54 protein-coding genes (1 of these 54 cut by a window edge) are annotated in these 56,258 nt (G+C 70.1%); 32 read left to right on the forward strand and 22 right to left on the reverse strand.

Annotated features, from left to right (window positions below; genetic code table 11):
* From QSK32_RS19110 to QSK32_RS19135, 6 genes are all read left to right on the forward strand, one after another.
* Positions 1 to 1,092: the 3' portion of a Hint domain-containing protein gene (locus tag QSK32_RS19110; protein ID WP_285472664.1), read on the forward strand. 102 nt of this gene lie to the left of the window's left edge; the window shows 1,092 of its 1,194 coding nt (coding positions 103–1,194); its start codon lies beyond the left edge, outside the window; its stop codon occupies positions 1,090 to 1,092.
* Positions 1,093 to 1,560: an SUKH-3 domain-containing protein gene (locus QSK32_RS19115; RefSeq protein ID WP_045746604.1), complete on the forward strand. Its 468-nt coding sequence runs from the start codon at positions 1,093 to 1,095 to the stop codon at positions 1,558 to 1,560.
* A 390-nt stretch (positions 1,561 to 1,950) separates the two neighbouring features.
* Positions 1,951 to 3,654 (forward strand): nitrite/sulfite reductase, encoded by a 1,704-nt coding sequence (locus QSK32_RS19120; RefSeq protein ID WP_285472665.1) that lies wholly within the window; start codon positions 1,951 to 1,953, stop codon positions 3,652 to 3,654.
* The gene (locus QSK32_RS19125; protein ID WP_045746602.1) at positions 3,651 to 3,842 is read left to right on the forward strand and encodes a hypothetical protein; all 192 of its coding nucleotides are present in this window, start codon (positions 3,651 to 3,653) and stop codon (positions 3,840 to 3,842) included. The genes QSK32_RS19120 and QSK32_RS19125 overlap by 4 nt, the downstream gene beginning before the upstream one ends.
* Entirely contained in the window at positions 3,839 to 4,594 is a 756-nt protein-coding gene (locus QSK32_RS19130; RefSeq protein ID WP_045746601.1) for a phosphoadenylyl-sulfate reductase, read from the forward strand. The genes QSK32_RS19125 and QSK32_RS19130 overlap by 4 nt, the downstream gene beginning before the upstream one ends.
* Positions 4,576 to 5,343, forward strand: coding sequence for a sirohydrochlorin chelatase (locus tag QSK32_RS19135; RefSeq protein ID WP_285472666.1), 768 nt, complete (start codon positions 4,576 to 4,578; stop codon positions 5,341 to 5,343). The genes QSK32_RS19130 and QSK32_RS19135 overlap by 19 nt, the downstream gene beginning before the upstream one ends.
* A gap of 497 nt (positions 5,344 to 5,840) precedes the next feature.
* On the opposite strand, the gene QSK32_RS19140 is transcribed toward QSK32_RS19135, so the two are convergent.
* Both QSK32_RS19140 and QSK32_RS19145 read right to left on the reverse strand, forming a co-directional pair.
* On the reverse strand, positions 5,841 to 6,095 hold the full coding sequence (locus QSK32_RS19140) for a WhiB family transcriptional regulator (protein WP_014694499.1): 255 nt from the start codon (positions 6,093 to 6,095) through the stop codon (positions 5,841 to 5,843).
* 411 nt (positions 6,096 to 6,506) lie between these two features.
* Complete coding sequence (locus QSK32_RS19145) at positions 6,507 to 7,457, reverse strand: diacylglycerol/lipid kinase family protein (RefSeq protein ID WP_045746599.1); 951 nt, start codon at positions 7,455 to 7,457, stop codon at positions 6,507 to 6,509.
* Positions 7,458 to 7,509: 52 nt separating this feature from the next.
* On the opposite strand from QSK32_RS19145, the gene QSK32_RS19150 reads away from it, so the two are divergent.
* Positions 7,510 to 7,905 (forward strand): hypothetical protein, encoded by a 396-nt coding sequence (locus QSK32_RS19150; protein ID WP_285472667.1) that lies wholly within the window; start codon positions 7,510 to 7,512, stop codon positions 7,903 to 7,905.
* 38 nt (positions 7,906 to 7,943) lie between these two features.
* Positions 7,944 to 8,636, forward strand: a complete 693-nt coding sequence (locus QSK32_RS19155; protein WP_045746598.1) for a FadR/GntR family transcriptional regulator — start codon at positions 7,944 to 7,946, stop codon at positions 8,634 to 8,636.
* 10 nt (positions 8,637 to 8,646) lie between these two features.
* Here QSK32_RS19155 and QSK32_RS19160 read toward each other — a convergent pair whose 3' ends face one another.
* Positions 8,647 to 9,036, reverse strand: coding sequence for an ATP-binding protein (locus QSK32_RS19160; protein WP_045746635.1), 390 nt, complete (start codon positions 9,034 to 9,036; stop codon positions 8,647 to 8,649).
* 104 nt (positions 9,037 to 9,140) lie between these two features.
* The gene (gene sodN, locus QSK32_RS19165) at positions 9,141 to 9,545 is read right to left on the reverse strand and encodes a superoxide dismutase, Ni (protein ID WP_285472668.1); all 405 of its coding nucleotides are present in this window, start codon (positions 9,543 to 9,545) and stop codon (positions 9,141 to 9,143) included.
* An 84-nt stretch (positions 9,546 to 9,629) separates the two neighbouring features.
* Between sodN and QSK32_RS19170 the strand changes: the two genes are divergently transcribed.
* From QSK32_RS19170 to QSK32_RS19190, 5 genes are all read left to right on the forward strand, one after another.
* Positions 9,630 to 9,935, forward strand: a complete 306-nt coding sequence (locus QSK32_RS19170; RefSeq protein ID WP_045745792.1) for a S24/S26 family peptidase — start codon at positions 9,630 to 9,632, stop codon at positions 9,933 to 9,935.
* A gap of 119 nt (positions 9,936 to 10,054) precedes the next feature.
* A complete protein-coding gene (locus QSK32_RS19175) occupies positions 10,055 to 11,311 on the forward strand; it encodes an NAD(P)-dependent malic enzyme (RefSeq protein WP_045745793.1) in 1,257 nt (418 codons plus the stop codon).
* Positions 11,312 to 11,382: 71 nt separating this feature from the next.
* On the forward strand, positions 11,383 to 12,333 hold the full coding sequence (locus QSK32_RS19180; RefSeq protein ID WP_045745794.1) for a zinc-binding dehydrogenase: 951 nt from the start codon (positions 11,383 to 11,385) through the stop codon (positions 12,331 to 12,333).
* 204 nt (positions 12,334 to 12,537) lie between these two features.
* A complete protein-coding gene (gene pta / locus QSK32_RS19185; RefSeq protein WP_045745795.1) occupies positions 12,538 to 14,607 on the forward strand; it encodes a phosphate acetyltransferase in 2,070 nt (689 codons plus the stop codon).
* Entirely contained in the window at positions 14,604 to 15,710 is a 1,107-nt protein-coding gene (locus QSK32_RS19190) for an acetate/propionate family kinase (protein WP_045745796.1), read from the forward strand. The genes pta and QSK32_RS19190 overlap by 4 nt, the downstream gene beginning before the upstream one ends.
* Before the next feature lie 112 nt (positions 15,711 to 15,822).
* On the opposite strand, the gene QSK32_RS19195 is transcribed toward QSK32_RS19190, so the two are convergent.
* Positions 15,823 to 15,981, reverse strand: coding sequence for a hypothetical protein (locus QSK32_RS19195; RefSeq protein WP_169792510.1), 159 nt, complete (start codon positions 15,979 to 15,981; stop codon positions 15,823 to 15,825).
* Positions 15,982 to 16,108: 127 nt separating this feature from the next.
* Here QSK32_RS19195 and QSK32_RS19200 point away from each other — a divergent pair, with 127 nt between their 5' ends.
* Entirely contained in the window at positions 16,109 to 16,981 is an 873-nt protein-coding gene (locus QSK32_RS19200; protein WP_285472669.1) for an alpha/beta hydrolase family protein, read from the forward strand.
* A 179-nt stretch (positions 16,982 to 17,160) separates the two neighbouring features.
* Here QSK32_RS19200 and QSK32_RS19205 read toward each other — a convergent pair whose 3' ends face one another.
* From QSK32_RS19205 to QSK32_RS19225, 5 genes are all read right to left on the reverse strand, one after another.
* On the reverse strand, positions 17,161 to 17,337 hold the full coding sequence (locus QSK32_RS19205) for a DUF6104 family protein (protein ID WP_169792511.1): 177 nt from the start codon (positions 17,335 to 17,337) through the stop codon (positions 17,161 to 17,163).
* Positions 17,338 to 17,397: 60 nt separating this feature from the next.
* A complete protein-coding gene (locus QSK32_RS19210) occupies positions 17,398 to 21,114 on the reverse strand; it encodes a multifunctional oxoglutarate decarboxylase/oxoglutarate dehydrogenase thiamine pyrophosphate-binding subunit/dihydrolipoyllysine-residue succinyltransferase subunit (protein WP_045745797.1) in 3,717 nt (1,238 codons plus the stop codon).
* Between the two features lie 174 nt (positions 21,115 to 21,288).
* Positions 21,289 to 22,089, reverse strand: coding sequence for an ABC transporter permease (locus tag QSK32_RS19215; RefSeq protein WP_045745798.1), 801 nt, complete (start codon positions 22,087 to 22,089; stop codon positions 21,289 to 21,291).
* The gene (locus QSK32_RS19220; protein WP_285472670.1) at positions 22,086 to 23,003 is read right to left on the reverse strand and encodes an ABC transporter ATP-binding protein; all 918 of its coding nucleotides are present in this window, start codon (positions 23,001 to 23,003) and stop codon (positions 22,086 to 22,088) included. The genes QSK32_RS19215 and QSK32_RS19220 overlap by 4 nt, the downstream gene beginning before the upstream one ends.
* Positions 23,004 to 23,074: 71 nt before the next feature.
* On the reverse strand, positions 23,075 to 23,737 hold the full coding sequence (locus QSK32_RS19225; protein WP_045745800.1) for a hotdog family protein: 663 nt from the start codon (positions 23,735 to 23,737) through the stop codon (positions 23,075 to 23,077).
* Between the two features lie 106 nt (positions 23,738 to 23,843).
* On the opposite strand from QSK32_RS19225, the gene QSK32_RS19230 reads away from it, so the two are divergent.
* The 9 genes from QSK32_RS19230 to QSK32_RS19270 all read left to right on the forward strand — a co-directional run bounded on the left by QSK32_RS19230 (position 23,844) and on the right by QSK32_RS19270 (position 34,907).
* A complete protein-coding gene (locus QSK32_RS19230; protein WP_285472671.1) occupies positions 23,844 to 24,605 on the forward strand; it encodes a GNAT family N-acetyltransferase in 762 nt (253 codons plus the stop codon).
* A gap of 5 nt (positions 24,606 to 24,610) precedes the next feature.
* Positions 24,611 to 25,372, forward strand: a complete 762-nt coding sequence (locus QSK32_RS19235; RefSeq protein ID WP_245674181.1) for a lysophospholipid acyltransferase family protein — start codon at positions 24,611 to 24,613, stop codon at positions 25,370 to 25,372.
* A gap of 63 nt (positions 25,373 to 25,435) precedes the next feature.
* A complete protein-coding gene (locus tag QSK32_RS19240; protein ID WP_045745803.1) occupies positions 25,436 to 26,149 on the forward strand; it encodes a response regulator transcription factor in 714 nt (237 codons plus the stop codon).
* Between the two features lie 7 nt (positions 26,150 to 26,156).
* Positions 26,157 to 27,719, forward strand: a complete 1,563-nt coding sequence (locus QSK32_RS19245) for a sensor histidine kinase (RefSeq protein WP_083449409.1) — start codon at positions 26,157 to 26,159, stop codon at positions 27,717 to 27,719.
* Positions 27,720 to 27,758: 39 nt separating this feature from the next.
* Positions 27,759 to 29,336: a S1C family serine protease gene (locus tag QSK32_RS19250; protein WP_285472672.1), complete on the forward strand. Its 1,578-nt coding sequence runs from the start codon at positions 27,759 to 27,761 to the stop codon at positions 29,334 to 29,336.
* Positions 29,337 to 29,571: 235 nt separating this feature from the next.
* Positions 29,572 to 32,751, forward strand: coding sequence for a cyclic nucleotide-binding protein (locus QSK32_RS19255; protein WP_285472673.1), 3,180 nt, complete (start codon positions 29,572 to 29,574; stop codon positions 32,749 to 32,751).
* Positions 32,752 to 32,754: 3 nt separating this feature from the next.
* Positions 32,755 to 32,970 (forward strand): hypothetical protein, encoded by a 216-nt coding sequence (locus QSK32_RS19260; protein ID WP_045745806.1) that lies wholly within the window; start codon positions 32,755 to 32,757, stop codon positions 32,968 to 32,970.
* A gap of 30 nt (positions 32,971 to 33,000) precedes the next feature.
* The gene (locus QSK32_RS19265) at positions 33,001 to 33,855 is read left to right on the forward strand and encodes a patatin-like phospholipase family protein (RefSeq protein WP_045745807.1); all 855 of its coding nucleotides are present in this window, start codon (positions 33,001 to 33,003) and stop codon (positions 33,853 to 33,855) included.
* Positions 33,855 to 34,907: a 1-acyl-sn-glycerol-3-phosphate acyltransferase gene (locus QSK32_RS19270; protein WP_045745808.1), complete on the forward strand. Its 1,053-nt coding sequence runs from the start codon at positions 33,855 to 33,857 to the stop codon at positions 34,905 to 34,907. Before QSK32_RS19265 ends, QSK32_RS19270 begins: the two co-directional genes overlap by 1 nt.
* Here QSK32_RS19270 and QSK32_RS19275 read toward each other — a convergent pair.
* On the reverse strand, positions 34,886 to 35,701 hold the full coding sequence (locus QSK32_RS19275; RefSeq protein ID WP_045745809.1) for a hypothetical protein: 816 nt from the start codon (positions 35,699 to 35,701) through the stop codon (positions 34,886 to 34,888). The genes QSK32_RS19270 and QSK32_RS19275 overlap by 22 nt on opposite strands.
* A 188-nt stretch (positions 35,702 to 35,889) precedes the next feature.
* Between QSK32_RS19275 and QSK32_RS19280 the strand changes: the two genes are divergently transcribed.
* Positions 35,890 to 37,038 (forward strand): FHA domain-containing protein, encoded by a 1,149-nt coding sequence (locus tag QSK32_RS19280; RefSeq protein WP_045745810.1) that lies wholly within the window; start codon positions 35,890 to 35,892, stop codon positions 37,036 to 37,038.
* A gap of 210 nt (positions 37,039 to 37,248) precedes the next feature.
* Here QSK32_RS19280 and QSK32_RS19285 read toward each other — a convergent pair whose 3' ends face one another.
* From QSK32_RS19285 to QSK32_RS19310, 6 genes are all read right to left on the reverse strand, one after another.
* Entirely contained in the window at positions 37,249 to 37,950 is a 702-nt protein-coding gene (locus tag QSK32_RS19285; RefSeq protein WP_157411343.1) for a hypothetical protein, read from the reverse strand.
* The gene (locus QSK32_RS19290) at positions 37,947 to 38,489 is read right to left on the reverse strand and encodes a SigE family RNA polymerase sigma factor (protein ID WP_285472674.1); all 543 of its coding nucleotides are present in this window, start codon (positions 38,487 to 38,489) and stop codon (positions 37,947 to 37,949) included. The genes QSK32_RS19285 and QSK32_RS19290 overlap by 4 nt, the downstream gene beginning before the upstream one ends.
* Positions 38,490 to 38,535: 46 nt before the next feature.
* Positions 38,536 to 39,753: an ornithine--oxo-acid transaminase gene (gene rocD, locus QSK32_RS19295; RefSeq protein ID WP_285472675.1), complete on the reverse strand. Its 1,218-nt coding sequence runs from the start codon at positions 39,751 to 39,753 to the stop codon at positions 38,536 to 38,538.
* The gene (ddaH, locus tag QSK32_RS19300) at positions 39,750 to 40,547 is read right to left on the reverse strand and encodes a dimethylargininase (RefSeq protein WP_045745813.1); all 798 of its coding nucleotides are present in this window, start codon (positions 40,545 to 40,547) and stop codon (positions 39,750 to 39,752) included. The genes rocD and ddaH overlap by 4 nt, the downstream gene beginning before the upstream one ends.
* A gap of 258 nt (positions 40,548 to 40,805) precedes the next feature.
* Positions 40,806 to 41,411, reverse strand: a complete 606-nt coding sequence (locus tag QSK32_RS19305) for a DUF4190 domain-containing protein (protein WP_052720967.1) — start codon at positions 41,409 to 41,411, stop codon at positions 40,806 to 40,808.
* A gap of 121 nt (positions 41,412 to 41,532) precedes the next feature.
* Entirely contained in the window at positions 41,533 to 42,135 is a 603-nt protein-coding gene (locus QSK32_RS19310) for an ATP-dependent Clp protease proteolytic subunit (protein ID WP_045745814.1), read from the reverse strand.
* Between the two features lie 167 nt (positions 42,136 to 42,302).
* Between QSK32_RS19310 and QSK32_RS19315 the strand changes: the two genes are divergently transcribed.
* Positions 42,303 to 43,136, forward strand: coding sequence for an Fpg/Nei family DNA glycosylase (locus QSK32_RS19315; RefSeq protein WP_045745815.1), 834 nt, complete (start codon positions 42,303 to 42,305; stop codon positions 43,134 to 43,136).
* Positions 43,137 to 43,166: 30 nt separating this feature from the next.
* On the opposite strand, the gene QSK32_RS19320 is transcribed toward QSK32_RS19315, so the two are convergent.
* Positions 43,167 to 44,573 (reverse strand): polysaccharide deacetylase family protein, encoded by a 1,407-nt coding sequence (locus tag QSK32_RS19320; RefSeq protein ID WP_063775563.1) that lies wholly within the window; start codon positions 44,571 to 44,573, stop codon positions 43,167 to 43,169.
* A gap of 191 nt (positions 44,574 to 44,764) precedes the next feature.
* Complete coding sequence (locus tag QSK32_RS19325) at positions 44,765 to 45,922, reverse strand: carboxylate-amine ligase (protein ID WP_045745816.1); 1,158 nt, start codon at positions 45,920 to 45,922, stop codon at positions 44,765 to 44,767.
* Between the two features lie 144 nt (positions 45,923 to 46,066).
* Between QSK32_RS19325 and QSK32_RS19330 the strand changes: the two genes are divergently transcribed.
* Together QSK32_RS19330 and QSK32_RS19335 are read left to right on the forward strand one after the other, a co-directional pair.
* Positions 46,067 to 47,440 carry a carbohydrate-binding protein gene (locus tag QSK32_RS19330; protein WP_502872542.1) on the forward strand — a complete coding sequence of 458 codons (1,374 nt, stop codon included), beginning with the start codon at positions 46,067 to 46,069 and terminating at the stop codon, positions 47,438 to 47,440.
* Between the two features lie 318 nt (positions 47,441 to 47,758).
* The gene (locus tag QSK32_RS19335) at positions 47,759 to 48,961 is read left to right on the forward strand and encodes a chitinase (protein WP_045745818.1); all 1,203 of its coding nucleotides are present in this window, start codon (positions 47,759 to 47,761) and stop codon (positions 48,959 to 48,961) included.
* A 10-nt stretch (positions 48,962 to 48,971) separates the two neighbouring features.
* Here the strand turns inward: QSK32_RS19335 and QSK32_RS19340 are convergent, their stop codons facing one another.
* A complete protein-coding gene (locus tag QSK32_RS19340) occupies positions 48,972 to 49,628 on the reverse strand; it encodes a DedA family protein (RefSeq protein ID WP_157411344.1) in 657 nt (218 codons plus the stop codon).
* A 161-nt stretch (positions 49,629 to 49,789) separates the two neighbouring features.
* Between QSK32_RS19340 and QSK32_RS19345 the strand changes: the two genes are divergently transcribed.
* Genes QSK32_RS19345 through QSK32_RS19360 form a run of 4 tightly spaced genes read left to right on the forward strand, consistent with a single transcriptional unit; the run spans position 49,790 to position 54,149 of the window.
* Positions 49,790 to 51,436, forward strand: coding sequence for an alpha-amylase family protein (locus tag QSK32_RS19345; RefSeq protein WP_045745820.1), 1,647 nt, complete (start codon positions 49,790 to 49,792; stop codon positions 51,434 to 51,436).
* 35 nt (positions 51,437 to 51,471) lie between these two features.
* Complete coding sequence (fabG, locus tag QSK32_RS19350) at positions 51,472 to 52,230, forward strand: 3-oxoacyl-ACP reductase FabG (protein WP_045745821.1); 759 nt, start codon at positions 51,472 to 51,474, stop codon at positions 52,228 to 52,230.
* Positions 52,231 to 52,278: 48 nt separating this feature from the next.
* Positions 52,279 to 52,686 (forward strand): hypothetical protein, encoded by a 408-nt coding sequence (locus QSK32_RS19355; RefSeq protein WP_245674183.1) that lies wholly within the window; start codon positions 52,279 to 52,281, stop codon positions 52,684 to 52,686.
* Positions 52,683 to 54,149, forward strand: a complete 1,467-nt coding sequence (locus QSK32_RS19360) for a glutathionylspermidine synthase family protein (protein ID WP_245674184.1) — start codon at positions 52,683 to 52,685, stop codon at positions 54,147 to 54,149. The genes QSK32_RS19355 and QSK32_RS19360 overlap by 4 nt, the downstream gene beginning before the upstream one ends.
* Before the next feature lie 7 nt (positions 54,150 to 54,156).
* Here the strand turns inward: QSK32_RS19360 and QSK32_RS19365 are convergent, their stop codons facing one another.
* The gene (locus QSK32_RS19365; RefSeq protein WP_045745824.1) at positions 54,157 to 54,588 is read right to left on the reverse strand and encodes a hypothetical protein; all 432 of its coding nucleotides are present in this window, start codon (positions 54,586 to 54,588) and stop codon (positions 54,157 to 54,159) included.
* A complete protein-coding gene (locus tag QSK32_RS19370; protein ID WP_052720968.1) occupies positions 54,581 to 54,946 on the reverse strand; it encodes a hypothetical protein in 366 nt (121 codons plus the stop codon). Before QSK32_RS19370 ends, QSK32_RS19365 begins: the two co-directional genes overlap by 8 nt.
* Positions 54,947 to 55,024: 78 nt before the next feature.
* Here QSK32_RS19370 and QSK32_RS19375 point away from each other — a divergent pair, with 78 nt between their 5' ends.
* The gene (locus QSK32_RS19375) at positions 55,025 to 55,930 is read left to right on the forward strand and encodes a Gfo/Idh/MocA family protein (RefSeq protein WP_285472676.1); all 906 of its coding nucleotides are present in this window, start codon (positions 55,025 to 55,027) and stop codon (positions 55,928 to 55,930) included.
* The last annotated feature ends 328 nt before the right edge of the window (positions 55,931 to 56,258 follow it).

Here is a 56,258-nt window from a genome sequence, read left to right on the forward strand (position 1 = left end):
GCGGTGGCGGCAGTCGCCGGAGCGATCGACACGGCGAAGTCCTGTGTGGGTGGCGACACGATGGGCTGCGCGATGGGCGTTGCCGGGATGATCCCCGGAGTTCGCCAGGCGAAGACGGCCGCACGTGGTGCTGGTGCGGTGAAGGACGTTGCGAAGAAGGCGGACGGTCCTGGGCCGGCGGCGATCGGTGGCGACTGCAACAGCTTTGTTCCGGGAACACCGGTGTTGATGGCCGACGGCACATCAAAACCCATCGAGGAGGTGGAGCTCGACGACCAGGTGGCAGCAGCCGACCCGGTAACCGGTGAGTCCGGCTCGCGCCCGGTCACTGCCCTGATTCGCGGTTCCGGGGTCAAACACCCGGTCGAGATCGATGTCGATCTCGACGGTGACGACAGGTCCGACGGCGACTTGACCGCCACCGACGGCCACCCGTTCTGGGTGGAGAACGAGCGGGCCTGGTTGACCGCTGAGCATCTCAAGCCGGGGCAGCAACTTCTGACTCCGGACGGTGCTCGCGCCACCGTATTGGCGGTGGCCGCCTATGACGCGATCGCCACGGTTTACAACCTGACGGTCGACGACATTCACACCTACTACGTCGGCACGCCCGGTGGGTATCTTCTCGTCCACAACAGTGGTGGCTTCATCCGGATCGAGGGTGCTGAAGGGTTCTGTGAGGTCGACGCGGTCGCGAAGGCCCTTGCGGAGGAGCACGAGAATCTCTCGAACTCGAAACGCCCCGGCATGGCCGAGGCTTTGGAGGTGACTCTGCCGGGTGGGGGCACGAAGATCTACAAGTCGACCAGCATCAAGGGCAAGAAGCCGGTGCTGCACAAGTCGGTCCAGCGGATCCTGAACTTCATCCCGAAGCGGCATCGCAGCAACGGGCATGGATCCTGTGGCCTCCCGGTGTGCCTTACCGAGGCGCTCAACGACAAGGTCGATGTTGAGAGGTTCCAGGGTTGCGGCATACACGATCGATCGCCCCCACAAGCCAACACACCTACGCCCGTGGGGCGCTTGCATCAGCTGTGCCGTCCTGACACGGTGGTTCGGATTGTTATGGGCAGTCCGGGAGGTGAAGGGTAAATGACCCATCCGGGACAGAAGTACCCCTACCGTTTTCCAGCCGAGGTGCTTGAGATTCTCAGTGCTGCGGGATGGAAGCCGGGCCGCCACGTCGATGTGGAGCCGTGGAGGTCAGGGCTGGCCGACGATTTCTCGATGCATGACGCCGCGGCGCGATTCCTTGCCGAGTTCGGTGGATTGTTCGTGAACATCGACGGTCCGGGGGTGCAGAAGGCCCGAGAGGCGTTCGAGCTCGATCCGATGCGGGGCGTGGGTGACGACCGGTTGGGGGAGTGGAGTGCGGAGCTGGGACGAAGTCTGTTCCCGGTGGGAGAGTTCTCGTACGGCTATCCCTTCCTCTTGGCGGTCGATGAGACCGGCGAGCTCTACCACGTCCTGGATTCGCTGGCGACCTACGGCCCGTTGCCCAGGGCTCTGGAGAAACTGATCCTCGGATATCGGGCACGTCCGCTCCTCGAGGATTTCTGACCTGCATCTCATCACTACGCGACGCCGGCACAGCATTCGCCGGCGTCGCGTAGTGGCGTTCTGGGCGGTGCGCGAGTCTAGGAACAAACTGTTACAAGATGTTGGCGTTGTGTTACCTGACACACTCCCGAAATCTGGACCGTGCTGGCCCAGATTCCTCTGGCGTGAGAGGCTTTGGCCTATGACCGCTGCCCTGGACCGCCGCTTCGTGGCTCGCCGCCACGTTGATTACGGCCGTGTCCGCAGCGCCATGTGTCCGGCTTCCTGACACCACCCGATGCTCTATTTCTCGGGTGCGTGACCGCCGGGCCCACTCCTGACACAGATGTCACGAGCCTCCCAGGGCCGTGAGCGGCTTCGCACGCCCACGAAACCCGGAGGACCGCCGCCATGGCGCTCAGTGACACCCCAGCCGCAGCCGCCGCACGACCTGCCGCCCGCCCCCGCAAGGTGCGCGGTGAGGGCCAGTGGGCTCTCGGCCACCGTGAGCCGCTCAACCCCAACGAGCGCAGCAAGAAGGACGACAACCCGCTCAACGTCCGGGCGCGGATCGAGAACATCTACGCGCACGGCGGTTTCGCCTCGATCGACCCGGCCGACCTTCGTGGGCGTTTTCGCTGGTGGGGGCTCTACACCCAGCGTAAGGCGGGGATCGACGGCGGGCGGACGGCGGTGTTGGAGCCGCACGAGCTCGAGGACGAGTTCTTCATGCTGCGGGTCCGGGTCGACGGCGGGGCGCTGAGCACCGCGCAGCTCCGGGTCATCGCGGAGATCTCCACCGAGTTCGGGCGGGACAGCGCGGACATCACCGACCGGCAGAACATTCAGCTGCACTGGATCCGGGTCGAGGACGTGCCGGAGATCTGGCGGCGGCTCGAAGCGGTCGGTCTGCAGACCACCGAGGCGTGCGGGGACTGTCCCCGGGTCGTGCTCGGCAGCCCGGTCGCCGGGATCTCCGCGGACGAGGTCCTCGACGGCACCCCGGCGATCGACGAGATCGTCAAGCGGTACGTGGGTGACCCGGCGTACTCGAACCTGCCCCGCAAGTTCAAGTCGCAGATCTCCTGGCTGGCCGACGGGCCGTACACCTCCAACGACATCTCGTTCGTCGGGGTGAACCACCCGGAGCACGGCCCCGGCTTCGACCTGTGGGTCGGCGGCGGGTTGTCCACCAACCCGCGTCTGGCCGAGCGTCTCGGCGCCTGGGTGCCGCTGGCGGAGATCCCGGACGTCTGGGAGGGCGTCATCGGGATCTTCCGGGACTACGGGTACCGCCGGCTGCGCCACCGCGCCCGCCTGAAGTTCCTGGTCGCCGACTGGGGTGTCGCGAAGTTCCGCGAGGTCCTCGAGAAGGAATACCTGGGCCGGACCCTGCTCGACGGCCCCGCGCCGGAACTGCCGGAGAAGCCGATCGATCACATCGGCGTGCACAAGCAGAACGACGGACGGAACTACATCGGGGCCGCGCCGGTCGTGGGCCGGTCCTCGGGCACCCAGCTGAGCCGTCTGGCGGACCTCGCCGAGGCGCACGGGTCGGAGCGGGTGCGGCTCACCGCGTACCAGAAACTGCTTGTCCTCGATGTCGCCGACGAGAACGTGGAATCGCTGGTCACCGCCCTGCGCGGGATCGGCCTGGAGGCCCGTCCGTCGGCGTGGCGCCGCGGCACGATGGCCTGCACCGGCATCGAGTACTGCAAGCTCGCCATCGTCGAGACGAAGGCCCGTGGCGAGGAGCTGGTGGCCCGGCTCGAGGAGCGCCTGGCGGACTTCGACGCGGACATCTCGGTGCACATCAACGGCTGCCCGAACGCCTGTGCCCGGACCCAGGTCGCCGACATCGGCCTCAAGGGTCAGCTCGTCATGAACGCACACGGCGAGCAGGTGGAGGGTTTCCAGATCCACCTCGGTGGCGCGCTCGGCATGGCCAAGGGGGAGACCGCCGGTTTCGGGCGCAAGGTCCGGGGCCTCAAAGCCACGGCGGAGGAGCTTCCGGAGTACGTGGAGCGCATCGCCCGCCACTACCTCGACGACCGGACGTCCGGTGAGACGTTCGCGAACTGGGTCGTCCGGGCGGACGAGGGGCTCCTGAAATGAGCGACGCCCGATCCACCCCGATGTACTGCCCCTACTGCGGAGACGAGGACCTCTTCCCCAACGAGGCCTCGCACGGGGCTTGGGAGTGCCACTCCTGCGCCCGCGTTTTCACGGTGAAGTTCAACGGGTTGCTGGCTGCGCGGATCGGGACGGCCCGAGAGAGCGCGGAAGAGGGAGTGAATCGATGAGTCTCCTCAACGCCTCGAGTCTCGGACTGATAAACCTGGGTGCACCGGTTGAGGACGGCCGGCGTACCCCCGAAGAGCTGAAGGATCTCGCGGCCGAGGCCGCCGGGAAGCTGGAGGGCCGCCCGGCCGAGGAGATCGCGGCCTGGGCGGCGGAGACCTTCGGCGAGCGGTTCTGCGTCACCAGTTCGATGGCCGACGCCGTCGTCGCGCACCTCTTCTCCCGGGCCGCTCCCGGCGTGGACGTGGTCTTCCTCGACACCGGCCTGCACTTCCCGGAGACCCTGAAGGTCCGGGACACCGTGATCCGCACGATGAACGTCAACGTCCGGTCGATCCGGCCCCGGCAGACCGTCGGGCAGCAGGACGGCGAGTACGGCCCGCGGCTCTTCAACCGCAGCCCGGACGAGTGCTGCTTCATGCGCAAGGTCGAGCCGCTGGAGCGGGCGCTCAGCGACTACGACGCGTGGGCCACGGGTCTGCGCCGTGACGAGTCGCCGACCCGGGCCAACACGCCGGTCGTCGCCTTCGACCCGAAGAAGGGCAAGGTGAAGGTCAACCCGATCGCCGCCTGGACCCAGGCCGAGGTCGACCGTTACATCAGCCGCTGGAACGTGCCGGTCAACGAGCTGTTCAAGAAGGGCTACGGGTCGATCGGCTGCTGGCCGTGCACCCGCCGCACCAAGGCCGGCGAGGACCCGCGCGCCGGTCGCTGGGCGATGTTCGAGAAGACCGAATGCGGTCTGCACGTCTGATCCCGGCTCGCCGGCCCGCGGTGGTCCTGGTGGCGCACGGCAGCCGGGACCCGCGGGCGGCCGTGGCCACCGAGGCGCTCGCCCGGGCGGTGCACCGGGCCCGCCCGGACTGGACGGTCCGGGCGTCCTACCTTGATCACGCCGGTCCGCGACCGCTGGATGTGCTGGCGTCGCTGCCGGCCGGGAGCCGGGCGGCTCTGGTGCCGCTGCTGCTGACGTCGGCCTACCACGGACGGGTGGATCTGCCCGCGGTGGTCGAGGCGGCCCGGCCGCTTCCGGTCCGGGTGGGCCTCACCGAGGTACTCGGCCCGGCGCCCGGCGCCGGGCCGGTGTCGCCGCTGCTGCTGTCCGCGTTGTGGCGGCGGCTCGCCGTGACGGAACCGGAGTTGGACGCCGTGGTGCTGGCGTCGGCCGGCACCCGGGACGCCGCGGCCCGGCGGACGGTCGCCGACGCCGCCGCCGCGTTCGGCCGGTGGCTCGGGATCCCGGCGGCTGTCGCGTACGCCTCGGGGGAGGGCCCGAACGCCGGTGAGGCGGTGACGGCCCTGCGGGCGGCCGGCGCCCGGCGGCCCGCGATGGCGGCCTACTTCCTCGCGCCGGGCCTGTTGTACGACACCGCGGCGCGTACCGCCCGGGAGGCCGGGGCGGTGGCGGTGGCCGAACCGCTCGGCGCGGTGCCCGAACTGGTCCGGTTGGTCGCGGCCCGGGCGGACTCGGTGCTCGGCCATGTGGCGGCTTCGGCGGCCTGAGGGCCCGCTGGATTGTTACAACGTCCTGGGACGTGTGGAGGCGGTCGGCCTTCGCGCGTCCCAGCGCGTTTCTGCGGCTTTGCGGCGGTCGGCCTGATCTCCAAGGCCGAAGATCATGCTTTCGGGTCCGCTGCGGGCATCTGAACCCCCTCGGCCGCCCGCTTTGCGGAGCGCCGTGCCCGGCTGCCGGCCTCTACCCCTTTTGTGTACTCACTCAGTGCGACGATCACTCTGCGCTATGCGACGAAGAGGGATGGTCGGGCCTCGCCGGCGATCTCCACGCTCAAGCCGAGCGGTGATCGTCCAATGCGGAGTGTGCCGAGATGTTGACGCAAAGCGCTGCGATCGGAATTTCGAGATCATTTCGTGGATGCGGGGAAACGTACGGTGATCGCATTTGCGCACAGTGGAATGAGAACCGAGGGTGAGTGACCCGAAACAGCAAGACGCCCCGGTGCCGTGAGGCCCGGGGCGTAAATGCTGTGTGGGGGATTGATTCAGGCGGTGGGGGCGCTGACTCGAAGGCCGCCGCGACGCTTGACCGCGCGCCGCTCGTCCTCGCTCATCCCGCCCCATACGCCGGCGTCCTGTCCGGACTCGAGTGCCCACGAGAGGCATTCCTCGGTCACCGGGCACCGCCGGCACACGGCCTTGGCCTGCTCGACCTGCAGGAGCGCCGGGCCGGACGTCCCGATCGGGAAGAACAGCTCAGGGTCCTCGTCGCGGCAGATCGCATCGTGACGCCAGTCCATGGCGGCAAACTCCTTGTTTCGGATGGGGTAATGAAAACAGTGCTGTTTACCTATATGCATACGCTGTCGTGATCCACGGGTTGTGCCCGCAAGGTCACCACTGCGTGTGCAAGCTTTTGTGTTTGGTGGCTGTTCCGCGTCTCCTGATATGGAACGCGTACTAGCAGCAACCGGTTACTTCTTTTCGCTTGTGAATGCTTTCACGAACTTGCGCGATGTCAAGGGTAGCGCCGGAAGTTTCTCCCGGTGGGTGAGCTGGCTCACGTACCCATATGTCCGGTTCAGCCGTTCCTGCCGGAGCCGGTTGGCGAACGCTCCCATCAATGTAGTACGGTCCCGCCCACTTCGCCGACCTTTTGAGCGTGTTTCTGTAACGGATCGTGAGCACGACTCCAAAGACGTACCCCGAAGTCAGCAGATCACACGCAGCGCTGAGGGAACGGACACGAAGTGCATCTTCTGCCGCTCTCCCAGATAGTCGCCGTCGAGCTGGAAGGGCTGTGGGCGGGCCGCCACCACCGTGAACTCGGTGATGTCATGTAGCCGTAACAAATGTTTACCTCGTGGATCACCGGACCGCCACGCGAGTTGTGTCACCGTCCTGGTCGTGCTGGTGACGGTGAGGCGGCGCTGGGCGAAGACGTCGAGCCCGAGATCGAACGAGGCGCTGGTGTTGAGGTGGAGCGGCTTGTCGCCGACGTAGGTCCACGGCGCGGTGTTCTGCACGATCACCATGCCGAGCCCGGAGATCGACGGTTCACCCGGGCGTTCCAGCGTCAGCGGCGGATCCCGGCGCTCGGCACGGGTGAGGAACTGCCCGGCCAGCGAACGCATGTACAGCGCCGGGGTGGAGGTGCGGCCGGTCAGCCGGGACTGTTCCACCCCGCGGATCACCGCCGCGTCCAGGCCCAGGCCGGCGGTGAAGGTGAAGTACCGGTCGTCGGCCCGGCCCAGACCGATGACACGGTGCCGCCCGTCGCGCAACCCGTCGAGGATCACACTCGTGCCGTCCACCCAGTCGCTCGGCATGCCCAGGGCCCGGGCGAAGACGTTCGTCGAGCCACCCGGCACCACCGCCAGCGCGGGCAGCCGGAAAGCCGGCGGACCGACCTCGCCGGTCAGCGGAGGCGGGGCGGTGAGCAGTCCGTTCACCGCCTCGTTGACGGTGCCGTCACCGCCCAGGGTGACGAGCACGTCGACACCACTCTCCGCGGCCTCGCGGGCCAGCTGGGTTGCGTGCCCCCGGCGCTCGGTGTAGCGGACAGTCAGGTCGACGGCACTGCGCAGCGCGCGGACCAGCACGTCCCGGCTGCGCTCACTGGTCGTCGTGGCCCGCGGGTTGACAACCAGCAACGCTCGCATGGGCGGCACTGTACCTGCCGGAACGGCGCTCGGGGGCCGGTATGGTGCATCGGTGACCGGTGAGAAAGACGTGACGGACCGTGTGAACACCCTGGACTGGGGAGTCCGCCTCCTCTACCTGCAGTCCTTCGGGCTCGGCGCGCTCACCGCGTACCTCCTGGTCCTCGATCTGACGACCGACGACCTGCACCTTGCGGTGGCCGCCTCGCTCACCGTGATGGCCGCGCTGGCCGCGGTCGCGGTCTTCCTCGTCGCCCGCGCACTCGGCCGACGCTCGGTGCGGGCCCGCGGACCGGCCGTGGTGGTGCAGCTGTTCCTGCTGGCCACCGGCGGTTTCCTGATCCAGATCGAGATGCTCGCGGTCGGCCTGGCGGCGCTGGTGCTGGGCGCCCTGGCAGCGGTGCTGATCCTGGTCCCGCCGAGCAGTCGAGCGTTGGGAGTCGATTAGCGGGTCTCACCGAGCCGATCAGGGCCTAACCTGGACGGGTGACCGGCTCAACGGTGCGCCCGCCCGCATATCAGCAGCTCGCCGACGAGTTGCGGGCAGACATCACGTCCGGACGACTGCAGCCCGGTGAACGGCTGCCGCCGGAACCCGAGCTGTGCGTCAAGATCGGCGTCAGCCGGAGCACGGTGCGGGAGGCGTTGCGGCTCCTGGCCAGTCAGCATCTGATCGTCACCACCCGGGGTGTGACCGGGGGCAGTTTCGTCGCGCACCCCGACGCCGAACACCTGGCCGATGCGCTCTCCACCGGGTTCGCCCTGCTCAGCCACTCGGCGGTGACAGGCTTCGCCGACCTGCTGGAGTTGCGCCGGGCACTCGAGGTGCCGGCCGCCGGGCTCGCCGCGCTCCGGCGCACCGAGGATCACCTGATCGAGTTGCGCGGGGCGCTCTTCGACCCGGCGATCGACGAGTTCGACACCATGATGGCGGCCCACGCGGCATTCCACCGCGCCGTCGCCAAAGCCACCGGCAATCCGCTGTTCGAGCTGGTCGGACGCCCGTTGTACGAGGCGTCGTACGGCGAGGAGCTGACCGGCGGTCTGCCCGGTGATTACTGGAACCGGATCGACGCCGACCACCGGATGCTGCTGGACTGCCTGACCAACGGCGAGGCCGAGGGCGCGAGCCGGGCAGCGGGCCGCCACCTCGATTACATCGCCGAGACGGTGCGCTAGAAGGCTGTGCCTAGAACTCGGTGCGCTGGGTCAACAGGCGGATCGTCGCGTGCCGGCCACTGCTCTCGGCCTCGGCCGAGGTGGTCAGTGCGGTCAGCACCTTCCACGCGAAGGACGACTCGGACGGCAGCCGGGCACCACGCACCGTGGAGACGGTGACCTCGACGGTCAGCGCGTCCTCGGTGACGGTGAACCGGCACTCCAGCTCGGCGTCGCGGGTGGCGATCGCCAGCAGCATGGCGCACGCCTCGTCGACGGCGATGCGCAGATCCTCGATCTCGTCGAGGGCGAAATGCAGGCGGGCGGCAAGACCCGCGGTAGCCGTCCGGAGGACACCGAGGTAACCCCCGTCGGCGGGAACAGTCAGCAGGACGACGTCGTCTCCGACGTCCGGCTCCATCTCCGTCAGCTGAGTCACCCGAGTCACTCCTCCCGTTGGGGGAGACTTTAGCCGGTCGCGGCCAGTACGTCGCCGCGGACGTACCGGCCGTGACGGCGACGGCCTCAGGCCTGCTTGGTCTCCCAGAAGATCTTGGAGATCTCCTCGATCTTGCCGAGCAGCTGCTCGGCGACGGCGGGGTCGACCGAGCCCTTGGCGCCGGTCGCGCCGGCGAGCTTGGTGGCCTCGTTGAAGAGCTGGTGCAGGTTCGGGTACTTCTCGAAGTGCGGGGCCTTGAAGTAGTCGGTCCACAGCACCCACAGGTGGTGCTTGACCAGCTCGGAGCGCTGCTCCTTGATCAGGATCGCCCGGGTGCGGAACTCGGGGTCGGTGTTCGCCTGGTACTTCTCGGCGATGGCCTTGATCGACTCGGCCTCGATCCGAGCCTGCGCCGGGTCGTAGACGCCACACGGCAGGTCGCAGTGGGCGCTGACCACGGTGCGCGGGGTGAGGAAACGCGGAAGTCGCATCAGGACTCCTCCATGAGATTTGCGATGATCCGGGTTGACAGTACCCCTTACATCCATGGGGTAACGCGACGGAGGCTTGATGCCTTGAGATGGCAATTACCGCTGTTCGCTGTGTCGGTGGAGGGTCCGTCGATGGTCCCGGCGCTCCGGCACGGCGACGCTCTCGTGGTGCTGCGCACCCCACGGGTAAGGACCGGCGACATCGTGGTGGCGCGTTTCTCCGGACTGCCCCGCCTGGTGGTCAAACGCGCGGTCCGGGAACAGGACGGCGGCTGGTGGGTCGAGGGCGACAACACGTTCGCCTCGGACGACTCCCGTGTCTACGGGCCCGCCGACGTCGTTGGGCGGGTGTTGTTCCGCTACTACCCGCGTCCCTGGAAGCTAAGTTAGGCTCCAGTATCCCCAGCGCACACTCGTGCTGCGGTCGCTATCCCGGGTGATCCCCGCTCGCACCGCCCACTGGCGCATACTCGCGACCAGGTAGTGGCGGGTGCCACGTATCAACGACGATGCCGTGTGGAGTCACCGTGTCTTACTTCAGTTTCGAGCTCGACCCCGCCCTCGCCGCCGATCCGGTCTTCGACCTGCATCGGCACGGCAAGATGACGATGAGCTCGACCGTCCCGCTCGCCAGCCGGGACGACCTCTCCCTCGCCTACACCCCCGGCGTCGCCCGGGTCTGCGAGGCGATCGCCGAGGACGAGACCCTCTACCCCGATTACACCTGGACGGCCAACACCGTCGCCGTGATCACCGACGGCTCGGCCGTCCTCGGCCTGGGCAACATCGGCCCCAAGGCGGCGATGCCGGTGATGGAGGGCAAATCCGTCCTGTTCAAGCAGTTCGGCGGGGTCGACTCGATCCCGATCTGCCTGGACACCCAGGACGTCGAAGGCATCATCGCCGCGGTCAAGGCCGTGGCGCCGTCCTTCGGGGGCATCAACCTCGAGGACATCAGCGCCCCGCGCTGCTTCGAGATCGAGCGCCGGCTCGACGCCGAGCTGGACATCCCGGTCTTCCACGACGACCAGCACGGCACCGCGGTGGTCACCCTCGCCGCGCTGCGCAACGCGGCCGCCCTCCAGGGCCGCCGGTTCGCCGACCTGCGAGTGGTGGTCAGCGGCGCCGGTGCCGCCGGTGTCGCGATCACGCAGACCCTCATCGCGGCCGGCATCCAGGGCGCCAACATGATCGTCTGTGACTCGCGGGGCATCATCCACGCCGAGCGCACCGACCTCACCCCGGTCAAGGCCGAGCTGGCCGCGACGACCAACATCTCCGGTCGCACCGGCGGGACCGCCGAGGCGCTGATCGGCGCGGACGTGCTCATCGGCGTCTCCGGCGGCAGCATCGCCGAGGACGCGCTGGCCGGGATGGCCCCCGAGGCGATCATCTTCGCGCTGGCCAACCCCACCCCGGAGGTCCTGCCGGTGATCGCCCACAAGTACGCGGCGATCGTGGCCACCGGCCGCAGCGACTTCCCCAACCAGATCAACAACGTGCTCGCGTTCCCGGGCATCTTCCGCGGCGCCCTCGACGTGCGGGCCCGCACCGTCACCGACCGGATGAAGGTGGCGGCCGCCGACGCGATCGCCGCCATCGTCGCCGACGACCTGCGTCCCGACGCGATCGTGCCGTCGCCGCTGGACCCGCGGGTCGGCCCGGCGGTCGCCGCGGCCGTCGCCGAGGCCGCGGTGCAGGACGGCGTGGCCCGCCGGACCACCGTCCCGGTCCCGGCGCAGGCCCAGGAGCCCCTGCCCGCTTGATCCGATCTGCCCCCGCTGCCCGGCCTTTCATCAGGGCCGGACAGCGGGGATCACGGCGTTAGGGTCGGAGGATGCGAGCCGCCTACGCCTCCGCCCTGCACCCGGACGAGCCCCTGCGCGGGCTGACCGTCGCCGATCTGCCCGAACCGCATGTGCCGGACGGCTGGGTGCCGGTCGACGTGCGGGCCTCCTCGCTCAACCACCACGACCTCTGGTCGCTCCGCGGCGTCGGCCTGCCCGCCGACCGGCTCCCGATGATCCTCGGCTGCGACGCCGCCGGCGTGGACCCGGACGGCGCCGAGGTCGTCGTCTTCCCGGTGGTCGAGGACAAGGCCGACCCGCGGGGCTACTCGCTCTTCTCCGAACGGCACCCGGGCACCATCGCGGAACGCCTGGCCGCGCCCCGGGAGAACCTGATCCCCAAACCGCCCGAGTTGTCCTTCGTGGAAGCGGCCTGCCTGCCGACGGCCTGGCTGACCGCGTACCACATGCTGGTCACCCGGGGCCGGATCGCGGACGCCTCGGCGGTGCTGGTCCAGGGCGCGGGCGGTGGCGTCTCCACGGCCGCGGTCGTGCTGGCCGCGGCCCTCGGCAAGCGGGTCTACGCCACCAGCCGGGACGCCGGGAAACGCGAGCGGATCGCGGCCCTCGGCGCCACCGCTGTCGAACCCGGTGCGCGCCTGGCGGAACGCGTCGACGTCGTCATCGAATCGGTCGGCGCACCCACCTTCGACCACTCGATGAAGTGCTCGGCGCCCGGTGCCCGCATCGTGGTCTGCGGCGCCACCGCCGGGCACCGGGCCGAGATCGACCTGCGCCGCGTCTTCGCCATGCAACTGGAGATCCTGGGCAGCAGCATGGGCACGGCCGCCGAACTCGCCGGCCTGCTCGAACTCTGCGCCACCCGCGGCGTCCGCCCGGTGATCGACACGACCGTCCCGTTCAGCGAGGTCGGGTCGGCGTTCGCCCGCCTCGCCTCGGGTGACGTCTTCGGCAAGGTCGCGGTGGACCATCAGGCGTGATTCTCACGCTTTCTCGGGCCGGAAGCCGGGGGTTCCGGGCCGCCGGCCGGAACGTGATTCACCCCTGGGCGAGGACAATGGTCCCCATTGATCGACAGACGTTTGTGTGCGGGCGGCCGTGCGAGGAGATCCCGTGATGCGGGTCATCGGCCGAACGGGACTTTCGACCCGGTCTCCACCCATCCCGGCCGGTAGTTTGAAGCCGTGGCACGCAGCGTTTACGTGGCGGGGTTGGCCCCGTCCGTCGGCAAGGGGACCGTGGCGCTCGGCATCGTCGAGCTGCTGTCCCGTCAGGTCGCCCGGGTCGCCGTCTTCCGGCCCCTGGTCTCCGGAGCGGGGCAGGATCCGATGCTCACGCTGTTGCGTGAGCGCTATCCCGGAACGATCGATTACGACGACTCCTACGGCGTCACGCACGCCGAGGCGTCCGCGCTGGTCGCCGACGGCCGTCGCGAGGAGCTGATCGGCCGGATCGTGGAGCGTTACCGCGAGGTCGAGCGGAAGAGCAGCGCCGTCGTGGTGATCGGCAGCGACTTCACCGACAAGCCCGAGGAGGGCCGCGGCGAGCTGCCCCGTGAGCTGGCGTTCAACGCCCGGCTGGCGACCGAGTTCGGCAGCGTGGTGATCCCGGTGGTCAACGGCGAGGGACGCACCGCGGAGGCGCTGGCCGCCACCGCGCGCAGCGCCTACCACTCGCTGACCGATCTCGGCGCGACCGTGGTCGCGGTGATCGCCAACCGGGTGACGGACGGCGAGAGCGCCGCGCCCGAGGGTCTGACCGTGCCGTTCTGGGCGATCCCGGACGTGCCGATGATCGCCGCGCCGACCGTCGGCGAGGTGGCCCAGGCTCTGGACGCCACCGTGATCAACGGGACGCCGGCCGCGCTCGAACGCGACGTCCTCGACTACGTGGTCGGCGCCGCGCAGGTCCCGACCGTGCTGGACCACCTGACCGACGGCGCCCTGCTGATCACCGCCGGCGACCGCGCCGACCTGCTGGTGGCGGCCAGCGCCGCGCACGCCGCCGGCAGCGTCACCCTGGCCGGCCTGGTGCTGACCCTCGGGGAGCCGGCCGACGAACGCGCGGTCCGGGTCATCGAACGCCTCAACACCGGCCTGGCCATGCTGGTCACCAAGGCCGACAGCTACCACACGATCGCCGGCGCCGCCAAGATCGAGGCGCAGCTCAGCACGCCCCGCAAGGTGGAGGCGGCCCTCGGTGTCTTCGAGGAGTCGGTGGACACCGCCGAGTTGATCCGCCTGCTGGACGTGTCCCGCTCCAGCCGGGTCACCCCGCTGATGTTCGAGAACGACCTGATCGACCGGGCCCGCGCCGACCGCCGGCACCTGGTCCTGCCGGAGGGCACCGAGGAGCGCATCCTGCGGGCCACCGAGACGCTGCTGCGCCGCGGCGTGACCGACCTGACCCTGCTCGGCGACCCGGACGAGATCCACCGGAGGGCCCGTGAGCTGGGCGTGGAGATCGGCGACGCCCGGCTGGTCGACCCGGCCACCAGCCCGCTGCGGGAGGACTTCGCCGCCCGCTATGCCGAGATCCGCAAGCACCGGGGTGTCAGCCTCGACCTGGCGTACGACGTGGTCCGCGACGTCAACTACTTCGGCACCCTGATGGTCGCCGCCGGACTGGCCGACGGCATGGTCTCCGGCGCCACCCACACCACGGCCGCCACCATCCGTCCCGCCTTCGAGATCATCAAGACGGTTCCGGACGTCTCGGTCGCGTCGAGCGTGTTCTTCATGCTGCTCGCCGACCGGGTCCTGGTCTACGGCGACTGCGCGGTCAACCCCGACCCGGACGCCGCGCAGCTGGCCGACATCGCGCTCTCCTCAGCACAGACCGCGGCCGCGTTCGGCATCGAACCGCGGGTGGCGATGCTGTCCTACTCGACCGGCAGCTCCGGCTCCGGCGCCGACGTCGACAAGGTCGCCGCGGCCACCGCCCTGGTCCGGGAACGCCGCCCCGACCTGCCGGTGGAAGGCCCGATCCAGTACGACGCGGCGATCGACCCGGCCGTCGCCGCCGCCAAACTGCCCGGCAGCGCGGTCGCCGGCAAGGCCACCGTCTTCGTCTTCCCCGACTTGAACACGGGCAACAACACGTACAAGGCCGTGCAGCGGTCGGCCAACGCCGTCGCGGTCGGCCCGGTCATGCAGGGCCTGCGGCGGCCGGTCAACGACCTGTCCCGCGGCGCCACGGTCAAGGACATCATCAACACGGTCGCGATCACGGCCATTCAGGCAGGAGCACGATGAGCCGGGTACTCGTTCTGAACTGCGGCTCGTCCTCGGTGCGCTACCGGCTGTTCGACGGGTCGCAGGTCCTGGCGAAAGGCCTGATCCAGCGGATCGGCGAGGACGGCGGTGACGCGGCCGACCACGAGGAGGCACTGCGGGACCTGATGGCGAAGGTCGACCTCAGCGATCTGACCGCGGTCGGCCACCGGGTGGTCCACGGCGGCGAGCGTTTCAACACCTCGACGGTGATCACCGATGAGGTGGCGGCCGCGATCGAGGAGTTGATCCCGCTTGCGCCGCTGCACAACCCGGCCGCGCTCACCGGCATCACGGTGGCCCGCAAACTGCTTCCCGACGTGCCGCAGGTGGCGGTCTTCGACACCGCGTTCCACTCGACGATCCCCGACGAGGGCGTGCTCTGGGCGCTGGACCTGCCGACCGCGAAGCAGTGGGGGATCCGGCGGTACGGATTCCACGGGACGTCGCACGCGTACGTGTCCCGGCAGACCGCAGCGGTGATCGGCAAGGACGTCGCCGACACCAACGTGATCACCCTGCACCTGGGCAACGGGGCGAGCGCGACAGCCGTCCAGGGCGGCCGCAGCGTGGCCACCTCGATGGGCATGACCCCGCTGAGCGGCCTGGTCATGGGCACCAGGTCCGGCGACGTCGACCCGAGCGTGATCTTCCACCTGCACCGCGTCGCGGGGTTGCCGCTCGACGAGATCGAGAACCTGCTGACCCGCCGGTCCGGCATGCTCGGGCTCTCCGGCCACAACGACATGCGTACGGTCGAGGAGCGGTACGAGGCTGGGGACGAACAGGCCGAGCTGGCCTTCGCCGTCTACGTCCGGCGGCTGCGGGAGTACATCGGGTCGTACCTGACCGTGCTCGGCCGGGTGGACGCGATCACCTTCACCGGCGGGGTGGGCGAGAACTCGCGGCACGTGCGGGCGGCGGCGCTCGCCGGGCTGGAGGCGCTCGGGATCGTGGTCGACCCGGAACGCAACCAGCGCAACGAGACGGTCATCTCCCCGGAGGGCTCGCCGATCACTGTCTGCGTGGTGCCGACCGAGGAGGAGTTGGAGATCGCTGAGGAGTCCCGGCGGGCGGTGCTCTGACCGGCCTCTTCTCAGCACCTGCTCAGAACTGTCGTCCGTGACTCCGGCAGCCCGTCGCGGGCTGGTCTGCCCGGCAGCGACCTATGACGGACGGAACCTTCGGTCGACGTGCTCAGAGGACCAGGAAGGCGATCACGGCGATCACCACGACGGCGGCGACCACACCGCCGATGATGAGGGGCGCCTTGGACGGGGCCTTCGCCTCCGGGGTGTCCCGGGTGAAGGCCCGGAACGCTTCGGTGTTGCCAGCGGGGTCGACGTTGTCAGACATGCGCCTGACCCTAGCCAAGGGTTTCAAGGTTTGGCCACCGCGCGGCACCTGTTCGGCGGACCCGCTGTGACGTCGGCTACCCGCCGCTACCAGGAACCTCTGATCAATAGGCGGCAGAATGGTCCGGGTGCATCGTCGTTCTGTTCTCACCCTCGCCATCGCCGCCGTCGCCGGCCTGAGTGCCTGCACCACGGAGTCGGAGAACACCGACGCCACCTCCGCGACGGCCGGCACCTCGTCGCCCGCGCCGGCCACCGGCGCGCCCCAGCAGACCTATCAGGTCACGACCCAGGAGTTGCAGCTCAGCCGCGGCACCGACCGGCCGCTGCCCACCAAGATCTGGCAGCCGGTCGGCGACGGCCAGTTCCCGATGATCTATTTCAGCCACGGGCTGACCTCCCAGCCTGACGACTACGCCGACCTGCTGAACGCCTGGGCCCAGGCCGGATTCGTGATCGCCGCCCCGAAATATCCGCACACCTGGAACCAGGCGACCGTCTACAACGCCGACGACGTGGTCAACCAGCCCGCCGACGGGCAGTTCGTGATCACCGAGGTGCTGAAGGCGTTGCCGACCGCGATCAACACCGAGAAGATCGCCGCGGCGGGGCACTCGGCGGGCGCGATCACCACGGTCGGTCTCTTCACCAGCAGCCGCGACGAGCGCCTCAAGGCCGGCGTGCTGATCGCCGGCCGGCAGATGCCGTCGCCGGCGCCGTTCTCCGGCACTCCCGCGCCACTGCTGTTCGTCCAGGGCAAGCTCGACGAGACGGTCACCTACGAGGAGGCCTACGGGGCGTACAACCAGGTCACCTGGCCGAAGGCCTTCCTGGAGATCCCGAAGGGAACCCACCTGCCGCACCGCGACCAGCCCGCGGTGGTGGCATCGACGACCACCGACTTCTGGCGCTGGACGCTCTACGGCGACGAGGCCGCCAAGGCGAAGATGCCGGCGGACGCGTCGGCGGGCGGGGTCGCGGGACTCACCGAGGCTTTCTGACCACTTTCGGTCCGGCTCGGGTCCGTCGCTGGTTCCTGCCGGCGGCGGACACCGGGCCGTTTCGTTTGCTGGGGTACGACACCCGAACGGGCGAACCGGCTACCCGCATCTCCGCGGCCGACCCTGGTCAGCGCGGCCCGCCGCGGCCGGTCGTCCAGCGCAACGCCCGCGGGGAGTGGTTACTCCTCGTCCTCGTCGTCGCGGGCCAGCCAGGTGGCGAAACGCTCGATCGGAGTCTCGAACTCCGGGTTGGCGTCGACGAAGGTGCGGAGCTGGTCGGCCAGCCACTCGAGGGTCACGGTCTCCTCGCCGCGCCGCTCGATCAGCTCTTCGATGCCACGATCGGTGAAGTACATGCCCGGATACTAAGAGGGGGCGCCCCGCCGCAGCGGAGCACCCCCTCTAGGAACGGATCGTCACTGGCGCGGCAGCGACGCCTCGATCAGGGCCTGCTGCTCGGCATCGTGCATCTTGACCGAGCCGACCGCGGGAGCGGCCGCCGCCGGGCGGGAGATGCGGCGCAGCCGCACGCCCTCCAGGTGCTCGAGCAGGTTGAGCGCCACGAACGACCAGGCGCCCTGGTTGGCCGGCTCCTCCTGCACCCAGGCGAAGTCCTCGGCGTTCGGGTACTGCGCGAGGACCGCCTTGAGCTCCTCCACCGGCAGCGGGTAGATCTGCTCCATCCGGATGATCGCGGTGTCGGTGACACCACGGTCGGCCCGGGCCTGGAACAGGTCGTAGTAGACCTTGCCGGAGCAGAGCAGGACCCGCTTGACGGCGCCGGCGTCCAGCGGCTGGCCGTTGATCCCGGCGTCGCCGAGGATCGGCTGGAAGGTGCCCGTGGTGAAGTCCTCGACGGGGGAGACCGCGAGCTTGTGGCGCAGCAGGGACTTCGGCGAGAAGACGATCAGCGGCTTGCGCTTCGGGCTCAGGCCCTGGCGGCGCAGCAGGTGGAAGTAGTTCGCCGGGGTGGTCGGGTTCGCCACCCGCATGTTGTCCTGGGCGCAGAGCTGCAGGAAACGCTCGGGACGGCCGGACGAGTGGTCCGGTCCCTGGCCCTCCATGCCGTGCGGCAGGAGCAGCACCAGCGACGACTGCTGACCCCACTTGACCTCGCCGGACGAGATGAACTCGTCGACGATGGACTGGGCGCCGTTGACGAAGTCGCCGAACTGGGCCTCCCAGAGGACCAGCGCGTCCGGGTTCTCCACCGAGTAGCCGTACTCGAAGCCCATCGCCGCGTACTCGCTGAGCAGCGAGTCGTGCACGAAGAACCGGGCCTTGCCGGTGGCCAGCGTGGAGATCGGCAGGAAGTCCTTGCCGGTCTTGGCGTCCACGATCGCGGCGTGCCGGGAGACGAACGTGCCACGGCGGGAGTCCTGGCCGGCGAGCCGGACCGTGACGCCCTCGTTGAGCAGGGTGCCGAAGGCGATCAGCTCGCCGAAGCCCCAGTCGATGCCGCCGTCGGAGGACATCTTGGCGCGCTTGTCGAGCAGCTGCTGGACGCGCTTGTGCGGGGTGAAGCCCTCGGGCAGCTCGACGTGCGCCTGGCCGACCGCGCGGACGGCGGCCGCGTCGACGGCGGTCTGCGCGCCGGGCTCCGGCTCCTCGGAGATGATCCGCGGCCGGGGCGGGGAGCCCGCCGAGTCGCGGGTGGCCTTGAAGACGTCCTCGAGGCGGCCCTGGTAGTCGCGCAGCTGCTCCTCGGCCTCCTTCACGGTGATGTCCCCACGGCCGATCAGCTCCTCGGTGTAGAGCTTGCGGACGCTGCGCTTGGTGTCGATGATCTGGTACATCCGCGGGTTGGTCATCGAGGGGTCGTCGCCCTCGTTGTGACCGCGGCGGCGGTAGCAGATCATGTCGATGACGACGTCCTTGTTGAACGTCTGGCGGTACTCGAAGGCCAGCTTGGCGACCCGGACCACGGCCTCGGGGTCGTCACCGTTGACGTGGAAGATCGGCGCCTCGACCATCCGGGCGACGTCGGTCGAGTACATCGTCGACCGGCTGTACTCCGGGGCGGTGGTGAAGCCGACCTGGTTGTTGACGATGATGTGGACCGTGCCGCCGGTGCGGTAACCGCGCAGCTGCGACAGGTTGAGCGTCTCGGCGACCACACCCTGGCCGGCGAACGCGGCGTCACCATGCACCAGGACCGGGAGCACGGTGTATCCGTGCAGGCCCAGGTCGAGGCGGTCCTGCTTGGCGCGGACGATGCCCTCGAGCACCGGGTCCACCGCCTCCAGGTGCGACGGGTTGGCGACGACGCTGACCGTGGTGGCGTGCTCGCCGTCCGGCGTGGTGTATTTGCCGGTCTGGCCGAGGTGGTACTTCACGTCGCCGGAGCCGTGGGCGGACTTGGGGTCCATCCAGCCCTCGAACTCGTTGAAGATCTTCTCGTACGGCTTGCCGACGATGTTGGTGAGCACGTTCAGCCGGCCGCGGTGCGCCATGCCGATCACCATCTCGTCCAGCCCCGCCTCGGCGGACGACTGGAGCACCACGTCGAGCAGCGGGATCAGCGACTCGCCGCCCTCGAGCGAGAACCGCTTCTGCCCGACGTACTTCGTCTGCAGGAAGGTCTCGAACGCCTCGGCCGCGTTGAGCCGGTGCAGGATGTGCTTCTGCTCGTCGGCGTCCGGCTTGGTGTACTTGACCTCGACCCGCTCCTGGAGCCAGTGGCGCTCCTCGGGGTCCTGGATGTGCATGTACTCGATGCCGACCCGGCGGCAGTAGCTGTCGCGCAGCACGCCGAGCACGTCGCGCAGCTTCATCTTCTGCTTGCCGGCGAAGCCGCCGACCGGGAAGCTGCGGTCCAGGTCCCACAGGGTCAGCCCGTGCTGGAGGACGTCCAGGTCGGGGTGCTTGCGGATGGTGAACTCGAGCGGGTCGGTGTCGGCCATCAGGTGGCCGCGGACGCGGTACGCGTGGATCAGCTCGACGACCCGGGCCGCCTTGTCGATCTGGCCCTCGGAGGTCCGGACCACGTCGCGCACCCAGCGGACCGGCTCGTACGGGATGCGCAGCGACGTGAAGATCTCGTCGTAGAAGCCGTGCTCGCCGAGCAGCAGCTCGTGCATCACCTTGAGGAACTCGCCGGACTGCGCGCCCTGGATGACCCGGTGGTCGTACGTGCTGGTCAGCGTGGTGACCTTGCTGACGCCGTGCTCGGTCAGCGTCTCGTCGCTCATGCCGGACCAGGGAGCGGGGTACTCCATCGCGCCGACGCCGATGATCGCGCTCTGCCCGTTCATCAGGCGGGGGATGGAGTGGACGGTGCCGATGCCGCCGGGGTTGGTCAGCGAGATGGTGGTGCCGGAGTAGTCGTCCATGGTCAGCTCGTTGCGGCGGGCGCGCCGGACGACGTCCTCGTACGCCTGCCAGAACTGACGGAAGTCCATCGTCTCGGTGTTCTTGATGGACGGCACGACCAGCGTGCGGGAGCCGTCCTTCTTCGCGAGGTCGATGGCGATGCCGAGGTTGATGTGCTCCGGCGCGACGAGTGCGGGCTTGCCGTCGATCTCGGCGAAGGAGTTGTTCATCTCCGGGTGCTTGCGGACCGCCTGGATCAGCGCCCAGCCGATGAGGTGGGTGAAGCTGACCTTGCCGCCGCGACCGCGGGAGAGGTGGTTGTTGACGACGATGCGGTTGTCGACCATCAGCTTGGCCGGGACCGAGCGCACCGACGTGGCGGTGGGCACCTCGAGCGAGGCCGACATGTTCTGCACGATCTTGGCCGCGACGCCGCGCAGGGTGGTGACCTTGGCGCCGTTCTCGGCGGGCTTGGCGGCGGGGGTCGCCTTGGCCGCGGGGGCGGCGGCGGGCTTGGCCGGGGCCGGCTTGGGGGCGGCGGGCGGCGGCGTCACCGGCTTGGGCGGGGCCACGGTGGACGCGGCGGGCGCGTCCGTGCCGGCCTTGGCGGCGCTCGCGGTCGCCGTGGCTGCCTTGGCCTCGTCCGGTGTAGCGATCGAGCCCTTGGCCATCGCCGGCTTGTAGTCGGCGAAGAAATCGTGCCAGGCGGGGTCGACGCTGGTCGGGTCGGCCAGGTATCGCTGGTACATCTCATCGACGATCCACTCGTTGGGACCGAAGTCCGCGAGCGGATTGTCCTGCGAAGTCTGCTGCGTCGACACTGCCGCGTTCGCCTCTTTCACCGTGTTTGTCATCACGTGACTGCTTCGTCACGCGGGACGAGTAGGAATCGGTGTCCAGGCTACGCCGTGCACGAGCGCTCTCCGTCCGGACGTCCGCTCTGTGGCGAACATACGGCTCAGGCCCCGGTCCCGCCGGGGTACGGGGTGGACCGCTCAGGAGATGTCGCGGCTCTTGGTGATCAAGGTCCCGACCAGGCCGGTCACCACCGCGTAGCCGATCAGCACGACGGCGCCGACCCACTGCGGCGGGCTGCCCGGCAGATCCGTGCCGGAGATCATCAGCTGGGACGCGGTCACCGGCACCAGCACCTGAAGGTTGCCGATCCACTCGGCGACGTTCTGGGTCAGCAGGAAGAAGACCAGCGTGATCGCCTGGGTGCCGATCACGTACAGCAGCGACAGGGTCAGAGCGGCGGCCATCTGGCTGCGGAGCAGTACCCCGCACCCGACGCCGAGCACCGCCCAGAGCAGGAAGGCGAGCAGGTTCAGGGCGATCGCCCGCCACACCGCCGTCTCGTCCAGCTGCGAGCCCAGCTCCATCGCGTCGAGCAGCAGCGGGACCAGGATCAGGTTCAGCGCGGTGAGCACCACCCAGACCACCGCGCCGGCGATCGCGGCCGCCGCGTACTTGGCCAGGATCACCTGCCCGCGACGAGGGCTGGTGAGGAAGGTGCTGGTCGCGGTCAGGTGGAAGAACTCGTTGGTCATCAGGATGGCGCCGATCAGCAGCACCATCAGGATCCCGAAGAACTGGCCGGTGGTGTAGAGATCGGAGGCGACGGCCACCGGGGTCGCGGCGTCATCGACGATGTCGCCGCCGGCCGGCGAGCTCCCGCGGTACTGGAACCAGTTGAACGCCAGGGAGAGGGCCCAGAGCGGCAGCAGGACGATCCCGAAGATCCACCAGAGCGAGGTGGTCCGGATCTTCAACAGTTCGGCGCGTACCAGGTTCATCGGATGTCCGCCTTCCCCGCGGTCAGTTCCAGGAAGACCTTCTCCAGGTCGGCGCGCTCACCGGTCAGCTCGTGCAGCTCGACCCCGGCCCGGAAGGCCGCGTTGCCGACCTGCGCCGGCTCCACCCCGGTCACCGTCAGCGAGCCGTCGCTCTCCGGCTGGACGCCGGCGTTCAGCGCGGCCAGGGCGGCGGTCAACTCGGCCGGCTGCGGCGTGCGCACCCGGACCCGTGCCGTGCCCGCGCCGCCGAGCACGGACTCCACCGGGCCCTGCTGGATCAGCCGGCCGGCCGCGACGATCACCACGTCGTCGGCGAGCAGTTGCATCTCGCCCAGCAGGTGGCTGGAGACCAGCACCGTGCGGCCCTCGGCGGCCAGTCCCTTGAGCAGGTCGCGCATCCAGCGGATGCCCTCCGGGTCGAGGCCGTTGGCCGGCTCGTCGAGGATCAGCACCCGCGGGTCGCCGAGCATCGCGGTGGCGATGCCGAGACGCTGGCGCATGCCGAGCGAGTAACCCTTGAACTTGCGCGTGGCGGCGGGCTCCAGACCGACCAGTTTCAGCACCTCGTCGACGCGGCTCTGCGGCAGGCCGGCCGCGGCGCAGACCACCCGCAGGTGATTGCGGCCGGTGCGCCCGCGGTGCGCGCTGGACGCCTCCAGGACGGCGCCGACCTGGCGGACCGGGTCGGTGAGGTCGACGTAGCGGCGGCCGCCGAAGGTGGCCGTGCCGGCCGTCGGGGCGACCAGTCCGAGCAGCATGCGCAGCGTGGTGGTCTTGCCGGCGCCGTTCGGGCCGAGGAAGCCGGTCACCCGGCCGGACCGCACCGAGAAGGAGAGGTCGTCGACCGCCTTGAGCTGTCTGTACTGCTTGGTGAGGCGCTCAACGACGATTTCCGCCGAGTCCGCTCCGCTCATCGTCTCGGCCCCTCGAACTCGGCTGAAGACACTGAAAGTACTTTCAGCGTCTACTGGAAGCGATCAACCTACTAGACCACCGCCAACCATGTGGCCCGGGCGACCGCGAGCCGCCGGCCGGACTCGTCGTACAGGGCGGTGCCGACCGTGGCCTTACGGCCGTCGACCTTCGACAACGCGCCGACGACCAGGCAGGACGAGCCGGGAGCGGGCAGCGCGTCGATCTCGGCGGCGATCCGGCCGAGCACGAACGTCCGGCCGTCGGACATCGCCGCCCAGCCGCCGGGGCAGTCCAGGGCGGCCCACATCGTCTCGGCGGACACCTGGTTCGGGACCGTCCACGGCGCCGCGGCCCGCCCGTCCGGCAGCGGGCCCGGGAAGATCCGCAGACCGTCCCCCTCGGCCCGCTCCGGACCGCACACGTAGCAGCCGGGGAACGGGTGCCGGGTGAATCCGGGGAACCGTTGCGAGGCGGCGTCCGCCTCCGCGCGCGTCACCGGGGGCACCCCGTCGCCAGCCGTCGCCGTCGGCGCCACCTCGGCGACCAGCCGGTCGCCGGCGTAGACCGCGCTGTCGCGCAGCTCGAGCACGGTGTCCAGCGGCGGTGGTACCCGCAGCGTCACCTGATAGGGCGGGCCACCGGGGCCGGCGCCCGCCGCGACCGCGAAGGCGCCCGCGCACCAGCCGCCGTTGCCGCTGCCGGGAGGTCCGTTGAAGCGAGCCGGAATCCGCATCCACCGACCTTCCCACAGGGCCCTCGCACACGCCGTTCATTCAGCTGTCACACATCGCCACCTGCCACGACATCCCATCGGCAGGTGTCGCCCTTACAAAAATCCCATGGCTGTTCTGATGACCGCCGCCGCACCCACCGGGACCAGCGGCTACTCCCTCCTCCTCGCCGACGACTCCGCTCTCGTCGAGGACGCGCAGCGACTGCGCCACGACGTCTTCGCCGGCGAACTCGGTGCCGACCTGACCGGCGCCCCGGCCGGCCTGGACGCCGACGAGTTCGACCAGTACTGCGACCACCTGATCGTCCGGGACGACGCCACCGGCGCGGTCGTCGGCACGTACCGGATGCTCCCGCCCCGCGCCGCCGAACTGGCCGGCCGCCGGTACGCCGACACCGAGTTCGACCTGAGCGCGCTGCGCCCGCTGCGCGACCACCTGGTCGAGATCGGCCGGTCGTGCGTGCACCCGGACCACCGCTCCGGCGCCGTGGTCAACCTGATGTGGGCCGGCATCGCCCGGTACATGCACCTCAACAACCTGCGCTGGCTCGGCGGGTGCGCGTCGGTGCCGCTCGCCGACGGCGGTCACCTGGCCGCCGGCGTCCGGGCCCGGGTGCGGGCCAAGCACCTGTCGCCGCCGGCGCTGCGGGTCCGCCCGCGCCGTCCGTGGGAGGCGCCGGCCGGCGTCGTCGCCGACCCGAAGGTGACCGTGCCGCCACTGCTGCGCGGATACCTGCGACTGGGCAGCTGGGTCTGCGGCGACCCTGCCTACGACCCGGCGTTCGACTGCGCCGACTTCTACGTGCTGTTCTCGATGGACCGGCTGGACCCGCGGTACCGCCGGCACTTCCTGGGCGCGACGCGGTGACGGCGGTGCTCTGGCAGCCCGCCTCGGGGTGCGACGACCGCTGCCGGCCCGGCGGTCTCCCCGCCGCGGCCCGGGTGACCGTCCTGGTGCGGGTGACGGCGCTTCTCGGCGTACTCCTCGGCGGTGTCCTTCCGGCGGCGCTCCTGCGTGGCGCCGCCCTGCGTGGCCTGTGCCGCGCCCTGCTCGCGGTCCTCGGGGTCCGGATGCTCTGGCGCGGTCCCCGGCCGCGACCGGGCAGCCTGCTGGTCGCCAACCACGTCTCCTGGCTGGACATCGTGGCCCTGACCGCGATCCTGCCGGTACGCCTGGTGGCCAAGCACGACGTGCGGTCGTGGCCGGTGATCGGCGCGTTCGCCGGCCGGATCGGCTCGATGTTCGTGGACCGGACCCGTCCGCGGACGCTGCCCGGCACGGTGGCCGAGGCGGCCGGTGTCCTGCGGGACCGTCGTTCGGTGGTGGTCTTCCCGGAGGGCACCACCTTCTGCGGCGCCGAGCACGGGCGGTTCCGGCCGGCCTTCTTCCAGTCGGCGATCGACGCGGGCGCTCCGGTGGTGCCGGTCTCCATCCGGTACGACTCGGCCGAGGCCTGCTTCATCGGTGAGGACACTCTGTGGAGTTCGGTGCTGCGCATCGCCCGGATCCGGCAGTTGACGATCACGCTGGTCGCGGCCCCGGCGCTGCGCCCGGAACCGGGGGCGGACCGGCGGGTGCTGGCCCGGGCGGCGCAGGCCAGTCTGGGGGAGAGCGGGTATCGCCTGGCAGCGTGACCTCACAGACAATTTTCAGGAACTGCGCAGGCGAGCTGCAGCGGGTGGGGCAACAATGGCGGCATGGTCGCTCAAACCCAGCCCAAGCAGAGCGAGGCGAAGCTTCTCGTCGTGGAGGACGACGCGAACATCCTCGAGTTGCTCTCCGCCAGCCTGCGCTTCGCCGGGTTCGACGTCACGACGGCGACCAGCGGCAGCGCCGCTGTCAGCGCCGCGCGCAGTTCCGCCCCCGATCTGGTCGTCCTCGACGTGATGCTGCCCGACCTGGACGGCTTCGAGGTCATCCGGCTGATGCGTGAGGGGGGCCAGCGGACACCGGTGGTGTTCCTGACCGCCCGGGACGGCACCGACGACAAGATCCGGGGCCTGACGCTCGGCGGCGACGACTACGTGACGAAACCGTTCAGCCTGGAGGAACTCACCGCCCGGATCCGGGCGGTGCTGCGCCGCACCAGCGCGAGCGACGAGCAGCCCTCCCGGCTCGTCTTCGCCGACCTGGAGCTCGACGAGGAGACGCACGAGGTCTACCGGGCCGGCAGCCGGGTGCAGCTCTCGCCGACCGAGTTCAAACTCCTGCGCTACCTGATGCTCAACGCCAACCGGGTGCTCTCCAAGGCGCAGATCCTCGACCACGTGTGGAAATACGATTTCCGCGGTGACGACAACATCGTCGAGTCGTACATCTCGTATCTGCGGCGAAAGGTCGACAACGTGCAGCCCCGGCTGATCCATACCCTCCGCGGTGTGGGTTACGTGCTGCGCAAACCAGCCGTCTAGGCCCGCCGTGACTCTTGCCGAGCGGGTGCGAGGATCGCTTCCGCGTCAACACAGCCTGCGCAAGATCTCGCTGCAGACCAAGCTGGTCGCCTCGGTCCTGGTGCTCGTGCTGGCGGCCCTGGCCCTGATCAGCGCGGCCAGCACCTATTTCCTGCACAACTACATGCTGACCCGGCTCGACTCGCAGCTGGTCGCGATGGCCCAGCACGCCGAGGACAAGCTCGCCCGCCGGACCTTCCGCCCGGTCTTCACCCCACCGGACTACGTCATCGCCTTCTCCGCGGTCAGTGGCGCCGCCGGGGTGATCACCCCGGGTGCCGGCGTGGAGAGCGAGGAGGTGCCGAGTCTGCTCAGCGGGGTCGAGACGATCGAGTCGCACCTCGGCAAGCCGTATTCGGCACGCGGCCAGGACGGCAAGTACATGTGGCGGATGCTCGTCGTCCGCCTCTCCGACGACACGGTCATGCACGTCGGCCAGCGGATGACCGGCATCGACGCGGTGATCGCCCGGCTGATCTGGGTGGACGTCCTGGTCGGCGTGGGCGTGCTGGTCGCGCTCGCCACCATCGGCGCGGCCCTGGTCCGGCAGAGCCTGATCCCGCTGATGCAGATCGAGCGCACCGCGGCCCGGATCGCGGCCGGCGACCTGGCGCAGCGGGTGCCCGACCCGGAGGAGGACGGCGGCGAGCCGACCACCGAGCTGGGCCGGCTCTCCAGCGCGCTGAACGCGATGCTCACCCAGATCGAGACGGCTTTCATCGCCCGCGCCTACTCCGAGCGGGCGGCCCGCGACGCGGCCGAGTCGGCGCAGCGCTCCGAGGCGCGCGCGGTGCAGTCCGAGGGCAAGATGCGGCAGTTCGTCGCGGACGCCTCGCATGAGCTGCGCACCCCGCTGACCACCATCCGCGGCTTCGCCGAGCTCTACCGGCAGGGTGCGGTCTCCGACCCGGCCGACGTGGCCCGGCTGGTCCGGCGGATCGAGGACGAGGCGGCCCGGATGGGTCTGCTCGTCGAGGACCTGCTGCTACTGGCCCGCCTCGACCGGGAACGCCCGATCGTGCTGGCACCGGTGGAGCTGCCGGTGCTGGCCATGGACGCGGTGCAGGCCGCGCAGGCGACCGCCCCGGACCGCGAGATCACCCTGGACGTCCGGGACGAACCGGAGCGGCTGGTGGCGTACGGCGACGACGCCCGGCTGCGCCAGGTGATCGGCAACCTGATGACCAATGCCCTGGTGCACACCCCGCCCGGCGCGGCCGTGACGTTGCGGGTGCACGCCGGGACCGGTGACACCGCCGTGGTCGAGGTGGAGGACAAGGGGCCGGGTCTCAGTCCGGAGCAGTCCCAGCACGTCTTCGAACGGTTCTATCGGGTGGACGGCGCGCGAACCCGCAACACCGAGCGGGAGGCGACGGGTACCGGGTTGGGACTGGCCATCGTCGCCGCGATCGTGCGGTCGCACAACGGCTCCGTCGAGGTGCTGAGCGATTCCGGCCGGGGTGCGACCTTCCGAGTCACGCTACCCACCGTAAAAGTGGATAAAGGGTTCACAGAAAACGTCCAGGACTAACACAGTTCGGTACGAGTGCGACGGGGCAGAGTTACCTACATGAACGAGAACGAGACCAACCCGCGGCCCGCGGACGCCGCCGCTGAGTTCACCAGCGCGGAGCGGGTGGAGTCTGAGCAGGCGACTCTTCAGCAGCCGCCGGTTGCCCCGCAGTCCGCCGCTCCCCAGTCCGCGGCACCCCAACAGGCGGGCGCCGAACACCCCTCGGCCCCGCACGCGCCGGTCGCCCACCCCGCGGCCCCGCAGAGCCCCTGGGCCCCGCAGCAGCCCACCCCGCCGGTCCAGTCCGCCGTTCCGGCCTGGCCGCAGCAGCCGGTCTCCGCTCAGCCGGACTACACCGCCCAGCAGCAGATGCCCTACGGTCACCCGCACCAGGGTTACCAGGCCCCGCAGGGTTACGGGCAGGGCTACCCGGCCGACTACTCGCAGACGGCCTACGGCGCCTGGCAGGCAGCCGGCGGCGGCGGTCAGCAACCCCCACTCGGCCCGCCGGCCTTCGGTCCGCCCCCGCCCGGCAACGGCAACCGTCGCGGCCGCAAGATCCTGCTGGCCGGTGCGGCCGCCCTGGTGCTCGCGCTGACCGCCGGTGGCGTCGGCGCCGCGACCGCGATCGCCCTCAACGACGGCGGCTCCCCCGCCAGCGTGCTGACCGGCAACTCCTCGGTCACCCGGGTGGTCGACCGTTCCTCGCTGGCCCAGATCGCCGCCGCCGTGCAGGACAGCGTCGTCTCGATCACCACCGACTCCGGTGAGGGCTCCGGCGTGGTGCTCTCCGCCGACGGCTACATCGTGACCAACAACCATGTGGTCTCCTCGGCGACGGGCGACACCGTCAACATCATCTTCGCGGACGGCACCAAGACGACCGCCACCGTCGTCGGCACCGACGCCCGCACCGACCTCGCGGTCGTCAAGGCGACCGGCGTCTCGGACCTGCAGGCCGCCACCTTCGGCGACAGCTCGCAGACCCAGGTCGGCGACACCGTGCTCGCCCTGGGCAGCCCGCTCGGCCTGGAGGGCTCGGTCACCGCCGGCATCATCAGCGCCAAGGACCGCACCATCCAGTCCAGCAGCGAGGAGGAGCAGCAGCAGGAGCAGCAGAGCCCGTTCGGCAGCCAGCAGCAACAGCAGCAGTCGAGCAGCACCACGATGACCGGCCTGCTGCAGACCGACGCGCCGATCAACCCGGGCAACTCCGGCGGTGCCCTGGTCAACACCAACGGCGAGGTGATCGGCATCAACTCGGCGATCGCCACCTCCGGCTCCAGCTCCGGCAACATCGGCCTCGGCTTCGCCATCCCGAGCAACAAGGCCAAGCAGGTCGCCGAGGCGCTCATGCAGGGCAAGAAGGTCAGCCACCCGGCTCTCGGCGTCAGCGTCGCCGACGCGGAGAACGGCGGGGCCCTGGTCCGCGAGGTCACCGAGAGCAGCGCCGCCGCCAAGGCCGGCCTGCAGCAGGGCGACGTGGTGACCAAGGTGGACGGCAAGGCCATCGACGAGTCGGACGATCTGGTGGCGGCCGTGCAGGCGGGCACCGTGGGTCAGAAGATGACGCTCACCTTCACCCGCAACGGCGCCGAGCAGACCGTCGACGTCACCCTGCAAGAGGCCCAGTAAAGCGAGCTTCACCAGCACAACCCTCCGCTGTACGGCGGGTGACGTGGCCCGGGGGTGGGCACGTCACCCGCCGTATTCCTATCTATGCCGCGATTCTGGACCTTCACGACCAACAGGCAGCTTTTGCCGTACGGGTCTCGCGTTTGCCCAGGCGACCGCCTAATCTCCATTCGCCGCGGGCGAACCATCCGGCGGTCGTCTTGTTTCGCTTCGGCGGAGTGAAAGGCCCCCTGAGTTGACCTATGTCGAGACCCGGACCAGTGTCTGGGAAGCCCTTGCCGGCCGGGCTCCCGGAGTCCCGTCCGGACCCGCGGACGCCGGGCTCTGGCACACGGTCGCCGATCGGCTCAATCCGGGCAGTGCCCGCCCGATCCTGCGGCCCGGCATCGAGGTCCGTCACCGGGCGTCGGTCCGTGGCGGGCGGTACGTCATGCTTCGCTCGCCGGACGACGGCGGCCGTTCGGCGTACCTGCGGCTGACCCCGGACGAGTACCAGCTCGCCCTGATGATGGACGGTGTCACCACGGTGGCCCGCCTGGTGGCCGAGTTCGCCCGGATCGCCGGCCGGCTCGCCCCCGACCAGGTGCGCCGGGTGGTCGCCGACCTGGCGGCCAACCGGATGCTCGAGGAACTGCCGACCGACGCGTTCCGGCCGCTGCGCGAGATGGTCCGCGAGCCGCTGCCGAAACGGGTGGGCGAGTCGATCGCCGCCGCGGCCCGCGGCCGCCGGATGCTCTCCGTCCCGGTCGACGGGGTGGTGACCGCGCTCTATCGCACGCTCGGCCGGGTGCTGTTCAGCCGCGTCGGATTCGGGGTCGGCGTGCTGTTGTCGCTGGCCGGCCTGGTGCTTTTCGCTATCACGTGGCAGCAGGGGAGTGCATCACTCTTTCTGGTGGGTGACTCGTATCTACTCGGTGCAATCGTCCTCGTGTCACTCAACGTGGTCGTTCTGGCGTTGCACGAGTGCGGTCACGCACTGGCCGCCAAGCGTGTCGGCCGTGAGGTCCCGGTCGCCGGGCTGATGCTGCGGTTCGGCATCCCGTCGGTCTTCGTGGACACCACCGACGTCTGGATGGCCGGCCGCCGCGCCCGGATCGCGGTCACCCTGGCCGGCCCGGCCACCGCGGCCGGCCTGGCCGGTCTGGCGATGGTCACCGGTCTGGCCCTGCCCGCCGCCCAGCCGATCGCGTTCAAGCTGGCCTTCCTCTTCTACCTGCACACGTTCTTCAATCTGAGCCCGCTGCTGCCGCTGGACGGGCACTACCTGCTGATGGACTGGCTGGAGATCCCGGATCTGCGGGCCCGCGGTCTGTCCTGGCTCTCCGGCCGCCTGCGCCGCCGCGGCGCCCGCTGGCGCAGACTGGACCGCGAGGGCCGTCTGGTCGCGCTCTACGGCGTCCTCGCCCTGCTCTGGCTGGTCGTCGCCGCGGGCCTCGGCCACCGCCTCTGGACCGACCGGGTGCACGGCGTCGTGGTCGGCCTGTGGCATCAGGGCATCGCCTCGCAGCTGCTGCTCCTGGTGATCGTCGCGGGCGTCGTCGCCCCGCCGCTCTACTTCCTGCTCGGCCGGTTCGGGCGGACCTGGCGCCGCTGGCGGCAGATGGCCGCCGAACGCAACCGGGAGGCCGACCTGCCGCGCCGGCTGGCCGCGCTGCGCGCCTCCGAGGTCGGCGGTCTGCCCGAACAGGCCCTGGAGAACCTCGCGGCCCGGGCCCGCTGGACGCATCCGCCGACCGGCCGGCACCTGATCCCGGCCGGTGAGACACCGTCCGCGGTCTACCTGGTGGTCGAGGGCGCCCTGCACGGCCGCCGCCCCGGCGACCCGGGCGGCACCATCCGGCACCACGTCGGACCCGGTGGGATGGTCGGCCTGGCCGGCGCGCTCACCGGCCGCGCCGCCCAGCTCGACTGGCACACCGCGGGCGCGGTCCTGCTCGCCCTGCCCACCTCGACGGTCGCCACCGTGGTCGGGCCGATGCCCGGTCCGCCCCCGCAGGAACTGGCCGAGGCCGAGGCGCTGTTCGCCGACACCCCGGCACTGGCCGGCCTGGAGGAGGACCAGCGTCTCGCCCTGATCGCCACCGCCCACCCCGCCGACCTGGACGCCGGCGCGCCGGTGGTGCTGCACGGGCCGACCCACGCGGTGGTCGTCGAGGCCGGCGTCATCGCCATGCCGGACGGCATCGAACTGCGCCGCGGCACCCTCGTCGGCCCGGTCGGCGAGGGCAGCCCGGGCATGGTGGCACAGACCCGGACCCCGGTCCGGCTGTGGATCATCCCGGACGCGTCGAGCCTGCCGCCGCTGGTCGGGGCGTACGGGCCGGGCACCACGATGCCCACGGTCCGGCCCAGCACCCCCTCCCCGGCCCGGCCCGGCGCCACCCATCCGCCGCTGGCCGTGCCGCCCGGACCGCCCGACGGCTCCGAGCAGTACGACGTGGACCACCACTTCGAACGCCGGATGTGGGGTTTCGTCTGCGCCCTGCTGCTGTTCGCGGCCGGCAGCGTGGCCCTCAACCTGCAGGCCGGCCCGGCGTGGGCGGAGATGCCCGGCGAACGGACCCTGCTCTCGGTCGACCAGGGCCGTGTCGCCGCCCGGATCGGCGACGAGACCGCGGCGCTGACGGCGGGGGACAGCCGCTACCTGACCGCCGGATCCGGGGTGGAGGTGCCGGCCGGCGGTTCGGCCCGGCTCACCTACCCCGGCGGCGCGATGGTGCTGATCTGCGCCGGTTCCCGGGCCGAGGTCGGCACGGTCACCGTGCGGAGCGCCCGCGACTCGGCGGTGTCCGGCCGGCTGAGACTGGAGACCGGCCGGGTGCTCGCCGACACGAACAGCCCGAGCGGCGCGTTCCAGCCACTGGCGCTGACCGTCACGCAGGCCCAGGGTGACGTGGTCAGCACCGGCGGCGCCTGGTTCGCGGTCGACCCGTCCGCGGTGGTCGTCTCGTCCGGCACGGTGTCCGTTGCCGGCACCGCCAGCCCGCCCGCCGGCAGCGACCTGAGCTGCGGTGACGGCGTGGTGGTCGACCCGCCCGCGTCCGCGGAGCCGACCGCCCCGCCGGTCGAGGAGTCCTTCCCCGCCGAGCCCAGCGCGTCGGTCTCCCCGTCCGCGTCGGCGTCGGCGAGCCCGACGTCGGCGCCCGCGACCAGCGCCACGTCGGCCACCACCGAGCCGGACGACGACCCGGAACCCACCGAGGACGAGCAGACCGAGACCACCACCCGCCCGACGACGCCGCCGACGACGCGACCCACGATCGTGGTGCCCACCCGGCCCAGCGCGACGTCCCCGCAACCGACGTCGGCCCAGCCCAGCGTGACGCCGACCCCGGAAGAGAGTTCCGAACCGGCCGATGACGAGACCGCATCGGGTTCCGCCGTTGCGGGAGCGCCGATCGCCCCGTCCAATTGAGGGATGCTGTGCTGGTTCTGCGCTGAGGGTGCCCGTGCCGTCTGCCGGTTCTGTGGACGCGGGGTGTGCGCCGAGCACGCCCGGTTCGGCCCGTACCTGTTGGAGGTGACCCGGTCGGTCCAGCGGGACCGGGCCGAGGCGCTCGTCGTCGAGGACGCGGTGCAGTGCGGCTCGTGCCGTCCCCGCCCGCAGCCGGTGGCCATGCCCGAGCTGGACTAGGCCTGGCCGGGGCGTGCGACGATGGGCCGCATGGTCGACGGTCCGGTGGCGTTCGTGCTCGGTGGCGGGGGCGTCCTCGGCGCGGTCGAGGTCGGCATGCTGCGGGCGCTGTTCCGGGCCGGGTTCCGCCCGGACGTCGTGGTCGGCACGTCGATCGGCGCGGTCAACGGCGCACTGGTCGCCGCGGATCCCAGTGAGGGGGTCACCGACCGGCTGGTCCGGCTCTGGACGTCACCGGAGGCGGCGGCGGTCTACGGCGACTCGATCGGGCGCCAGGTGCGCCGGTTCGCGGCCCGGACCCACCTGCACTCGCCCCGGCCGCTGCGGCGGCTGCTGGAGAGCGAGCTGGGTGAGGGCATCTCGTTCAGTGATCTGAAGGTCCCGTTCCACTGCTGCGCGGCGAGCATCGAACGGGCCGCCGAGCACTGGTTCGACAGTGGACCGCTGGTGGACGCGGTGCTCGCCTCGTCGGCGGTGCCCGGCCTGCTGCCCCCGATGGAGATCAACGGCGAGCATTACGTGGACGGCGGGATCGTCAACTCGATCCCGATCGGCGAGGCGGTCCGTCTCGGCGCCACGATGGTGTTCGTGCTGCAGGTGGGCCGGGTGGAGCGTCCGCTGGCGGTGCCCCGGCGGCCGTGGGAGGTGGCGCAGGTGGCGTTCGAGATCGCCCGGCGGCACCGGTTCGCCCGGGAACTCGCGTCACTGCCCGACGGCGTACGGGTGCACGTGCTGCCCAGCGGCGGCGGCGAGGGCCGCGACGACTCGCCCTGGGCGTACCGGGACATGGCGTCGGTGGGGCGCCGGATCAGCCGTGCCTACACCGCGTCCCGCCGCTACCTGAGTGCCAATGTCCATCCGCTGCCCCGGCCGGACGCGCGCTGATGGGGCTGCCCCCGGTCGCGGTCCGCCGCCTGGTCATCGCCCCGCTCGTGATCGTGCTCGCCGTCCTGCTGCTGACCACCCTGCCGATCTGGCTGCTGATCGCACTGGCGGTGTCACCGCTGATGCCCGGCCGTCTACGCGTACCCCGGCTGGTCTTTCTGGTCATCGTCTACCTGGTGTGGGACGCGGTGGCGCTGGTCGCGCTCGCCGTCCTCTGGGTGGCGTCCGGGTTCGGCAGCCGGATCCGCGGCCCGGGGTTCCAGCGGGCCCACTACGTGCTGACCGGCTGGTTCCTGCGCACGCTGTTCTGGTTCGCCCGCTGGTCGCTGCACCTGGAGATCGAGGTGGTCGGCACCGATCCGGACACCGCGGCACCCGGGCGTCCGGAGATCGTGGTGAGCCGCCACGCCGGTCCGGGCGACTCGTTCACGCTGATCCATTCGCTGGTCAACTGGTTCGAGCGGGAGCCGCGGATCGTGCTGAAGGCCGCCCTGCAGTGGGATCCGGCGGTGGACGTGCTGCTCAACCGGCTGCCCAACCGCTTCATCTCGCCGGGGCGGACCACCACCGACACGCTCGAGGAGCAGATCGGCGAGCTGGCCACCGGACTCGACCACAACGACGCCTTCGTGATCTTTCCGGAGGGCGGTAACTTCACGCCGCGCCGCCGGGTCAGCGCCATCGCCCGGCTGCGCGGCCGTGGCCTGCACGATCTCGCGGTGAAGGCGGAGAACCTGCGCAACCTGCTGCCGCCGAAACCGGGCGGGCTGCTGGCCGCGATCGACGCCGCGCCGGACGCCGGAGTCATCTTCGTGGCGCACACCGGTCTGGACCGGATGGTGACCGTCGCCGACGTCTGGCGCGAGCTGCCGATGGACAAGAAACTGGTGATGCGGTTCTGGAGTGTGCCTCCGGAGGAGGTGCCGGCCGGTGAGCAGGAGCGCATCGACTGGCTCTACGCCTGGTGGGCCGAGATCGACGCCTGGATCGACGAGAATCGGCCGGCACCCCGTCCGTTGTGGAGCAGGCGTCAGCCGCCCAGCGCGGTGTAGACGTTCTCCGGCGCCTCGACGATCGCCGACGCGGCCGGACGCTCGGCGGTCACCGGGTCGCCGTACCCGGTGTACAACGCCTCGATCGGCTCGGCCTGACGGCCCTCCACGGCGGGCAGCCGCAGCGTCAGCACGGACAGACGGCCCTGGTCGTCGAGACCGGCGGTGAACGGCACCCGCTGCGCGGCCGGGCCGTAGCCGTCGATGGTCACGCTGTCCAGGCCGGCGACGTTGGTCACCGAGGTCAGGTCGACGGTTCCGGCGTACTCGCGGACACCGGCGGCGTGCACGTCGGTGCTGGAGCCGAGCAGGTCGGCGGTGGCCACCGGGTCGATCCGCCCCGGGCGCAGGCCGACGTTGGCGCCGTCCGGCAGCCGGCTCATGTCCAGGTGCGTCCAGGTGGCGTCCTTGGTGATGCCGGGGATCTGTGCGTACAGGTCCTGGCCGATCAGCAGGGACTTCACGGTGAGGTCGGTGTTCGCGCCGGTGGCGCTGATGTCCGCGGTGCCCTTGCTGTTCGGGGCGTCGATCGCCGCGGTCAGCTTGAACCCGGCGCCGGCCGTGGTGGTCAGCTTGAAACTGGTGGTGCCGAGGGCCGCGGTCGCGTTGGAGAGTGCCTTGACCGCCTCCGGGTCGGCTGCCGACGAACTGGGCGCCGGTCCGGTCCCGGTGGACGGGCCGGCGGCGGACGTGCTGGTCGCGGGCTCGGCGGTGCCGTCGGTGGAGCATCCCGCCACAGCGAACGCGGCCGTCGCCACCGCGAGGCCGAGTCCGGCGAGTCGAGGTGTGCGCATGTTGGTCCCTCCTGCAGACGCCGGCGGCTGGGGGTGACGCCGGTCGATCGACTGGAGTTCCCGGGAGAGGGAATTAGTAAACGGACACTCGGGGCAAACGGACGGATGGCCGCCGCCCGGGTTTCCGTGCCGATCATGTCCGGGGCATGATGGCCAGGCAACAGCGCGCGAAACCAGGGGGAGGACTCGTGAGATTCGAGGTCAGCAAGGTCCTCGATGCCATTGAGGTCCGGCTCACCACCGACCCGGCACTCGCCCGGGCCGTGGTCGACTTGTCGGAAGTCGTCCGTTACGCCGATCTCGACGGCGGCCGCCCGGCGAGCCTCGTGCGCCTCGGCCTGCTGGTCGACGCGCTCGGCCGCTACGTCTCCGAGGAGAACGTCCCGGTCTACGTGATAACCCCGCGAAGCCTGATCTCGGACACCGACCTCACCTCCAACGAGCGCATGGTCGTGCGCCGCTGGGCCGACGACGGCAAGATCGAGGTGGTTCCGCAGATCGAGGACCGGGTTCTCGAGGTGGCCGAACTGCTCGGCCTGCCGGTGCTCACCCGCGACCGCGAGGACCGCCACCGGGCCCGCCGCCCATGGGTGTCCGAGCCCGGCCGTCTCCTCGCGCTGGTCTCCGCCCAGGGCGGACCGACCCTGGTCGCCCGGGTCGGCCGCGGTGAGTTGGTCCCGCCCGCACCCCGGTCCCCGCTCGGTGAGCGCCTGCTCTCCCGGGTGTGGAGCTGCCCCGCGCCGAACTGCAACGTCTACGGCAGCGGCGGCGACCCGGACAGCCCGTTCGCCGACATGCGCACCTACACCAGCCCGGTCTCCCAGCCGCCGCCCACGCTGCGCTCCGGCACGCCGAGCTGCCCGCGGCACGGCGACCGTCTGCGCGACGCCGGCCCGCGTCCGGCGACCGAGGTCTTCTCGGTGCGGATCGACGGCGTGATCCGTCAGCGTTTCGTGGTCTCCGAGGACAAGCCGACGATCATCGGCCGGGCTCCGGACGGCGAGGGCAACGTCATGCTGGGCCAGTGGCTGACCGACGACGCCCGCAAGTGGATCAGCCGCGGCCACGCGCGCCTCACCCTGCGCAACGGCGAGATCGTGGTCAAGGACATCAGCACCAACGGCACCGGCATCCGCCCCGGCACCTTCGACGACAACCACCGCATCCACCTGAAGCAGAACGAGGCCCGTGCCCTCGCTCAGGAGGACCTGGTCGAGCTTTACGCGGACGTGCTGGTGGGCCGCTCGCACCTGTGGGCGTCCGGCGGCGTCGTCCAGCCCGAGTCGGTGATGGGCGAGGCTCCGACCATGGCCTTCCGGCCGGTCGGCAGACCCTAGAACCTTCCTTCGGGGGTACGCCCACACCCCCATCAGAAGCACCGGATCCGTCCCGGAGCAGTCCTACGGATCCGGTGCTTCCGTGTCTTGACCACAGGCATGAGCCGCCGGCCGGGTGCGGCCGGAAGCCGCACCCGGCCGGGCGCCGCGAGCCGGTGAACGGCCCGGGCTGCTCCTGTGGTGGGTGTGGGCGTACCAGCGAAAAGATCTTCAGCCGACGCCCTGGAGGGCTCCCGGGTGGACGTGGACGCCGCTGGTCAGCTCGACCATTCGGTCCTGGCCCATGCCGAGTCCCGCGTCGAACTGCACGATCAGCCAGATTCCGGACGGCTGCTCGAGCCACACCGCCCAGCCGGTGTCCCCGTCCGGATCCGCGGCGGGCTGTCCCGGGATCATGGCGGGCAGACTCTTGAGGAGGAGGCCGGTGCGGTCGCCGATGGTGACCTCGGTGCCCGGCCGGGACGGGCCGTTCTGGTCCTTCGACTCCAGCATGATCAGGATGCGGGGGACGGCGTGCGCCGCGTCGGTGGACGGGCTGATCCCCTTCGCCCGCTCAGGGGCCATGACCAGGCCGTGATCGTCTTGGGACTCGATGAACCAGCCGGCCGGCACCTTGTCGATGGTGAAGCCCTTCGGCTGGGTGCCCTGGTAGGCGACCAGGTCCACCGCCGTCACCGCGGCCGGCGGCGCGGCAGCGGTCGGACCCTGCGGCCCGGCGCCGACCCCGCCGCCCGGCACCGTGAACGCGGCGACCAGCGCGGCGGCTCCGAACACCGCACCGAGGGTCGCCTGGACGGTACGCCGCTGGCGCTTCGCGTGGCGCCCGCGCAGGATGTCCTCGTCGACCTGGCCGTCGGCGACCGGTACGACCGGGCCGGCGATCTCCTCGAGATGACTACGCAGATCCATCATGATTTCGCTCCTTCGGGGACGGGTGTGACGGTGGATTCGAGGGCGGTGCGCAGGCGGTCGAGCCCGCGCGAGGTCTGACTCTTGACCGTGCCCTCCGAGCAGCCGAGGGCGTGCGCCGTCTCGGCGACGTCGAGGTCGTGGAAGTAGCGGAAGACGACGGCGGCCCGCATCCGGGGCGGCAGTTCGCGCAGGGCCTGCCGGATCGCCTGGCCGGCCGGGTCGGCGGCGGTCTCGGCGGGTGCCCGGTCGGGGATGTCCGCGACGGGCTGCTCACGGCGGCGCCAGACCCGGCGGCGTTCGTCGATCAGCGCGTTGACCAGTGATCGGCGGATGTACGCGTCAGCGTTGCCGGCGCGCCGGAAGGCGGTCCAGTTGAGGTACAGCCGGGTGAGTGTGGTCTGCACGAGATCCTCGGCCAGATGCGAATCGCCGGCGGCCAGCAGTACTGCGGTACGCAGCATGCCGGGCCGCCGGCGGGTCACCAGCTCGTGGTATTCGGTCTCGCGCTCGGATCTCTCGGAGCCTCGATGGTCTTTCACGCCTCGAAGACGGATTCACGATCCGCCGGGTTGCACGCGGAGCGGGTCAGTTTCCGGCGAGGACGGCGGCGAACTCCGTCAATGCGTGATCCAGGTCGGCCTCGGTGATGACCAGCGGCGGGGCGAGACGGATCGTGGAGCCGTGCGTGTCCTTGGCCAGGATGCCGCGGGCGGCCAGCCGTTCGCAGGCCTGCCGGCCGGTCATCAGGGCCGGGTCGATGTCGACGCCCGCCCAGAGGCCCCGTCCGCGGACCGCCACCACGCCCTCGCCGATCAGTGCCTCGAGACCGCTGATCAGGCGTTCGCCGAGCGCGGCGGAGCGTTCCTGGAACTCGCCGGTGCGCAGCAGGGAGACCACCTCGGCGCCGACCGCGCAGGCCAGCGGGTTGCCGCCGAACGTCGATCCGTGTTCGCCGGGCTTGAGCACCCCGAGCACGTCGCGGTCGGCGGCGACGGCGGAGACCGGCACGATGCCGCCGCCGAGCGCCTTGCCGAGAACATACATGTCGGGGGTGACGTTCTCGTGCTCGATCGCGAAGGTGCGGCCGGTCCGCCCGAGGCCGGACTGGATCTCGTCGGCGATCAGCAGCACGTTCTGGAGGGTGCACAGTTCGCGGACCTCGCCGAAGTACCCGGCCGGCGGCACCAGAACGCCCGCCTCGCCCTGGATCGGCTCGAGCAGTACCGCCACCGTGTTCGGGGTGATCGCCGCGGCCAGCGCCGCCGGATCACCGTAGGGGACCACTACGAAGCCGGGCGTGTACGGACCGAAATCGGCATGTGCATCCGGATCGGTGGAGAAACTGACGATCGTGGTGGTACGCCCGTGGAAGTTGCCCGCCGCCACGATGATCTCGGCCTGGCCGTCCGGGACGCCCTTGACCCGGTAACCCCACTTGCGGGCCACCTTGATCGCGGTCTCCACGGCTTCGGCGCCGGTGTTCATCGGCAGCACCAGGTCCTTGCCACACAGTTCGGCCAGGCCCTGGCAGAACTCGGCGAACCGGTCGTGCACGAACGCCCGGCTGGTCAGCGTGATCCGGTCGAGCTGGGCGTGCGCGGCGGCGATCAGTCCCGGGTGCCGGTGACCGAAGTTGAGGGCCGAGTATCCGGCCAGGCAGTCCAGGTAGCGCCGGCCGTCGACGTCGGTGACCCAGGCGCCCTCGCCGGACGCGACGACCACCGGCAGCGGGTGGTAGTTGTGCGCCGTCCACTTCTCGGCGTCTTCCAGCGCACCGGCAGTGCGGAATTCCACGGTCGTCACGAACGCACCTCCAGAGTGCAGCACTTGGGTCCGCCGCCTGCCTTGCGCAGTTCGGACAGGTCGACGCCGACCGGCTTGTAACCGGCGCGGCGCAGGTCGGCGGCGAGGGTGACGGCCTGCTCGGGCAGGACGACGGTGCGGCCGTCGCTGACCGCGTTGAGGCCGAGAACGGCCGCGTCCTCCGGCGTTGCGATGATCGCATTCGGGAAGAGGCGGCGGAGTACGGATTGCGAACCCGGGGAGAAGGCCGCGGGCAGGTACGCCACATTGGTCTCGTCCAGCACACACAGCGCGGTGTCCAGGTGGTAGTACGCCGGGTCGACCAGCTGCAGGGTGATCACCGGACGTTCCAGGATCTCCTGGGTCTCGGCGTGGGCCGCGTGTGAGGTGCGGAACCCGGTGCCGGCGAGCAGGACGTCCCCGGCGAGCAGGATGTCGCCCTCGCCCTCGTTGGTGTGCTTGGGGTCGTGGACCTCGAAGCCCCGTTCCCGGAACCACGAGGCGTACGCCGGGGCCTCGTCGGCCCGTTCCGCGTCGCGGAACTGCACCCCCAGCACCCGGCCGTCGACGACGGTCGCGCCGTTGGCGGCGAAGACCATGTCGGGCAGTCCGGGAAGCGGCTCGATCTCGTCGACGGTGTGTCCCAGGTCGACGAAGACGCGGCGCAGGTTCTCCCACTGGCTGACGGCCAGCGCGTTGTCGTAAGGCGCCGTCGGGTCCATCCACGGATTGATCCGGTAGGTGACCGCGAAGTGGGTGGGCCGGCACATCAGGTATCGGCGCGTGAACGTCATGAAAGAAAACGTAGGCGTGATCCAGTTGCGGGGACCCCCGATCAACCATGCGTCGGGTGGCTGATCGTTGCGTGATAGCCGCAGCTCACGACGATTCGTTGCACAGCCATCGGGGGGACGGCGAACCGCCGTCCCCCCGAGTGCCAGGGTGACTTCCGGCGAACCGCCGGAGCAATTTCGGGGCGGGCCGACTCTCGTCGCCCCGGTTCCGAGGGGTGGGCCGTCAGCGTATCGCCGCGGCTGTATGTCTCATACCCGTCAGATTCGGTTTTCAAACTGTGCGTCGAGCCACTCACGCACCGTCGTCGCGGAGTTCGTGTCGGTGCCGAGCCAGTAGAGTTGGCCGGTCAGGGCCAGCACGCCGACGACGATCGCGGCGATCGCGAGCACCATGGCGACCAGCGCGTCGGTCTTGCCGGCGACGTGCCGCTTGCGGGTGGCGTACAGGCCGGTCACCGACAGGATCAGGGCGGCCGAGGCGACCCCGATGCCATAGCCGATCAGCGGTCCGGAGAGCACCAGCAGGGCACCGGCCACGGCCAGCACCAGGCTGACGGTGGCGAGCAGGCTGGCCCGCGGCTTGCGGTCGGCGACCGGGGTGGGCGGGGCTGCCGGGCGGTCGGTGACGGCTGTGGCGCGCTCGCGCTCGGTGACGGCGGCGGCGCGCTCGCGCTCGGTGCGAACCGGCGGGATGGTGGTCGTCGTCTTCGTGTCGTCGCGGCGCGGGGTGACCGCCGGACGATCCTCGGGCTTGGTGGTGACGGCGGTGGGGCGCTCGCCGGGCTTGGTGGTGACCGCCGTGGGCCGCTCGTCGGCGGTGGGGCTGTCGGCCGTGCCCGGGCGGGAGAAGGTAGGAATCCTCACGTCGGAACCTCCTTGGCGGGGGTTTGATCACGCATTCTCGGGGGACGTCGCTTCCTATACCCCCGGAAAGCAGAAACGACACGAAGGGCGGGATCGCCCTTCGTGTCGTCTCCGAGGTGATCTAGACGATCGAGCCCACGTGCACGTCGCTCGTCCGCGCGATCACGTGGTCGACCAGGCCGTACTCCTTGGCCTGCTGGGCGGTGAACCAGCGGTCACGGTCGGAGTCGCGCTCGATCTCCTCCGGCGTGTGCCCGGAGTGGAAGGCGATCCGCTCGTTCATCACCGTCTTGATGTGCAGCATGCTCTCGGCCTGGATGGCGATGTCGGCCGCGGTGCCGCCGATGCCGCCGGAGAGCTGGTGCATCATCACGCGGGCGTGCGGCAGTGCGTAACGCTTGCCGGGGGTGCCGGCGCAGAGCAGGAACTGCCCCATCGAGGCGGCCATGCCCATCGCGATCGTGGCCACGTCGTTCTTGATGTACTGCATCGTGTCGTACACCGCCATGCCGGCGCTGATCGAGCCGCCGGGCGAGTTGATGTACAGGGAGATGTCCTTCTCCGAGTCCTCGGAGGCGAGCAGGAGCATCTGGGCGCAGATGCGGTTGGTCACCTCGTCGTTGACCTCGCTGCCGAGGAAGATGATCCGCTCCCGCAGGAGCCGCTCGAACACCTGGTCGTCGAAGGTGGCCCCGCCACCACGCATGGTCGGTTCAGAAGTCATGTGCCCACCCTCTCGCATTCCGCGGTACAACTGCTCCACCCTCTCCCAGCGGAGCGCAGGATCCCAGTGATTCCCCTCAGGGCGAATCCGCTGAGGGCAGAATGCCACCCCAGTGGCGCTGATCACGCCGAATCGGCGGCGCCCCGGCCGGCGGATAGCTTTGTCGCGTGCCCGAGGGACATACCATTCACCGCCTGGCCGCCCGCCATCGCGAGATCTTCGCCGGACACCCGGTGGCGGTGAGCAGCCCGCAGGGGCGTTTCGCCGCGGGCGCCGCGCTGATCGACGGCCGTGTGCTGCGCGACACCGAGGCCTACGGCAAGCATCTGCTGCACCACTTCGACGACGACCGGACCCTGCACGTCCATCTGGGTCTCTACGGCAAGTTCGCGGAGGGGACCCCGCCGCTGCCGGACCCGGTCGGGCAGGTCCGGATGCGGATGTCCGGCGCCGGGCACTGGCTGGATCTGCGTGGGCCGACCGCCTGCGAGGTGCTGGAGCCGCCCGCGGTGGACGCGCTGCGTTCCCGGCTGGGCGCCGACCCGCTGCGCGACGACGCGGATCCGGAGCGGGCCTTCCCCCGTCTGCGGTCGAGCACCAAGCCGCTGCCGGCGCTGCTGATGGACCAGTCCATCGTGGCGGGTTGCGGCCTCATCTACGCCAACGAGGTGTTGTTCCGGGCCGGCCTGTCGCCGCGGACCCCGGGCACCGCGCTCGACCGGGCGCGCTGGACGGCGATCTGGGACGACCTGCGGGCGCTGATGAAGGAGGGCGTGGTGCGCGGGCGCATCGACACGGTGCACACCGAGCACACGCCGGAGGCGATGCGGCGGGCGCCGCGGGTGGACCGGCACGGCGGCGAGGTCTATGTCTACCGCCGCTCCGGGCAGCCCTGCCTGGTCTGCGGCACGCCGGTGACGACGGGCGAGATGGCCGGCCGCAACATCTACTGGTGCGCGACCTGCCAGCCGGAGCCGCCGACGAGAAAGGGCCGCGGCTGAGACAGCCACGGCCCTTTCACCAGAGGTGACTCAGGGCGTGGAGACCTGGAGGGTCGTCCCGTCCGTCGTGACCGGTGACGCCGACCCGCTCGGGCTCGGTGCCACGGTGCCGGGCGAGGTGCTCGGCGTGCTCGGCTCCGGGGACGCGGGCGTCTCCGGGGTCTCGCCGCTCTGCTGTTCGCCGGGGATGCCGATCTCGAAGTTGGCGGCCAGCCACGGGAGCAGCTTCTCGTACGCCTTGATGGTCCCCGGCTGGTTGAAGTCGTGCGAGAGCACGATCGACCCCTGCCGGGTCTCCTTCTTGACGATCGAGATGATCCGCTTGATCCGCTGGGCGTCGCTCTCGCCGTCCGGGTGGTCCCAGTCGCGCGGGTCGACCTCCCAGTAGAGCGAGGTCTGCCCGTTGGCGTACGCCGTCTTCACCAGACGGTCGGTGAAGTTGCCGCCCGGGGCGCGGAAGAACGGGATCTCCGCGTCCGGCACGGCGGCGCGGATCGCGGCGTCGGTCTTCTGCAGGTCCGCGGTGATGTTCGCGGCCTTCTTCTTACCGATGCTCAGGTCGTGGTTCCACGTGTGGTTGCACAGCACGTGGCCCTCGTCCACGATCTGCCGGACCAGGTCCGGGTGCCGCTGCGCCTGGGTGCCGACCAGGCAGAAGACCGCCTTCAACTGGTACGTGTCCAGCATCTTCAGGATCTTCGGCGTCTGCTCCGGGTCGGGGCCGTCGTCGAAGGTCAGCGCCACCACCGAGGATCCGGTGGTCTTCAGCGAGTCGTGTGGTCCGTCCCCTGCCGGGACGCTCACCTTCGCCGTCTCGGACGTCGCCGGACGTTCGGCGCTGCGGGACGGCTCGGGGGCGGGCGGGCTCGGGGCCTCGGTGGCGGCCGGCTGAGCCGGGACCGCGTCCGGGACCTCTTTCTCCGCGGGGACGGTCGCCGGTTTCTTCGCCGGCTGGCCGCTGATCCGCTCCGCGACGGCCTGGGCCGCCGCGTTCATCACGCTGGTGCTCTCGCCGTCCTTCTGCTGGAACGGCATGGCGGTGAGCAGCAGGCCGGCCGCGACGAGGGTCGCGAGCAGCAGCTGCGGTTTGTTCTTCGCGCTCTTCAGCAGTCCGTCGAATCGGCGGGCCGAGGGGGCGCGATGGGCTCCGCTCGAGGACCGGTAGGTGCCGGGGCGGTCGGTCGGCTGTGGCTGCCAGCGCGGACCGGTGTTCCCGCCCCTGCGGTTCTCGGAACGGTGACGCGCGGCGCGAGAGACGTACGCCGTGGCGTCGGGGTCGGCCGGTTGCCGCGGGAGCGGAACCGGCCGGGTTTTCGTGTCGGCGAGCCCGGCGACCGTGGTGTAGTCAGCCAGTGAATCCGGTCGCCGGTGCCGCCCGATCGGGGTGTTTTCGTCGCCGACTCGCGGCGATGAGTGTGGACTTCTGTGCGGCGGCATCCGTCATTGCTACCGTGCCGCAAGATCGAGCGCGATACCAAATCGGTCACCGTCGCATTACACAGAGAGATATCTGCATGTCACGACGGGTGGGAAAGATTTGTGTTTCCTGTGATCCCGACCCTTAGTGCATTGATGCAAGTCTCTTTATAGGTGGCTCTGGGTAATGGTATTCGTGGGATCGCTCCCACTCATTCTCCACCGCGGGTGGCGAGTGCCATCGCGTCGACCACGTCGCCGACCGTGGCACCCCGGGCGAGCATCGCCCGCTGGCGGGCCGCGCCGGTGCCCCGCTCCCGCAGCCGCTCCATCAGTGCGGTGACCGTCTCCAGATCGCCGTGTCGCTCGAGTTCCGGGCGTACGTAGTCGAAGAGCTGGCGCATCAGTCGCCAGGCCGGCCGGGCCTCCCGGGTGGCCATGTCGATGTTCATGCCCTCCAGGCCGTCGTGCGCGGCCCGCCAGTGCGCGGCCATCAGCAGCGGGTGCGGGACGTCCGGGGCCTCGGCGCCCGCCTGTACCTCGCGGACCAGGGTGGCGACCAGGGCCCGGGTGAGCGCGGCGAGAAGCATCGCGTCGTCCAGGGTCGGCGAGACGTCACCCATCCGGATCTCGACGGTGGGATACGTCGCGGAGAGCCGGGCGTACCAGTAGAGCATCCCCTCGTCGAGCATCGCCCCACTCGCCTGCAGGTCGGAGATGAGCGTCAGGTAGTGCTCGTGCGAGTGCAGGTACGGCGTGGGCCCCACGGTGGGCCAGCGCTCCCACATCATCGAGCGCCAGCTGGCGTACCCGGTGTCGCGGCCGCCGAACAGCGGGGAGTTCGCGGTGGCCGCCTGCAGGGTGGGCAGCCACGGGCGCAGGTGGTTGAGCACTTGGACGCCGGTCTCCGGGTCCGGGATGCTGACGTGCACGTGGGTGCCGCACATGCCCGGTCCGGGGGAGAGGTCGCCGTAGAAGTCGCGCATCCGGTGGTACCGCGGGTTGTCGACCAGGCGGGCGTTCGGGCCGGGCGCCGGTCCGGTGCCGACGGCGAGAAGGCGTGCGCCGGCCCGTCCGGCGGCGTCGGCCAGTCCGGACCGCAGCCCGCGCATGGCGGTGGTCAGCTCGCCCAGTTCCAGCTCCGGTGGGCTGGCCACCTCGATCTGGGTCCGGTAGTACTCGTGCTGCACGCTGTCACGCAGGTGGTCCGGCAGCTCCGCGAAGGTCTCCTCGACGGCCTCCACCGCGCGCGGTTCCACGGCGTCGACGAGTAGGTACTCCTCCTCGATCCCGAGGGTCAGCAGGTCGTTGCGTGCGGCTCTCGCGGCGAGCTCCTCGGAGATCACCGTTCCCTCGGTCGCTGTGTCCATGGCTCGTGCTTACCCGGAGCGTTTTCCCCGGAAACCGCGCCGCGACCTGCGAAAAGATAGGTATTGATCCATATTGACAACGATGCGAAACCGGCGTGAAACTTTCGGGAGAGCGCTCTCTCTGCTGAGAAAGGCGAATCCCCCATGTCTGATCCCCGTAGAACCGTGCGGCGGGCGGCCGTCGCGATGGCCGCGATGCTCGCGACCGCCGCCTCGATCACCGTCGTCACCCGTGCCGACGCGGCCGTCCCCACCGCCCCGGCCGGCATGACCACCGTCTTCAGCGACGACTTCACCGGTGCGTCCGGCACCGGCGTCAACACCACCAACTGGCGGTACAGCACCGGCACCGGATATCCCGGCGGCGCCGCCAACTGGGGCACCGGCGAGATCGAGACGATGACCAGCTCGACCGCGAACGTCTACCAGGACGGCACCGGCAACCTGGCCATCAAGCCGATCCGGGACGCGGCCGGCAACTGGACATCCGGCCGCATCGAGACCCAGCGCACCGACTTCGCCGCCCCGGCCGGCGGCAGGATGCGCATCGAGAGCCGGATCTCGCAGCCCAACGTGACCGGGGCGGCCGCCGCCGGATACTGGCCGGCCTTCTGGGCACTGGGCGACGCGGCCCGGCCGGTCGGCGCGACCAACTGGCCGAGCATCGGCGAACTGGACATCCTGGAGAACGTCAACGGGCGGCCGAGCGTGTTCGCGGCCCTGCACTGCGGCACGAACCCCGGCGGCCCGTGCAACGAGTCCACCGGCCTGGGCAGCGGCGAGCGGGCCTGCACCGGCTGCCTCGGCAACTTCCACACGTACGCGATCGAGTACGACCGCAGCACCTCGCCGGAGCAGTTGCGCTGGTACCTCGACGGGGTCAACTACTTCACCCTGAACTCGACCGTCGTGGACGCCACCACCTGGAACAACGCGACGCACCACGGGTTCTTCGTGATCCTGAACGTGGCGATGGGCGGCGGGTTCCCGGCGGCTTTCGGTGGCGGTCCCACCGCGGCGACCCAGTCCGGCGTGCCGATGCTGGTCGACTACGTGGCGGTCTACCAGTCGTCCGGTTCGTCGCCGACCACGCCGCCGCCGAGCGGGACCGGGCGGGACGCCTACTCGGTGATCGAGGCGGAGTCGTACAACGCGGCCTCCGGTGTCTCGCTGGAGACCAGTTCCGAGGGCGGCCAGAACGTCAGCTACATCGCGAACGGCGACTGGCTGCAGTACGACAACGTCGACTTCGGCACCGGCGGGGTGAAGGACTTCGTGGCCCGGGTGGCCTCCGGTGCGGCGACCGGCGTGAGTGGGCTGGTCGAGGTGCGGATCGACAGCCGGAGCAACGCGCCGATCGGCAGTTTCGCGCTCGGCGGCACCGGCGGCTGGCAGACCTGGCAGTCGATTCCGGGCAATGTGTCCAATGTGTCCGGTAAGCACACGGTGTTCGTGACCTTCACGTCCGGGCAGTCCGCCGACTTCGTCAATCTCAACTGGTTCCAGTTCCGCCGGTAACCGGTCACTACCGGGACTATGGCCGCTGACCTGCGGTCATAGTCCCTTTTTCATATTTAAGGATGTTTAAGGTTCAGCCTCTTTACAGGAACTGTTAACAGTCTTAAAGATTGACTGTCATGAGGCTCTCCCGATCGGTGATCCTGACCACCCTCACCGCCCTGCCGACCGGAACGGCCGCGACCTGGGTGGCGGGGGACGCCGCGGCTGCGCGATGACCTGGTCCATCAACTGGGACGTCGGCAACGGCGACGGCTGAGCGAACACGATCTACCCCCACCTCGGCACCCTTCCCTGAATCCCCCTGGAGCGTTCCCCGTGAAACTCAGCAGAAAGATCGCCGTCGTCGCGGCGGTCGCGGCGACCGGAGCCTTCGCCGCGATCCTCCCGATGTCCGTCTCGAACGCGGCCACCGCCTGCGCGGGCGCCTGGACGTCGACGGCGGTGTACGTCAAGGACAACGTGGCCTCGCAGAACGGCCACAACTACACGGCGAAGTGGTGGACGCAGAACGAGGCGCCCGCCACCCACAGCGGGCAGTGGGACGTCTGGATCGACAACGGTGCCTGTGGCGGTGGCACCGACCCGACCACTCCGCCCACCACTTCGCCGACCACCCCGCCGACGACACCCCCGTCGACCGGCACGAAGATGGCGTCCGCGCCCTACATCTATCCGGGCTGGGGCAACCCGCCGGCGCCGGCGACGGTCGTCAACGCCACCGGCATCCGGGCGTTCACCATGGCGTTCGTGCTGGCGAACAACGGCTGTAACCCGGCGTGGGACGGCGAGACCGGCCTGACCGGCGGCGTCCACGCGAGCACCATCGCGGCCATCCGGGCGGCGGGGGCCGACGTGGTCCCGTCGATCGGCGGTTGGAGCGGCAACAAGCTCGGCCCGAACTGCGCGTCGGCGGAGGCGCTCGCCGGGGCGTACCAGAAGGTGATCGACGCTTTCGCCCTGACGGCCATCGACGTGGACATCGAGAACTCCGACGAGTTCGAGAACACCGTGGTCCAGGACCGGATCCTCGGCGCCCTGAAGATCATCAAGCAGAACAACCCGGGGGTGAAGACGATCCTCACCTTCGGCACCTCGACGACCGGCCCGAACTACTTCGGCACCCGGCTGATCCAGCAGGCCAAGGCGCTGAACGCGAACATCGACATCTTCACCCAGATGCCGTTCGACTTCAGTGGCGGCGCGGACATGTACGCCTCCACCGTCGGCGCCACCGAAGGCCTGAAGAACACGCTGAAGACCACCTTCGGGTACACCGACGCGCAGGCGTACGCGCACATCGGCATCTCCGGCATGAACGGTCTCTCCGACCAGCAGGAGGTCACCACGGTGGAGACCTGGACCCGCATCCGGGACTACGCGAAGAACAACGGGCTGGCCCGGTTCACCTTCTGGGCGGTCAACCGGGACCGCGGCTGCGCCGGTGGCGGCGTGGTCAGCGACTGCTCCGGCATCGCGCAGGACACCTGGGCGTTCACCCGGGTCAGCGCCGGTTTCTGACGCACGGTTCTCAGGCGCGGTCGTCCACCCGGGCGGCCGCGCCCCGGCGTTTACGGACCTTCCGGACCACCCACGAACCGATCATGAAGGCGAAGAACGCCCAGATCGCGTAGTCGAACCAGTGGCTGTACTTCTCCACGTCCTGCCAGCGGGAACCGAGCGCGTAGCCACCCCCGATGAACAGCGCGTTCCACACGCCGCTGCCGATCGCGGTGAAGAGGGCGAACTGCCCGATCGGCATCGCGTTGGCGCCGGCCGGGATGGAGACCAGGCTGCGGACCACCGGCGCGCAGCGTCCGAAGAGAACCGCGGCGCGCTCGTGCCGTTCGAACCAGCGGTCCGCCTTGTCCAGGTCGTCCAGGTCGACCAGCGGCAGCCGGTCCAGCCAGCGGCGCAACCGGTCCTCACCGAGACCCCGGCCCAGCCAGTAGAGCAGCAGCGCGCCGCCCAGCGCACCCAGCGTCGCGGTGATCCAGACCAGCACCAGGCCGACCCTGCCCTCGCTGGCCAGATAGCCCGCCATCGACAGCACGATCTCGCTGGGAATCGGCGGGATCAGGTTCTCCAGGGCGACCAGCAGGCCGACCCCGACCTCCCCGAACGAGTCGATCACCGAGGCGACCCACCCGGTCAGCCCACCGGCACTGCTGAGATCACTTTCCGCCATGCATATCCCTCCCCTTGACCGTTCCTCCTACCCCGATCGTCACCGGTGAACCGCGTTCCGCATACCGGACGACTTCCGCCGTGACTACGCAGGGCAGCCGTCCGGCGTACTCCCGGGGGAGTGACGTTTTGACGGCTGGGGACGCGGTCACTTAGAGGGGCATGAGTGACCGGTGGTACGAGAATGCAGTCGTCTACTGCCTGGACATCGACACTTTCGCCGACGCGAACGGCGACGGTGTCGGTGACATCCAGGGCCTGATCGGGAGGCTGGACTACCTGGCCAGGCTGGGGATCAACTGTCTGTGGCTGCACCCGATCCACCCGACGCCGGACCGCGACGACGGTTACGACGTCACCGACTTCTACGCCGTGGACCCGCGGTTCGGCACGCTCGGTGACTTCGCCGAACTGCTGCACCAGGCGGAGAACCGCGGCATCAAGGTGATCATCGACCTGGTGGTCAACCACACCTCCGACCAGCATCCGTGGTTCCAGTCGGCACGGAAGTCGGCGGACTCCCCGTACCGCGACTGGTTCGTCTGGAGCGAGACCGAGCCGTCCGACCGCAAGCAGGGCATGGTCTTCCCGGGTGAGCAGAACGAGACGTGGACCTACGACCGGACCGCGAAACTCTGGTACTACCACCGGTTCTACAAGTTCCAGCCGGACCTGAACATCAACAACCCGGCCGTCCGCGCCGAGATCAAGAAGATCTGCGCGTTCTGGCTGCAGCTCGGGGTGGCCGGCTTCCGGATGGACGCGGTGCCGTTCATCATCGAGCAGACCGAGCCGGGCAACCCGAACTCGCCGAAGGACATGGAGTTCCTCACCGAGCTGCGGCAGTTCGTGCAGTGGCGCAAGGGTGACGCGGTGCTGCTGGCCGAGGCCAATGTGGAGCCCGCCGAGCTGCCCAAGTTCTTCGGCGACGGCAACGGCTCCGGCAACCGGATCCACATGCTGTTCGACTTCCTGCTCAACGCCAAGCTGGTGCTCGCCCTGGCCCGGCAGGACCCGGAACAGATCATCGACGCGTTGCGGGACACCCCGACGCTTCCGGACGGCGGTCAGTGGGCCACGTTCCTGCGCAACCACGACGAGATCGACCTGTCGCGCCTGACCGCCGAGCAGCGCCAGGAGGTGTTCGAACAGTTCGGACCGGACGAGCGCATGCAGGTGTACGGGCGGGGCATCCGCCGTCGTCTGGCACCGATGCTGGGCAACGACCGCCGCCGCCTGGAACTGGCGTACGCGCTGCAGTTCAGCCTGCGCGGCACGCCGGTGCTGCGGTACGGCGAGGAGATCGGGATGGGGGACGACCTGGCGCTGGACGGGCGCGGCGCGATCCGTACCCCGATGCAGTGGTCGGTGCTGCCGAACGGCGGCTTCTCCTCGGCGGATCCGGCCGACCTGGTGCGCCCGGTGATCGACGACGGCGAGTACGGATATGAGCAGGTCAACGTCACCCGGCAGCGGCACGACACCCAGTCGCTGCTGTCCTGGTTCGAGCGGATGATCCGTACGCTGAAGGAGTCCCCGGAGATCGGCTCGGGGAGTTGCACGCACGTCGACCTGCCGGCGCCGCGGGGCGTGCTGGTGCACCGGGCCGACGCGCGGACCGGGACCATGCTGTTCGTGCACAACCTGTGCAAGGAGGCCGGCGAGATCGACCTCAGCAGCCTGGCCGAGGAGACCGAGTTCCCGAACGACGTGCTCGCCGACCAGGAGTACCCGGAACCCGGCGACCTCAGCAAGATCAGGGTCGAGGGCTACGGCTACCGGTGGATCAGAATGCGCAGAACCTTCTAAGGTCGCGTGGTAGCGAAGATCACACCGGAGGCGATATGTCAGAGAACAGCAGAGTGGCGGTAGTGACCGGTGCCGCCCGCGGTATCGGCGAGGCGATCGCCCTCAAGCTCGCCGCCGACGGCCTCGCGGTCGCGGTCGTCGATCTCGAGGAGGGCGGGTGTGCCAGCACGGTCACCGCCATCCACGACGCGGGTGGCACGGCCGTCGCGATCGGCGCGGACGTGTCCGATCCGGCCCAGGTCTCGGCGGCCGTCGAACGCATCGTCGCCGAGCTGGGGCCGCCGACCGTACTGGTCAACAACGCCGGTGTGCTGCGGGACAACCTGCTCTTCAAGATGACCGAGGACGACTGGGACACCGTGCTGGCGGTCCACCTGCGGGGCGCGTTCCTGTTCTCCCGGGCCGTGCAGAAACACATGGTCGACGCGGGGTTCGGGCGGATCGTCAGCCTGTCCAGCACGTCCGCGCTCGGCAACCGCGGGCAGGCGAACTACGCCGCGGCGAAGGCCGGCCTGCAGGGTTTCACCAAGACCCTGGCCATCGAACTCGGTAAGTTCGGGATCACCGCCAACGCGGTGGCCCCGGGCTTCATCGTGACCGACATGACCCGTGCCACCGCGGCCCGGATGGGTGTCGATTTCGGCGATTTCGAGAAGGCGACAGTGAGTCAGATCCCGGTCGGCCGGGCCGGTCGACCCGAAGATGTGGCGAACACCGTATCGTTCCTGGTCAGCGAAGGCGCGGGGTTCGTCTCGGGCCAGGTCGTCTATGTCGCCGGTGGTCCGCGGGACTGACACTGGCGCCTTGCCGAGAAGGTTTACAAAGAAATCATGAACCGACGCATGAGCTCCCGAAGCGTGTCGTTGACCAGCACGTTCCTCCTGCTGGCCGCGGGCGGTGCGGCCGCCTGCGACAACGGCGGCGGCAACCAGTACGTGGACGAGGGTTTCTACTGCGCGGACGCCAACGGTGTCGTCGTCGACGAGGACTACTGCGACGACGACCGGGGCGGGAGCGGCGGCGGCGGTTTCTTCATCTGGCACTCGTCCGGATACAAGAAGGGCTACCCGGTCGGCAGCAGACTGCCGGCCGGGGGCAGCAAGTTCGCGTACAACGACACCTCGTCGCGGACGAAGTTCGGCCTGCCCAGCAGCGGGAAGATCTCCAACGGCACGGTGAAGACCAGTGTGGTCGGCAAGGGCGGTAGCGGCACCAGCCGGTCCGGCTCCGGCACGAAATCGGGTGGATGACGATGCGGCGGATCGCGTACGGGCCGGTACGGGACGGCTGGCAGCTGACCAATTTCAGTCTCGGGCTGACGTACAACGACACCGAACTGCCGGACGGCACGATGCGGTCGTACTGGCAGGAGGGGCCGCACTACGACTTCACCGCCGCCGAGATCGAGGAGTTGGAGACCGCGACCTCGACCCTCTACGCGATGTGCCTCGAAGCCGGCGACTGGATGGTGCAGCAGTGCCCGCGACGCACCGCCGAGGGTCGTAAACAGGGCTTCTTCACGTCGGTCTGCAACGACGAGACGTGTTTCCTGTCCCGGATCGGCATCCCCGAGTACACCCACGAGCAGATCATCCGGACCTGGTTCGACGGCGACGCGGAGACGTGGACACACCACGACAAGGACCCGGACATGCGCCTGCCGATGCAGACGCCGGACTGGTCGCCGACCGTTTACGGTCGCTTCGACCTCTGGTACAACGGCGCCGGCAGCACCCCGCGGCTGCTCGAGTTCAACGCGCAGACCCCGACGTCACTGGTCGAGGCCGCCGTCATCCAGTGGCACTGGATGGACCAGACCGGCGTCACCCGGCACCCCTGGCGGCAGTGGAACTCGATCCACGAACGCCTGGTCGGCTGGGAGGCCGCCGACGGTGAGCCGGCCAACCCGGGCGCCTGGCGGCGCAACATCGGCAAGCTGCGCGAGGCACGGACCTGGCTCCCGGAGAAACCCAAGATCTTCTTCGCGTACGAGACGGCCGAGACGTCCGGTGAGGACCGGATGAACGTCGCCTACCTGATGGCCACCGCGGAGGAGGCCGGCTATCCGGTCGAACTGATCGCGATGAGCCAGATCGGCTGGGACGTGGCCGGTGACCGTGTGCTGTTCGTCCCGGCCCCCGGACAGGAACACCGCGCCGAACCGATCGACGTGATCTTCATGCTCTACCCGTGGGAGTGGTTCTGGCACGAGGAGGGCGGCAAGGCCTTCTTCCGGAACATGGCCGACCCGCAGAAACGCGGCACGGTCTGGATCGAGCCGCCGTACAAGGCCGCGCTGCTCGGCAACAAGGCGCTGCTGCCGGTGCTGTGGAGACTGTTCGGCGACGACCCGGAGCGGGGCCGGTACCTGCTGCCGTCCTACTTCGCGGAATCCTCGAAGGCTGCGGCGCTCACGTCGTACGCGAAGAAGCCGGTCTGGGGTCGTGAGGGCGGCTCGGTGACCCTGGTCCGTGACGGTGTGCCGCTCGTCGCCAACCCCTCGGAGTACGGCTCGGACGGGCGCTACATCGTCCAGGAGCTGTGCGAGCTGCCGGCCTTCGAGTCGCTGGAGGGCACCGCGCACCCGGTGATCGGTTCGTGGCTGATCGACGGTGAGCCGGCGGGCATGGGCATCCGCGAGGGCGTCGGCACGGAGGGCCTGGTCACCCGGGACTCCTGCAACTTCGTGCCGCACACCATCGAGGCCGGCTGACCGGGGATCAGGCCGCCGGGCGGTGGCGCCAGATCCACCAGAGGCCGACGAACGGCAGGACCAGCGGGACGTATCCGTAACCGCTGCCGAAGTGCGACCACACGGTGTCGTGCGGGAACGCGACGCTGTCGACGACGCTGAGCGTGCCGATCACCAGCACGCCGATCAGCTCCAGGGTGCAGCTGACCAGGGCGATCAGCCGGCCGCGCGTGCCGCCCACGGCGAGTCCGGCGGTGGCCGCGATGTAGATCGCTCCGGCCAGCGCGGACAGCAGGTAGGCGAGGGGCGCCTCGCTGAACTTGGTGCTGATCTGGACCAGGGCACGGGCGCTCGCGGAGAGCGCGAAGATGCCGTAGACCAGCAGCAGGACCCGGCCGAGGCCGGTGCCGAGGGCGGCGTCGCCGGGGCGGGCGGACTTGACGGGGGCGGTATCAGGCACCGGTCACCGACGCGATCTGCTGCAGGCGCAGCACGAGAACGGGTAGGACGAGGCAGCCGATCCCGAGGATCAGACTGCCGAAACGGGTGGGCTCCATCTTGGCCAGCACCAGGGCGGTCGGCCCGAACCCGATGGTGGTGATCATGTAGCCGATGTAGGTCGTGGTGTCGGACGGCTGCTCCCCGGTCAGCAGGCCGGCGACCGCGACTCCGAGCAGCACCGTGACGAGGGCGCTGAGCAGACCGACGGCGATCAGGTCGGCGCGGCTGGGAGCGCGGTTCAGCGCGGACCGCAGGAGGTACCACGCCGCGAGGACGAGCGAGACGACGATGGTCGTCACCGACAGGGGACCGTTCACCCGGGAAAGGTTACTGATCCGTCGCTGTGCTGGTAACTTCCGGCCCGGAGATCGGTCGACACGAGGATGGGCGATCAGGTGCGCTTCGGACTATTCGGAACGGGACCTTGGGCACACCTGGCGCACGCGCCGGCGCTGGCGGCACATCCGGAGGTGGAATTCGCCGGCGTCTGGGGACGTGACGCCGGACGGGCGGCCGGGCTCGCCGCGGAGTACGGCGCGCGGGCGTACTCCGATGTCGACGAGCTGATCGCCGAGGTGGACGCGGTCGCGGTGGCGCTGCCGCCGGACGTGCAGGCGCCGATCGCGCTGCGGGCCGCCCGCGCCGGACGGCACCTGCTGCTGGACAAGCCGGTCGCGACGGTCGCCACCGAGGCGGCGGAGATCGCCCAGGCGGTCGAGGACCACGACGTCGCATCGGTGGTGTTCTTCACACGCCGGTTCGCCCCGGAGATCGCCGGCTTCCTGGACGACGTGGTGGCGATCGGCGGCTGGAGCGAGGCCCGCGTCGACCACCTCGGCTCGATCTTCACACCGGACAACCCGTTCGGCGCCTCCCCGTGGCGGCGGGAACGCGGCGGCCTCTGGGACGTCGGCCCGCACGCGCTGGCCCTGGTGCTGCCGGTGCTCGGGCCGGTGGCCGAGGTGACCGCGATGTCCGGCGAGCGCGATCTGACGTACCTGCTGCTGCGGCACGGCAGTGGCGCCACCAGCCGTCTGACGCTGTCGGTGGACGCGCCGCCCGCGGCCGCACGCGAGGAGGCGGTCTTCGCCGGGGAGGCCGGGGTGCGCGCGGTGCCGCCGGCCCTCTGGAAGCCGGATGTGGCCCTGGGTACGGCCCTGGACCAGTTGCTGCGCGCGGCGGCGGGCGGTCCGGGGCCGGAGTGCGACGCGCGATTCGGCGCCACCGTGACCGCGATCCTGGCCGCCGCCGAACTCTCGGCCCGCGACGGTGTCCGTGTCCGCCTGGACGAATCCCGCTGAGGCCGGGTCTGTCCCGGGTTCCCGCGGGCAGACGGGGTGCCGGGTGTCCCTGCTGGTGCGCTCCGGCGACCGGGTTCGGCGGTCGCCCGGTTACTCGCGTCCACTGCGGGTAACCGGGGTGGAAGTCGAACTGAGCGCTAACTGGACAGAACCTGCGCGTTACGGATGGACGGAAAGTAGCGAGCCGAATACATTTTCGGCTTGTCACGTGCACCGGGGTGGACTGCCCGGCGGAGGTCACGCCGGGCCGGCGGAGCCGCCCCCGGCACGTGAGGGGTGAGGGGGATGCACCACATGACCGACCGCACCGCAGAGCAGGAGACAGGGC

This window comes from Actinoplanes sp. NBRC 101535 (assembly GCF_030269225.1).
GTDB lineage: Bacteria > Actinomycetota > Actinomycetes > Mycobacteriales > Micromonosporaceae > Actinoplanes > Actinoplanes rectilineatus.

What these genes read in the sequence shown, in the direction of transcription:
- QSK32_RS19240 (WP_045745803.1), top strand. Translation starts at nt 25,436, where the DNA reads ATGGTCGCTCAAACCCAGCCCAAGCAGAGCGAGGCGAAGCTTCTCGTC.
- QSK32_RS19125 (WP_045746602.1), top strand. Translation starts at nt 3,651, where the DNA reads ATGAGCGACGCCCGATCCACCCCGATGTACTGCCCCTACTGCGGAGAC.
- QSK32_RS19120 (WP_285472665.1), top strand. Translation starts at nt 1,951, where the DNA reads ATGGCGCTCAGTGACACCCCAGCCGCAGCCGCCGCACGACCTGCCGCC.
- QSK32_RS19215 (WP_045745798.1), bottom strand. Translation starts at nt 22,089, where the DNA reads ATGAACCTGGTACGCGCCGAACTGTTGAAGATCCGGACCACCTCGCTC.
- QSK32_RS19320 (WP_063775563.1), bottom strand. Translation starts at nt 44,573, where the DNA reads ATGCCGCCGCACAGAAGTCCACACTCATCGCCGCGAGTCGGCGACGAA.
- QSK32_RS19225 (WP_045745800.1), bottom strand. Translation starts at nt 23,737, where the DNA reads ATGCGGATTCCGGCTCGCTTCAACGGACCTCCCGGCAGCGGCAACGGC.
- QSK32_RS19345 (WP_045745820.1), top strand. Translation starts at nt 49,790, where the DNA reads ATGAGTGACCGGTGGTACGAGAATGCAGTCGTCTACTGCCTGGACATC.
- QSK32_RS19310 (WP_045745814.1), bottom strand. Translation starts at nt 42,135, where the DNA reads ATGACTTCTGAACCGACCATGCGTGGTGGCGGGGCCACCTTCGACGAC.
- QSK32_RS19270 (WP_045745808.1), top strand. Translation starts at nt 33,855, where the DNA reads ATGGGGCTGCCCCCGGTCGCGGTCCGCCGCCTGGTCATCGCCCCGCTC.
- QSK32_RS19160 (WP_045746635.1), bottom strand. Translation starts at nt 9,036, where the DNA reads ATGGAGCCGGACGTCGGAGACGACGTCGTCCTGCTGACTGTTCCCGCC.
- QSK32_RS19360 (WP_245674184.1), top strand. Translation starts at nt 52,683, where the DNA reads ATGACGATGCGGCGGATCGCGTACGGGCCGGTACGGGACGGCTGGCAG.
- QSK32_RS19140 (WP_014694499.1), bottom strand. Translation starts at nt 6,095, where the DNA reads ATGGACTGGCGTCACGATGCGATCTGCCGCGACGAGGACCCTGAGCTG.
- QSK32_RS19195 (WP_169792510.1), bottom strand. Translation starts at nt 15,981, where the DNA reads ATGTCTGACAACGTCGACCCCGCTGGCAACACCGAAGCGTTCCGGGCC.
- QSK32_RS19325 (WP_045745816.1), bottom strand. Translation starts at nt 45,922, where the DNA reads ATGGACACAGCGACCGAGGGAACGGTGATCTCCGAGGAGCTCGCCGCG.
- ddaH (WP_045745813.1), bottom strand. Translation starts at nt 40,547, where the DNA reads ATGACGTTCACGCGCCGATACCTGATGTGCCGGCCCACCCACTTCGCG.
- fabG (WP_045745821.1), top strand. Translation starts at nt 51,472, where the DNA reads ATGTCAGAGAACAGCAGAGTGGCGGTAGTGACCGGTGCCGCCCGCGGT.
- QSK32_RS19180 (WP_045745794.1), top strand. Translation starts at nt 11,383, where the DNA reads ATGCGAGCCGCCTACGCCTCCGCCCTGCACCCGGACGAGCCCCTGCGC.
- QSK32_RS19190 (WP_045745796.1), top strand. Translation starts at nt 14,604, where the DNA reads ATGAGCCGGGTACTCGTTCTGAACTGCGGCTCGTCCTCGGTGCGCTAC.
- QSK32_RS19130 (WP_045746601.1), top strand. Translation starts at nt 3,839, where the DNA reads ATGAGTCTCCTCAACGCCTCGAGTCTCGGACTGATAAACCTGGGTGCA.
- QSK32_RS19355 (WP_245674183.1), top strand. Translation starts at nt 52,279, where the DNA reads ATGAGCTCCCGAAGCGTGTCGTTGACCAGCACGTTCCTCCTGCTGGCC.
- QSK32_RS19285 (WP_157411343.1), bottom strand. Translation starts at nt 37,950, where the DNA reads ATGATGGATCTGCGTAGTCATCTCGAGGAGATCGCCGGCCCGGTCGTA.
- QSK32_RS19220 (WP_285472670.1), bottom strand. Translation starts at nt 23,003, where the DNA reads ATGAGCGGAGCGGACTCGGCGGAAATCGTCGTTGAGCGCCTCACCAAG.
- sodN (WP_285472668.1), bottom strand. Translation starts at nt 9,545, where the DNA reads ATGCGACTTCCGCGTTTCCTCACCCCGCGCACCGTGGTCAGCGCCCAC.
- QSK32_RS19340 (WP_157411344.1), bottom strand. Translation starts at nt 49,628, where the DNA reads ATGGCGGAAAGTGATCTCAGCAGTGCCGGTGGGCTGACCGGGTGGGTC.
- QSK32_RS19205 (WP_169792511.1), bottom strand. Translation starts at nt 17,337, where the DNA reads ATGTACTTCACCGATCGTGGCATCGAAGAGCTGATCGAGCGGCGCGGC.
- QSK32_RS19145 (WP_045746599.1), bottom strand. Translation starts at nt 7,457, where the DNA reads ATGCGAGCGTTGCTGGTTGTCAACCCGCGGGCCACGACGACCAGTGAG.
- QSK32_RS19135 (WP_285472666.1), top strand. Translation starts at nt 4,576, where the DNA reads ATGCGGTCTGCACGTCTGATCCCGGCTCGCCGGCCCGCGGTGGTCCTG.
- QSK32_RS19175 (WP_045745793.1), top strand. Translation starts at nt 10,055, where the DNA reads ATGCCGTGTGGAGTCACCGTGTCTTACTTCAGTTTCGAGCTCGACCCC.
- QSK32_RS19230 (WP_285472671.1), top strand. Translation starts at nt 23,844, where the DNA reads ATGGCTGTTCTGATGACCGCCGCCGCACCCACCGGGACCAGCGGCTAC.
- QSK32_RS19260 (WP_045745806.1), top strand. Translation starts at nt 32,755, where the DNA reads ATGCTGTGCTGGTTCTGCGCTGAGGGTGCCCGTGCCGTCTGCCGGTTC.
- QSK32_RS19265 (WP_045745807.1), top strand. Translation starts at nt 33,001, where the DNA reads ATGGTCGACGGTCCGGTGGCGTTCGTGCTCGGTGGCGGGGGCGTCCTC.
- QSK32_RS19330 (WP_502872542.1), top strand. Translation starts at nt 46,067, where the DNA reads ATGTCTGATCCCCGTAGAACCGTGCGGCGGGCGGCCGTCGCGATGGCC.
- QSK32_RS19250 (WP_285472672.1), top strand. Translation starts at nt 27,759, where the DNA reads ATGAACGAGAACGAGACCAACCCGCGGCCCGCGGACGCCGCCGCTGAG.
- QSK32_RS19115 (WP_045746604.1), top strand. Translation starts at nt 1,093, where the DNA reads ATGACCCATCCGGGACAGAAGTACCCCTACCGTTTTCCAGCCGAGGTG.
- QSK32_RS19275 (WP_045745809.1), bottom strand. Translation starts at nt 35,701, where the DNA reads ATGCGCACACCTCGACTCGCCGGACTCGGCCTCGCGGTGGCGACGGCC.